The sequence below is a fragment of the Halolamina salina genome (genome assembly GCF_054653455.1).
Genome location: NZ_BAAIGE010000002.1, coordinates 425182 through 479502 on the forward strand (window position 1 = coordinate 425182; position 54321 = coordinate 479502).

The 54321-nt window shown below is 69.4% G+C and carries 53 protein-coding genes, 1 tRNA gene and 1 pseudogene (2 of these 55 cut by a window edge); 33 read left to right on the top strand and 22 right to left on the bottom strand.

From position 1 onward, the window contains the following. Both ACYQZ5_RS02765 and ACYQZ5_RS02770 read left to right on the top strand, forming a co-directional pair. Positions 1–228, top strand: partial view of an NUMOD3 domain-containing DNA-binding protein gene (locus ACYQZ5_RS02765; RefSeq protein WP_379732663.1) — the 3' portion only. Its footprint begins 450 nt before the window's first position; 228 of the gene's 678 nt are visible here — the last part of the coding sequence; its start codon lies off the left edge, out of view; the stop codon is at positions 226–228. 61 nt (positions 229–289) lie between these two features. Then, a tRNA-Glu gene (locus tag ACYQZ5_RS02770) sits at positions 290–396 on the top strand. Between the two features lie 163 nt (positions 397–559). Here the strand turns inward: ACYQZ5_RS02770 and ACYQZ5_RS02775 are convergent. After that, complete coding sequence (locus ACYQZ5_RS02775; RefSeq protein ID WP_379818326.1) at positions 560–1525, bottom strand: WD40/YVTN/BNR-like repeat-containing protein; 966 nt, start codon at positions 1523–1525, stop codon at positions 560–562. A 192-nt stretch (positions 1526–1717) separates the two neighbouring features. Between ACYQZ5_RS02775 and ACYQZ5_RS02780 the strand changes: the two genes are divergently transcribed. Genes ACYQZ5_RS02780 through ACYQZ5_RS02790 form a run of 3 tightly spaced genes read left to right on the top strand, consistent with a single transcriptional unit; the run spans position 1718 to position 3786 of the window. Next, positions 1718–2650, top strand: coding sequence for a UbiA family prenyltransferase (locus ACYQZ5_RS02780; protein WP_459845073.1), 933 nt, complete (start codon positions 1718–1720; stop codon positions 2648–2650). Between the two features lie 49 nt (positions 2651–2699). Beyond that, complete coding sequence (locus tag ACYQZ5_RS02785; protein WP_379732508.1) at positions 2700–3500, top strand: helix-turn-helix transcriptional regulator; 801 nt, start codon at positions 2700–2702, stop codon at positions 3498–3500. Positions 3501–3549: 49 nt separating this feature from the next. After that, a complete protein-coding gene (locus ACYQZ5_RS02790; protein WP_379732507.1) occupies positions 3550–3786 on the top strand; it encodes a hypothetical protein in 237 nt (78 codons plus the stop codon). On the opposite strand, the gene ACYQZ5_RS02795 is transcribed toward ACYQZ5_RS02790, so the two are convergent. Then, a complete protein-coding gene (locus tag ACYQZ5_RS02795; protein ID WP_459845075.1) occupies positions 3783–5258 on the bottom strand; it encodes a DASH family cryptochrome in 1476 nt (491 codons plus the stop codon). The genes ACYQZ5_RS02790 and ACYQZ5_RS02795 overlap by 4 nt on opposite strands. A gap of 94 nt (positions 5259–5352) precedes the next feature. Between ACYQZ5_RS02795 and ACYQZ5_RS02800 the strand changes: the two genes are divergently transcribed. Together ACYQZ5_RS02800 and ACYQZ5_RS02805 are read left to right on the top strand one after the other, a co-directional pair. Beyond that, a complete protein-coding gene (locus ACYQZ5_RS02800; protein ID WP_379732895.1) occupies positions 5353–5739 on the top strand; it encodes a DUF5820 family protein in 387 nt (128 codons plus the stop codon). A 57-nt stretch (positions 5740–5796) separates the two neighbouring features. Beyond that, positions 5797–6243 carry a UPF0179 family protein gene (locus ACYQZ5_RS02805; protein ID WP_379732897.1) on the top strand — a complete coding sequence of 149 codons (447 nt, stop codon included), beginning with the start codon at positions 5797–5799 and terminating at the stop codon, positions 6241–6243. 458 nt (positions 6244–6701) lie between these two features. Here ACYQZ5_RS02805 and ACYQZ5_RS02810 read toward each other — a convergent pair whose 3' ends face one another. Together ACYQZ5_RS02810 and ACYQZ5_RS02815 are read right to left on the bottom strand one after the other, a co-directional pair. After that, positions 6702–8573 (bottom strand): acetyl-CoA carboxylase biotin carboxylase subunit, encoded by a 1872-nt coding sequence (locus ACYQZ5_RS02810; protein WP_379732505.1) that lies wholly within the window; start codon positions 8571–8573, stop codon positions 6702–6704. 54 nt (positions 8574–8627) lie between these two features. Next, positions 8628–9281, bottom strand: coding sequence for a MogA/MoaB family molybdenum cofactor biosynthesis protein (locus tag ACYQZ5_RS02815; protein WP_459845078.1), 654 nt, complete (start codon positions 9279–9281; stop codon positions 8628–8630). Positions 9282–9443: 162 nt separating this feature from the next. Between ACYQZ5_RS02815 and ACYQZ5_RS02820 the strand changes: the two genes are divergently transcribed. Genes ACYQZ5_RS02820 through ACYQZ5_RS02835 form a run of 4 tightly spaced genes read left to right on the top strand, consistent with a single transcriptional unit; the run spans position 9444 to position 13151 of the window. Then, positions 9444–10670, top strand: coding sequence for a poly-gamma-glutamate biosynthesis protein PgsC/CapC (locus ACYQZ5_RS02820; RefSeq protein ID WP_379730672.1), 1227 nt, complete (start codon positions 9444–9446; stop codon positions 10668–10670). Continuing rightward, the gene (locus ACYQZ5_RS02825; RefSeq protein ID WP_379730671.1) at positions 10667–11815 is read left to right on the top strand and encodes a capsule biosynthesis protein CapB; all 1149 of its coding nucleotides are present in this window, start codon (positions 10667–10669) and stop codon (positions 11813–11815) included. The genes ACYQZ5_RS02820 and ACYQZ5_RS02825 overlap by 4 nt, the downstream gene beginning before the upstream one ends. A 51-nt stretch (positions 11816–11866) precedes the next feature. Further along, positions 11867–12907 (top strand): zinc-binding dehydrogenase, encoded by a 1041-nt coding sequence (locus tag ACYQZ5_RS02830; RefSeq protein ID WP_379730670.1) that lies wholly within the window; start codon positions 11867–11869, stop codon positions 12905–12907. Next, a complete protein-coding gene (locus tag ACYQZ5_RS02835) occupies positions 12897–13151 on the top strand; it encodes a DUF7977 family protein (protein ID WP_379730669.1) in 255 nt (84 codons plus the stop codon). Before ACYQZ5_RS02830 ends, ACYQZ5_RS02835 begins: the two co-directional genes overlap by 11 nt. Before the next feature lie 484 nt (positions 13152–13635). Here ACYQZ5_RS02835 and ACYQZ5_RS02840 read toward each other — a convergent pair whose 3' ends face one another. The 3 genes from ACYQZ5_RS02840 to ACYQZ5_RS02850 form a co-directional block, all read right to left on the bottom strand. Beyond that, entirely contained in the window at positions 13636–14250 is a 615-nt protein-coding gene (locus ACYQZ5_RS02840; protein WP_379732889.1) for an NUDIX hydrolase, read from the bottom strand. 69 nt (positions 14251–14319) lie between these two features. Beyond that, positions 14320–15003, bottom strand: coding sequence for a type 1 glutamine amidotransferase domain-containing protein (locus ACYQZ5_RS02845; RefSeq protein ID WP_459845081.1), 684 nt, complete (start codon positions 15001–15003; stop codon positions 14320–14322). A gap of 71 nt (positions 15004–15074) precedes the next feature. Then, entirely contained in the window at positions 15075–15491 is a 417-nt protein-coding gene (locus tag ACYQZ5_RS02850) for an Lrp/AsnC family transcriptional regulator (RefSeq protein WP_379731639.1), read from the bottom strand. Positions 15492–15587: 96 nt separating this feature from the next. Between ACYQZ5_RS02850 and carA the strand changes: the two genes are divergently transcribed. The 6 genes from carA (at position 15588) to ACYQZ5_RS02880 (ending at position 22432) form a co-directional block, all read left to right on the top strand. Beyond that, complete coding sequence (gene carA / locus ACYQZ5_RS02855) at positions 15588–16646, top strand: glutamine-hydrolyzing carbamoyl-phosphate synthase small subunit (protein WP_379731638.1); 1059 nt, start codon at positions 15588–15590, stop codon at positions 16644–16646. Between the two features lie 98 nt (positions 16647–16744). Further along, a complete protein-coding gene (locus tag ACYQZ5_RS02860; protein ID WP_379731637.1) occupies positions 16745–18520 on the top strand; it encodes a Rieske (2Fe-2S) protein in 1776 nt (591 codons plus the stop codon). A gap of 72 nt (positions 18521–18592) precedes the next feature. Next, positions 18593–19249, top strand: a complete 657-nt coding sequence (locus tag ACYQZ5_RS02865; RefSeq protein WP_379731636.1) for an HAD family hydrolase — start codon at positions 18593–18595, stop codon at positions 19247–19249. Between the two features lie 532 nt (positions 19250–19781). Next, on the top strand, positions 19782–20186 hold the full coding sequence (gene msrB / locus ACYQZ5_RS02870; protein ID WP_379731635.1) for a peptide-methionine (R)-S-oxide reductase MsrB: 405 nt from the start codon (positions 19782–19784) through the stop codon (positions 20184–20186). A 44-nt stretch (positions 20187–20230) separates the two neighbouring features. Next, positions 20231–21175: a hypothetical protein gene (locus tag ACYQZ5_RS02875; protein WP_459845085.1), complete on the top strand. Its 945-nt coding sequence runs from the start codon at positions 20231–20233 to the stop codon at positions 21173–21175. Between the two features lie 48 nt (positions 21176–21223). Beyond that, complete coding sequence (locus ACYQZ5_RS02880) at positions 21224–22432, top strand: cation:proton antiporter (RefSeq protein ID WP_379818753.1); 1209 nt, start codon at positions 21224–21226, stop codon at positions 22430–22432. Here the strand turns inward: ACYQZ5_RS02880 and ACYQZ5_RS02885 are convergent. The 6 genes from ACYQZ5_RS02885 to ACYQZ5_RS02910 all read right to left on the bottom strand — a co-directional run bounded on the left by ACYQZ5_RS02885 (position 22423) and on the right by ACYQZ5_RS02910 (position 26947). Beyond that, positions 22423–22902 (bottom strand): cation:proton antiporter regulatory subunit, encoded by a 480-nt coding sequence (locus ACYQZ5_RS02885; RefSeq protein WP_379730701.1) that lies wholly within the window; start codon positions 22900–22902, stop codon positions 22423–22425. The genes ACYQZ5_RS02880 and ACYQZ5_RS02885 overlap by 10 nt on opposite strands. A 55-nt stretch (positions 22903–22957) precedes the next feature. After that, positions 22958–23443, bottom strand: a complete 486-nt coding sequence (locus ACYQZ5_RS02890; RefSeq protein ID WP_379730702.1) for a DUF5812 family protein — start codon at positions 23441–23443, stop codon at positions 22958–22960. Between the two features lie 44 nt (positions 23444–23487). Then, positions 23488–24039: a DUF8056 family protein gene (locus ACYQZ5_RS02895; RefSeq protein WP_379730703.1), complete on the bottom strand. Its 552-nt coding sequence runs from the start codon at positions 24037–24039 to the stop codon at positions 23488–23490. 82 nt (positions 24040–24121) lie between these two features. Then, positions 24122–25465 (bottom strand): FAD-dependent oxidoreductase, encoded by a 1344-nt coding sequence (locus ACYQZ5_RS02900; RefSeq protein WP_379730704.1) that lies wholly within the window; start codon positions 25463–25465, stop codon positions 24122–24124. Between the two features lie 249 nt (positions 25466–25714). Beyond that, positions 25715–26086, bottom strand: coding sequence for an Hsp20/alpha crystallin family protein (locus ACYQZ5_RS02905; protein WP_379730705.1), 372 nt, complete (start codon positions 26084–26086; stop codon positions 25715–25717). Positions 26087–26236: 150 nt separating this feature from the next. Continuing rightward, positions 26237–26947, bottom strand: a complete 711-nt coding sequence (locus tag ACYQZ5_RS02910) for a hypothetical protein (protein WP_379730706.1) — start codon at positions 26945–26947, stop codon at positions 26237–26239. 187 nt (positions 26948–27134) lie between these two features. On the opposite strand from ACYQZ5_RS02910, the gene ACYQZ5_RS02915 reads away from it, so the two are divergent. Beyond that, entirely contained in the window at positions 27135–28310 is a 1176-nt protein-coding gene (locus ACYQZ5_RS02915) for an inorganic phosphate transporter (protein WP_379730707.1), read from the top strand. A 26-nt stretch (positions 28311–28336) separates the two neighbouring features. On the opposite strand, the gene ACYQZ5_RS02920 is transcribed toward ACYQZ5_RS02915, so the two are convergent. Beyond that, positions 28337–28597 carry a glutathione S-transferase N-terminal domain-containing protein gene (locus tag ACYQZ5_RS02920; protein ID WP_379730708.1) on the bottom strand — a complete coding sequence of 87 codons (261 nt, stop codon included), beginning with the start codon at positions 28595–28597 and terminating at the stop codon, positions 28337–28339. 128 nt (positions 28598–28725) lie between these two features. Between ACYQZ5_RS02920 and ACYQZ5_RS02925 the strand changes: the two genes are divergently transcribed. The 4 genes and pseudogenes from ACYQZ5_RS02925 (at position 28726) to ACYQZ5_RS02940 (ending at position 32223) form a co-directional block, all read left to right on the top strand. After that, positions 28726–29880 (top strand): acyl-CoA dehydrogenase family protein, encoded by a 1155-nt coding sequence (locus tag ACYQZ5_RS02925; protein ID WP_379730709.1) that lies wholly within the window; start codon positions 28726–28728, stop codon positions 29878–29880. A gap of 9 nt (positions 29881–29889) precedes the next feature. After that, positions 29890–30105 (top strand): annotated as a pseudogene (locus tag ACYQZ5_RS02930) (DUF4382 domain-containing protein); the annotation flags it as partial. A 60-nt stretch (positions 30106–30165) separates the two neighbouring features. Next, on the top strand, positions 30166–30894 hold the full coding sequence (locus ACYQZ5_RS02935) for a GIY-YIG domain-containing protein (RefSeq protein WP_379730710.1): 729 nt from the start codon (positions 30166–30168) through the stop codon (positions 30892–30894). Between the two features lie 309 nt (positions 30895–31203). Continuing rightward, positions 31204–32223: an amidohydrolase family protein gene (locus tag ACYQZ5_RS02940; RefSeq protein ID WP_379818751.1), complete on the top strand. Its 1020-nt coding sequence runs from the start codon at positions 31204–31206 to the stop codon at positions 32221–32223. Positions 32224–32249: 26 nt separating this feature from the next. On the opposite strand, the gene ACYQZ5_RS02945 is transcribed toward ACYQZ5_RS02940, so the two are convergent. Both ACYQZ5_RS02945 and tbsP read right to left on the bottom strand, forming a co-directional pair. Further along, the gene (locus tag ACYQZ5_RS02945) at positions 32250–33959 is read right to left on the bottom strand and encodes a YcaO-like family protein (RefSeq protein WP_459845095.1); all 1710 of its coding nucleotides are present in this window, start codon (positions 33957–33959) and stop codon (positions 32250–32252) included. A 45-nt stretch (positions 33960–34004) separates the two neighbouring features. Beyond that, on the bottom strand, positions 34005–34826 hold the full coding sequence (gene tbsP / locus ACYQZ5_RS02950; RefSeq protein ID WP_379732402.1) for a transcriptional regulator TbsP: 822 nt from the start codon (positions 34824–34826) through the stop codon (positions 34005–34007). Between the two features lie 162 nt (positions 34827–34988). Here tbsP and ACYQZ5_RS02955 point away from each other — a divergent pair, with 162 nt between their 5' ends. Further along, complete coding sequence (locus tag ACYQZ5_RS02955) at positions 34989–35189, top strand: hypothetical protein (RefSeq protein ID WP_379732401.1); 201 nt, start codon at positions 34989–34991, stop codon at positions 35187–35189. Here ACYQZ5_RS02955 and ACYQZ5_RS02960 read toward each other — a convergent pair. Beyond that, positions 35186–37231, bottom strand: coding sequence for a hypothetical protein (locus tag ACYQZ5_RS02960; RefSeq protein WP_459845098.1), 2046 nt, complete (start codon positions 37229–37231; stop codon positions 35186–35188). The genes ACYQZ5_RS02955 and ACYQZ5_RS02960 overlap by 4 nt on opposite strands. A gap of 102 nt (positions 37232–37333) precedes the next feature. On the opposite strand from ACYQZ5_RS02960, the gene ACYQZ5_RS02965 reads away from it, so the two are divergent. The 3 genes from ACYQZ5_RS02965 to ACYQZ5_RS02975 all read left to right on the top strand — a co-directional run bounded on the left by ACYQZ5_RS02965 (position 37334) and on the right by ACYQZ5_RS02975 (position 42234). After that, entirely contained in the window at positions 37334–38581 is a 1248-nt protein-coding gene (locus tag ACYQZ5_RS02965; protein ID WP_379732709.1) for a serine hydroxymethyltransferase, read from the top strand. Positions 38582–38627: 46 nt separating this feature from the next. After that, a complete protein-coding gene (locus ACYQZ5_RS02970; RefSeq protein WP_459845100.1) occupies positions 38628–41228 on the top strand; it encodes a PAS domain-containing protein in 2601 nt (866 codons plus the stop codon). 88 nt (positions 41229–41316) lie between these two features. Then, a complete protein-coding gene (locus ACYQZ5_RS02975; RefSeq protein ID WP_379732049.1) occupies positions 41317–42234 on the top strand; it encodes a bifunctional 5,10-methylenetetrahydrofolate dehydrogenase/5,10-methenyltetrahydrofolate cyclohydrolase in 918 nt (305 codons plus the stop codon). Between the two features lie 81 nt (positions 42235–42315). Here the strand turns inward: ACYQZ5_RS02975 and ACYQZ5_RS02980 are convergent, their stop codons facing one another. Continuing rightward, positions 42316–42762: a universal stress protein gene (locus tag ACYQZ5_RS02980; RefSeq protein ID WP_379732051.1), complete on the bottom strand. Its 447-nt coding sequence runs from the start codon at positions 42760–42762 to the stop codon at positions 42316–42318. A gap of 194 nt (positions 42763–42956) precedes the next feature. Continuing rightward, positions 42957–43700: a DUF7117 family protein gene (locus ACYQZ5_RS02985; RefSeq protein WP_459845102.1), complete on the bottom strand. Its 744-nt coding sequence runs from the start codon at positions 43698–43700 to the stop codon at positions 42957–42959. Positions 43701–43974: 274 nt separating this feature from the next. On the opposite strand from ACYQZ5_RS02985, the gene ACYQZ5_RS02990 reads away from it, so the two are divergent. The 4 genes from ACYQZ5_RS02990 to ACYQZ5_RS03005 all read left to right on the top strand — a co-directional run bounded on the left by ACYQZ5_RS02990 (position 43975) and on the right by ACYQZ5_RS03005 (position 46199). After that, positions 43975–44406 carry a DUF7528 family protein gene (locus tag ACYQZ5_RS02990; protein ID WP_459846586.1) on the top strand — a complete coding sequence of 144 codons (432 nt, stop codon included), beginning with the start codon at positions 43975–43977 and terminating at the stop codon, positions 44404–44406. Positions 44407–44464: 58 nt separating this feature from the next. Then, entirely contained in the window at positions 44465–45379 is a 915-nt protein-coding gene (locus ACYQZ5_RS02995; protein WP_459845105.1) for a DUF1028 domain-containing protein, read from the top strand. Between the two features lie 97 nt (positions 45380–45476). Then, positions 45477–45623, top strand: a complete 147-nt coding sequence (locus ACYQZ5_RS03000; protein ID WP_202594678.1) for a hypothetical protein — start codon at positions 45477–45479, stop codon at positions 45621–45623. Between the two features lie 297 nt (positions 45624–45920). Beyond that, entirely contained in the window at positions 45921–46199 is a 279-nt protein-coding gene (locus ACYQZ5_RS03005) for a PadR family transcriptional regulator (RefSeq protein ID WP_379732210.1), read from the top strand. Here ACYQZ5_RS03005 and ACYQZ5_RS03010 read toward each other — a convergent pair. Next, complete coding sequence (locus ACYQZ5_RS03010) at positions 46196–47377, bottom strand: AI-2E family transporter (RefSeq protein WP_379732211.1); 1182 nt, start codon at positions 47375–47377, stop codon at positions 46196–46198. The genes ACYQZ5_RS03005 and ACYQZ5_RS03010 overlap by 4 nt on opposite strands. A gap of 99 nt (positions 47378–47476) precedes the next feature. Between ACYQZ5_RS03010 and ACYQZ5_RS03015 the strand changes: the two genes are divergently transcribed. Together ACYQZ5_RS03015 and ACYQZ5_RS03020 are read left to right on the top strand one after the other, a co-directional pair. Next, positions 47477–48778, top strand: a complete 1302-nt coding sequence (locus ACYQZ5_RS03015) for an MgtC/SapB family protein (RefSeq protein ID WP_459845109.1) — start codon at positions 47477–47479, stop codon at positions 48776–48778. Between the two features lie 42 nt (positions 48779–48820). After that, complete coding sequence (locus ACYQZ5_RS03020; protein WP_379731966.1) at positions 48821–50158, top strand: class-III pyridoxal-phosphate-dependent aminotransferase; 1338 nt, start codon at positions 48821–48823, stop codon at positions 50156–50158. Positions 50159–50319: 161 nt separating this feature from the next. On the opposite strand, the gene ACYQZ5_RS03025 is transcribed toward ACYQZ5_RS03020, so the two are convergent. Next, positions 50320–50640, bottom strand: a complete 321-nt coding sequence (locus tag ACYQZ5_RS03025) for a ribbon-helix-helix protein (RefSeq protein WP_379731967.1) — start codon at positions 50638–50640, stop codon at positions 50320–50322. Between the two features lie 117 nt (positions 50641–50757). Continuing rightward, positions 50758–53205, bottom strand: coding sequence for an efflux RND transporter permease subunit (locus ACYQZ5_RS03030; RefSeq protein WP_459845114.1), 2448 nt, complete (start codon positions 53203–53205; stop codon positions 50758–50760). 234 nt (positions 53206–53439) lie between these two features. On the opposite strand from ACYQZ5_RS03030, the gene ACYQZ5_RS03035 reads away from it, so the two are divergent. Beyond that, a protein-coding gene (locus ACYQZ5_RS03035) for an HhH-GPD family protein (RefSeq protein WP_379730873.1) crosses the window boundary here: on the top strand, positions 53440–54321 show its 5' portion. The gene runs 63 nt beyond the window's last position; 882 of the gene's 945 nt are visible here — the first part of the coding sequence; it begins with the start codon at positions 53440–53442; its stop codon lies beyond the right edge, outside the window.

The following is a 54321-nucleotide window of genomic DNA, read 5'->3' on the forward strand; positions in this document are numbered from 1 at the left end:
TTCGTTCTCGACCGCGATGAGCGTTGCCAAGCCTGTGGACACGAGGGGACCGAACGCCCGCTGGACGTACACCACATCATCCCGGTTCGGTGCTTCCGCCGGGCCGACGACGCGGCACTCTCCGAGGCGCACGACCCCCGAAACCTCGTCGTTCTCTGCCGGCGATGCCACCCGAAAGCGGACAATGGGGAGCTTGAGTTCGAACCCGGCGTCGATCACCCGGAGTAACTGGGGGACGGCTATCGACTTTCGATGGGATTAAAAACTCACAGACACCACATTCGAATGCGCTCGGTTGGTGTAGTCCGGCCAATCATTTCGGCCTTTCGGCCGCGAAAGGAATCGGCCTACGCGGGAAGAGAGCCGATGACCGGGGTTCAAATCCCCGACCGAGCATTTCTCCGACGAACTCACCGACGAGCAGCGGCACGACGACCAGCGACCGCGAGCACTAATCGATACGGAACCGCAGGGAAACAGTGACCGCGCCGTCGGGGGACTGAGCGATCGAACGGGCTGCCTCTGACACATCCCGATGTCCCACGACGGTCAGCGGGGACTACTTCTCGATGACCGTGCCGCTGGCGCCGACCGCGATGTCCGTCTCGCCGCGGCGGACCGACTTCAGGTTCGCGCCGGTCGGCGTCGGCTCGCGGCGCCACTCGCCGTCGGTGTACTCGAACACCGCGCCGCCGCTGCCGACGGTGTAGCCGCCGTCGCCGCCGAGTTCGATGTCACGGAGCGAGGCGTCGCCGAGGTCGGTCGGCGTCCAGCCCGCGCCGTCCCAGCGGTGGACCATCGCGCCGCCGCCGGCCACGTCGACGCTGTCGCTCCCGTCGGAGTCGACGGCGTAGAAGTTGACGTTGGCGTTGGCGATGCCGATGTTCTCGTACACGCCGCCGTCGGCCGTCGCGAAGACGGTCTGGTTGCCGTCGACCGCGTGGCCGCTTCTCGGGCCGTGGAAGTCGATCGCCTCGATCGCCGAGCCCGATCCCGGCGTCACCTGATCCCACGTCCCGGTCGCCCCGTTCCCGAAGCTGCTGTAGATCTTCCCGGAGTCGCCGGCGATGTACACGTTCGCGTCGCCGGGCTCGCCGACGACGCTCACGTCGTTGAAGTTGTTCGTCACGTCGTTCGGCGCGGAGTGATCGACCATCGACCCCGTCAGCACGTCGTACTCGCCGATCGCGCCCGAGGCGCCGACGACCCAGAGCCGCTCGCCGCCGTCGGTCGTCGCGGCGCCGTAGAGATCGTTCCCGTTCCCCGTCGGGCCGCCGTCGACGACTCGGGTCCAGCCCTCGGCGGTCCGTTGCAGCACGTCGCCGCCGCCGCCGACCGCGAACGCGCCCGCGGCCGTTTCGACGACGGCGTGCAGCGTTCGGTCGGTCGGGGTTTCGGCGGTCGCCCACCCGTCGGCGGCGGCCACCGTTCCGGTACTTCCGAGCAGCCCGCCGGCTGCGAGGAGGGCGCCGGTCGTCTTCAGCACGCTGCGTCTCGTTCCGTGCGTTGCGGGGGAGTCGGTCATCTTGGATACCTCCGGCGGTAGTCGGACATAGGGGGTCGAACCCCTTTACCTCGATTCTCGGCGCGTTTCGGGGCTGCCGAGCACGATTTCGCTCCCCGGGTTTCTGCTCAGGGTCTGACGATCCGTGCAGCCCCTGATCGACTCGCCGCGAACGGACAACCATTAATCACAGAAACGCGGATGTCCCTGCGAATGGCTCACCCGACCGTTCGTCGGCTCGTCTCACAGCTCCGCGCTGTCGCCGTCGTGAGCCGGCTGTCCGCGACGGTCGGCTACAACGTCGCGTCGGTGCTGCTCGCGGTCGGCCTCGGCGTCCGCGTCGGCGGCTGGCCGGGGGTGACGGCCCGCTGGGTCGCCGTCGGCTACGCCGCGGCGACGATGGCGGCGAAGTTTCAGGCGTCGGTCGCAGACGCCATCCACGACCGCGCGGTCGACGCCACGAACCCCGGGAAGGACGTGATCGCGGCGGCGGTCGGGCGCCTCGGCGTCGGTCGCGCGTGGTGGCTGCTCGGCGGCTACCTCGTGGCGGCGCTGGCGCTGTACGCCGCCGTCGCCGCCGTCGCCGGCTGGTGGGTGTTCCTCGCGGGCGTCGCAGTGATCGTACTCGGCTTCACCTACTCCTACCCGCCGCGGTTCAAGGAGCGGGGAGTCTGGAACCACGTCGTCACGACCGGCGTCGACGCCGGACTCCTTGTGTTGCCCGTCGCGGTGCTGACCGCGGGCCGGCTCGCGCCGGCGATCCTCGTCGCCGTCGGCGTCGTCGCCTGCTACAGCTTCGGCTACCACGTCCTCCACCAGGCGGCCGACGTACACTTCGACCGACAGGCCGGCGTCGAGACGTTCGCGACCGCGCTCGGCGTGGCCGCCACCGTCGCGGTTGGGGCCATCGCGACCGCCGCGGCGGCGGGGTTCTCGCTCGCGCTCGGCTACCCGATCGCCGCGGCCGCCCTCGGCGGCGTGACGGCGTTCTACGTCGATCTGTACTACTCGGTGGCGGGCGCGAACCCGAAGTCGGCCTCCCGGACGCTCACCGAGCGGTTCAACATCGCGTGGGTCGCGACGGCCGCAAACGGCGCGCTCGCGGTGTCGGTCTGGTGGCACGTCCTCGGGATCGGGCTGCTCTGAGCCGTGACGCAGCGGAAACCGATTTACGGTCGCGTTCCCAGCATCGGGTATGGATACTGACGGCGTCGACGGACAGCGCGTCCGGGACGTCCTTCGCAAGCGCGGCGACGTGCTCGCCGCCCTCTCGACCGACCGGCTCGACAAGCGCGAACTGGGCGAGAGCGTCGGGGTCTCCCGTTCGACCGTGGACCGGGCGATCGCCGAACTCGTCGAGACGGGGCTGGTCAGGCGGGTCGACGGCGGCTTCGAGGCGACTCACGCCGGACAGCTCGCGCTCGAAACCCACCGGGCGTACTGCGACACGACCGACACGCTCGGCGCCGCGGAGCCGCTGCTCGCCGCCATCCCCGACGACGTGCCCGTGAGCACGGAGATCCTCGACGGCGGCACGGTGACCTACGCCGACCCGGCGCTGCCGGAGGCGGCGCTGGCGGAGGTGCTCTCCCGGCTGCCCGAGGCCGAGACGCTCCGCGGGTTCGCCCCGGTCGTGAAGACGAACTACGTCTCGATGCTCGAGGACGCCGTCGTCGATCAGGGGCTCTCCGTCGAGATCGTCGTGACGGCGGAGACGGTCGACTCGCTGGGCGGGGGAATCCCCACGGGGACGGAGGTCGCCGAGTTCTTCGCGACCGACGCCGTCGACGTGTTCGTCACCGACGAGACGCTGCCGTACGCGCTCTGGCTGCTGAACGGGCCGGCGCTCGAACACGCGGGGATCACCGTCCACGAGGGCGGCGCGGTCGTCGGCGTGCTCAGCAACGATCGCCCGGAGGCGGTCGCGAACTACCGCGACCAGTACGAGTCGATCCGCGGGCGGGCGACGCCGCTCGACGCCGACGCGCTGGAGTAGCCCCCGGCCGACAGTACCCTTTTTCTCGTCGCACGACGCCGTCGTCGACGTGAACACGCCACCCCCGCGCCGGCTCGGTCTCGCCCTCCTCGGAATCGCACTGTTCGCCGTCCTGCTGTGGCTGAACCCCTCGCTCCCGGACGCCGCCGCGTTCGCCCTCGTCTCGGTGCCGCTCGCGCTCTGCTGGTACGGCCTCACGAGCCGTTCGGCGCTCTCGGTCGCCCTCCAGGCCGGCGCCATCGCGGCCGGCCTCACCCTCGCGTCGTGGGCGAGGGGGCTGCCCTAACGGAACGCCTCGTAGCTGGCTTCGAGGTCGATCATCGGTTCGGGGTAGTCCTCGCCCAGCACGACGCCGTAGGCCGCCTGCTCCTCGCGGTCCATCTCCCACGGCTCGTGGACGTAGGCGGGCGGAAGCCCCCGAAGTTCCGGCAGCCAGTGGCGGACGTACTCGCCGTCCTCGTCGTAGTTGCGGGCCTGTTCCACGATGTCGAAGTAGCTGTTCCGGCTGTCGTTGCCGACGCCGGCGACGTACGCCCAGTTCCCGTAGTTCGAGCCGGGGTCGTAGTCGACCAGCTTGGTCTCGAAGTAGGCCGCGCCGCGGCGCCAGTCGATCCGGAGGCTGTTGGCGAGGAAGGAGGCGACGTTCTGCCGGCCGCGGTTGCTCATGTACCCCGTCTCGTTCAGTTCGCGCACGTTGGCGTCGACGAACGGCACCCCCGTCTCGCCGCGTTTCCAGCGCTCGAACCGCTCCCGGGCCGTCGGATCGCTCCCGGGGTCGGCCCAGTCGATATCCTCGCGCTCCCTGATCCCGTCGCGGGCGAAGAACTGCCCGCCGTGTTTGGCGGTCTGAAACGCCATGAAGTCGCGCCAGCGGAGTTCGAACAGGAGCCAGTACGTCGAGTCGTTCGACACCCGCTCGTCCTCGTAGCGATCGACGGCGCGTTTCACGTACCGCGGGGAGAGACAGCCCGCCGCCAGCCACGGCGAGAGCTTCGAGGAGTACTCCGCCCCCAACAGCCCGTTCCTCGTCCACTTGTACTCCCGGAGGTGGTCGCCCTCCCAGACGTACGCTTCGAGTCGGTCCAGCCCGGCAGTCTCCCCGCCCTCGAACGCGAGCACCCCGCGGTCGTCGTACGAGGGGCGGTCGAGGCCGAGTTCGTCGAGCGTCGGGAACGAGCCGGGGTCGCCGCCGAGCCGGCCGAGATCGGGCGGCTCGGGCAGCTCCGGCTCCGGAACCGGCTCCCGGACCCGGCTGTCGCGCTCGACGGACTGCCGGAACGGGGTGAACGTGTCGTCGATGCCGTCGATCCCCGCCGGCAGGTCGGCGACGTGGTGGAGCGTGTACGTCCAGTGGCTCTGGGTCCGCACGCCCGCGTCGGCCAGCGCGCTCACGACGGCGCGCGCGGCGGCGCGCTCCTCCGGCGCGGGGAGCGCTTGGTAGTGGACGGCGTCGGCGTCGACCGCCGCGGCGACCTCGGGCAACACGTCCGCGGGCCGCCCTTCCCGGACGAGCAGCGTCGAGCCGGCGTCCGCAAGCGACTCCCGGAGATCCGCCGCCGTCTCCCGCTGGAACCGGGCGCGGTACCGCCCGGTCTTCTCGAAGTCGAAGGAGTGCCGGCCGCCGTAGGCCTGCTCGCCGTACTCCCGGGGATCGACGACGGCGACCGGCAGGAGTTCGTCGGCCGCGGCGGCGGCGTCGAGGGCGGCGTTGTCGTGCAGGCGGGCGTCGTTGCGGACCCACCAGAGGGCCGTCTCCATGCCGGCCGTGGGGTCGGCGGCCGCTTTGCAGTTCGGGTAGCGGGCCGCCGGGGCGAGCCGAGAGGCCTATCCACCTCCGCCGCCCAGCCCCGGTATGGGTCTCGACGACCTCCCGGAGTCCTGGACGGTCTGGACCGAGCAGCGGGACGGCCGGGTCATCCTCGCCTACCGTCCGGACGTGTTCGACGCCGACGCGTTCCCGGCGCCGTGTCTGCCGACGATCTACGTCACCAACGGCTCGCGGGCGGACCGCCCCGGCGCGGGCCAGTACGCTACCGAGGAGTGGCACGCGACGCTGTTCGCGGAGCCGGAGATCGAACTGACGAACGAGACGCGGGAGAGCCGGGCGGCGGCCGTCGATGCCGCGGTCGACGTGGCCGAGCGGTTCGCGAACGGCGAGATCGACTACCGCGCGGCGTACCAGCAGCCCCGGGAGGCGTACCTCGCGGAGTTGGACGAGCGCACCGGGCGAGCGGACTGAAACCGGATCGGGGGGCCGGGCGAGAGCCTTAACCCCGCCGCGGAGCTACGTCCGCCCATGACCACCGTTACGCTCGTCGGCGCCCGGCTCGCCGAACCGGGACAGGAGTTCGTTTATCAGGGGGAGGCCTCGGGCTGTGAGGGCTGTCCCTACCGGAGCCAGTGTCTCAACATCGAGGCCGGCACCCGCTACGAGGTCGTCGACGTGCGGGAGAACACGCAGGTGCTCGATTGTGCGGTCCACGACGAGGGCGTCCGGGCGGTCGAGGTCGAGCCTACCTCGGTCCCCGCGAACGTCCCCTCGAAGTCCGCGTACTCGGGGAGCAAGGCGAAGCTGGCGGGGGAGTGCCCCCACTCGGAGTGTCCCTCGCACCCGTTGTGTGTGCCGCTGGGGGCTGATTTCGACGAGGAGTACCAGATCGAGGCGGTCGAGGGCGAGCCGCCCCACGAGACGTGTCAGTTGGATCGTGATCTGACGCAGGTGGAGTTGGCGCCGTCTGAGTAGTTCTACGGTTTCTGCGGCGGTTCTGTCGTTGCCGATGCTCCCTCCTGTGAGGTCGTTTGGGACGGTTCGCGTACCGCGTATTTCGCTGTTTCTACCGTGAACACGACCGCGGAGTGAGCATGACCACTTGCGACCGCGCCGCACAGCCCTCGAACCTCCCCAGCCGACTCGCTCGCATACGCTCGCTCGTCCCTCGCGCGCTCGTTCGCGCCGTCGCGTTCACGTCGCGTGCCACCGGCGGCAGCGGTGGCGGTGGACGCCTCGCCGGCGCCAATCACGGCGCCGGCGGGGGGAGGGGTGGGGATTCGGTGCTGCGCCGGACCTCGTGTCCGGCGCACGGCGGTCGCAAGTGGTCAAGCATCGAGCTGCTGTCGCTGTCGCGGTTACTTCTTCACTCAACAACGACCGAGATTCCACCGTAGCGACTGACGAGGGCCCCGAAAACGTAGACTGCCGACTTACTCCAGCACCACGAGCACGTCGCCCATATCGACGCTCTCGCCCTCCTCGACCAGCACCTGCGACACCGTGCCGCCGCGCTCGGCGTCGATGTCGTTCTCCATCTTCATCGCTTCGAGCACCGCGACGGTGTCGCCCGGCGCGACCTCGTCGCCGACCTCCACGTCGACCGACAGCACCGTCCCCTGCATGTCGACGGCGACGGACTCGCCGCCCTCGGGGACGTCGGGCGTCTCGCCGCCGCTGGAACCGCCGTCGTCGCTGCTGCCGCCGCTGCTGCCGCCGGCGCCAGAGGGACGACTCCCACCGCCGCTACTGCTCGTCTCGGGCGTCGGGATCGCGGGCGCGCCCTCCTCCTCGAGGTTCACCTCGAAGCGCTTGCCGTTGACCTCGACGGTGAACTCCCGCGTGGTGGTCTCGCTCTCCTCGCCCTCGTCGCCGGTGGACTCGGTGCCCCACTTCTCGACGGCCTCCTCGATGCGGGCGTGGTCGAGTTCGTTGTCAAGGTACTTCGTGGTGTGTGTACCGTTGACGAACGCCTCGTCGTCGAGCATCAGCCGGTGGAACGGGCCGATGGTGGTCACGCCCTCGATGTCGTACTCGCCGAACGCCCGCTTCGAGCGCGCGATGCACTCCTCGCGGTCGCTCGCGTGGACGATCAGCTTCGCGATCATCGAGTCGTAGTCGGTCACCAGCTCGTCGCCCTCCGAGAGCGCGTCGTCGACGCGGACGCCGATGCCGTCCGGCGTGTCGTACGTCTCGAGGGTGCCGCCGCTTGCGGGCTGGAACTCCTCGTCGGCGTGCTCGGCGTTGATCCGGAACTCGATCGCGTGGCCCGAGAGGTCCACGTCCTCCTGCTCGAAGGTGAGTTCCTCGCCGGCGGCGACCCGGAGCTGCCACTTCACGATGTCGATGCCCGTCAGCTCCTCGGTGACGGTGTGCTCGACCTGAATCCGGGTGTTGACCTCGAGGAAGTAGAAGTTCGCGTCCGGGCCGAGCAGCTCACCGCTCTCGGCGTCGCGGTCCTCCTCCTCGACGAGGAACTCGAACGTCCCGGCGTTGTAGTAGCCGGCGGCGTCGGCGCCGCGGCGGGCGGCCGCGCCGATCTCCTCGCGAAGCTCCTCGGTCAGTGCGGGGCTCGGCCCCTCCTCGATCACCTTCTGGTGGCGGCGCTGGAGCGAGCAGTCACGCTCGCCGAGGTGGCGCACGTTGCCGTGCTCGTCGGCGAGGATCTGCACCTCGATGTGCCGGGGGTTCTCGAGGTAGCGCTCGAGATAGACGTTGGCGTTGTCGAAGTACGCCTCGCCCTCGCGTTTGGCGCTCTCGAACTGGTCCTCGGCCTCCTCCGGCCCCTCGACGATCTTCATCCCGCGGCCGCCGCCGCCACCCTCGGCCTTGATCGCGACGGGGTAGCCGTGCTCCTCGCCGAACGCCTTGACCTCCTCGGCGCTCTCGGCAGGCTCGGTCGTCCCGGGGACGATCGGCACGTCGGCCTTCCGCATCGTCTGGCGGGCCTTGGTCTTCTCCCCGAGCTGCTCCATCGCGTCCGCCGCGGGGCCGACCCACGTGATGTCGTCGTGGGCCTCGACCTTGCCGGCGAACTCGGCGTTCTCCGCGAGGAAGCCGTAGCCGGGGTGGATCGCGTCGGCGCCGGCCTTCTCCGCGGCCTCGATCACGGCCTCGTGGTCGAGGTAGGAGTCGGCCGCGCGGGCGGGGCCGACGTTGTACGCCTCGTCGGCGTGGCGGACGTGGCCGCCGTGTTTGTCGGCCTCGGAGTACACCGCGACGGTGTCGACGCCCAGTTCCTCGCAGGCGCGCATGACTCGGACCGCGATCTCACCGCGGTTCGCGACGAGCACCTTGTCGAACATTCTTGGAGGGGGTTCTCGCAGGTCCGACGTGATTCTGTCGGTCCGGACCGAGCGTCAGTGGTCGTGCCCGTCGGCGCCGCCTTCCCCGTGTTCGTGCTTCTCGTCGCCGTGTTCGTCCTCCCCGTCGGCGTGTTCGTGCCCGTCGCCGTCGTGTTCGTGGGTGCCACCCTCCTCGTCCCGGCTCGCCAGCCCCGCGAGGTGGCCGGCGGTCGAGACGATCAGCTCCGCGCCCAGCGCGGCGGCGTTCTCGCTCCCGGGCAGGCAGAACACGGGGACGCCGTCGGCGACGCCGGCGGTCGCCCGCGTCGCGACGACCATCGTGCCGATCTCCTCGTAGGAGCGCCGCCGGAACAGCTCGCCGAACCCCGGCAGCTCCTTCGCGAGCAGCGGTTCGACGGCCTCGACGGTCACGTCGTCGGGCGTGACGCCGGTGCCGCCGGTCGTGACCACGGCGTCGGTGTCGTCGCGGTCGACGAACCGCTCGACGGTGGCCTGCACTTTGTCGTAGTCGTCCGGCACCAGATCGCGGGTCGTGATCCCGTGGCCGGCGCTCTCTAAGGCGTCGGCGATCTGGTCGCCGGCGGGGTCCTCGTCGAGGCTGCGCGAGGAGGAGACGGTGAGCACCGCGACGCCGAGGTGGTCGCGGTCGTGGTGGTGGTGGTCGTCGGTTCCCGGATCGTCGTGGGCGTGTCCGTGATCGTCGCTCATGGCTGGGCCTCCGACCGGGGGACACAAAACTCCGGGCGCTCGCGGTTCGCCGTGGTCCCCCTCGTCCGGCGCGCCGGCCGCCGGATACGTACCGACGCGTCGCTCCGGAACAATGAGCAAACGGCTTAATACGTCTCCCCCAACGTCGCGTCTGAGAGATTCATGATCGCCGCCAGCCTCGTGATGATCGCCGGTCTGGGGATCGTCGCGTTCCTGTCACAGGCGTACGGCTACCGGCTGGGCGGCGTGATGGTGGTCCCGCTGCTCGTCATCTACACGCTCCGGGAGCCGCTCTCGCCCGTCATCTTCGTGAGCGGCACCGCCGCCGCGTGGTGTGCCCTCTGGGCGCTCAGGGAGTACACGCTCAACTACGGCCGGCGGCTCTTCCTCGCCGCCGTCGGCGTGGGCGCGATCGCGACGGTCGCGGTCGGCTTCGTCGTCTCCCAACTCCTCCCGGCGCGGCTCCCCTTCGAGAACGCCGAGGTGATCGCCAGCATCTTCCCCGGCGTTACCGCGTACAACCTGATGCGGCTCGCACCCGAGAACCGCCGGGCCGACCTCCTCGCGATGGCCGGCTGCTACGCCGGCCTCGTGGCCGTCGGGGCGCTCTCGCTGGTGATCCTCGCGCGCGTCGGGTCGCCGACGCCGCCCGTGCTGGCGTTGCCGACCAGCGACTTCGTCGACTGGATCGGGATCGACTCCCGCGGGACGGCCCACCCCCCGGTCACCCCGAATTGGCTCTCGGTCTCGCTGCTGCTCGTCGACGTCGCGATCTACGAGGGGTTCCGGAAGCGGTACGACCACCGCCTCGCGGGAATCATCATCGTCCCGCTGTTGGCCGTGTTCAGCGTCCGGTACGGCCCCGCGATCGCCGTGTACGTGATCGGGGCGACCGCGGTGTTCTTCCTCCTCTCCTACGTCCACTGGGTGACGCTGCTGTACGGGCGGGTGCTCCTCGCGCTCTCGCTCGCGCTGGGCGTCCTCTACGTCCTGGTGATCGGCGTGCTCCGGCCCGTCTCCGCCCCGGGGATCACGCTGTTCTTCGTCGGCCTGTTCGTCGGTATCGGCGCGTACAACCTCCACCGGGTCACGCCGGCGAACCGCCGCGCGCACATCCGGATCTCCGCCGCCCTGTTCGCGATGTTCTACGCCACCATCTACGTCCTCGTCGACGTCCCCCCGAGCGGGCTGATCTCCGACCATCCCGTCCCGTACGCCCTCGTCGGGATCGTCGTCGTCGGCCTCGCCGCCGTCGAACTCCGCCGGCTCGAGGCGTCGATCCCCGACGCGGCGGCGTTCGCCCGCGAGTCGGTGTTCGCGAACGTCTCGGTCGACGGCGCCGACATCGACGACTCCCCGCTGGTCGCGGAGACGGAGGAAGAGCGATGACCGGGAGCGGCCTCCTCTCGCGGCTTCGACGATCGGTCGGCGACTCGATCCGGTCCGTCCGACACGTCGCGGACCGCGGACGGTCACACTACGAGCGGGTCGAACGGACGCCGATCCGGGTGACCGTCTCCGGCGTCCGAGGGAAGTCGACGGTCGTCCGCTGGCTCAACGAGGTGCTCGTCGATCGCGGGTTCGAGACGTACGCCAAGGTCACGGGCGATCGATCGTTCTCCTACCGCAACCGCGAGAAGCACGAGATCCCCCGGAGCGGGCCGACCCGGCTGTACGAGAACGAACGGGAACTCCGGAAGTACGCCCCCGTCGACGCGGTCGTCGCGGAGAATCAGGGGATCCGCGAGTACACGACGCGGCTCGCGAACGAGCTGTTCGACCCGCAGGTCGTCGTCATTCTCAACGTCCGGCGGGACCACCAGTCGACGCTCGGCGCGGAGCTCACCGACATCGCCCGCGTGTTCACCCGCACGGTCCCGGAGGACGCCCACGTGATCAGCGCCGACCGCAACGACGCCATCAACGACTACCTCCGGCGGGAGTTCGAGAAGACGGGGAACGCGTTCACCGTCGCCGAGCCGCGACCCGACTCCCCCTTCGAGGACGTGTTCGGCGCGCGGTCGGCGTTCGCCGTCGACGAGGTGCTGCGCAGCCTCGGCCTCGACCCGCTGCCGCCGGCCCGGATCGAGTCCTACGTCGAGAATCTCCGTTCGGAGTGGGGGTGGCGGCGGCTGGCGGGCGGTGGACTCGTCGCGAACGGGGCGATGATGAACGATATCGAGTCGACCGAACTCCTCCGGCAGTTCCTCGTCGAGCGCCTCGAGGAGCCAACGATCACGCCGTTCGTCTACACGCGCCGGGATCGGGCCGGCCGGACCGTGGCGTTCGTCCACTACCTCACGTGGCTCGCCGAGCACGACCTCGTCGGTCGCGTCCACGTGGCAGGCTCGCACGCCCGACTGCTGGAGCGGCGCGTCGACGCCGAGTTTGTCCACCACGACGAGTCCATGCCGGCGGATCGCGTGCTCGATCGATGCCTCGACGACGGCTACCCGGTGTTCCTGATGGGGAACACCGTCGCGACGTTCATGCGGGAACTCACCGGAGCGATCGACCGGCGCGCGGTCGAGTGAGCGACCCGCCGCCCCGACCAATTATGGCGTCCGGCCGTCAACGCTCCGGCCATGAAGTCGGTCCAGTTCCACGGCCACGGCGGCCACGACGTGATCCAGTACGACGAAATCCCCGATCCGACCCCCGGCCCCGACGAGGTCAAAATCGACGTGAAGGCCGCGGCGCTGAACCACCTCGACGTGTGGACCCGGCGGGGGATGCCCGGTATCGATCTGTCGATGCCCCACACGCCCGGCAGCGACGCGGCGGGCGTCGTCGTCGAGGTTGGGGAGAACGTCGAGCGGTTCGAGCAGAACGACCGCGTGGCGGTGTCGGCGGGCGTCGCCTGCGGTCGCTGTGAGTTCTGCCGCGACGGCGAGGAGTCGATGTGCGTGCGCTACCAGATCATCGGCGAGCACCGCCCCGGGGTCCACGCGGAGTACGCCACCGTCCCGGCGGACAACCTCGTTCCGGTCCCGGAGGGCGTCGACTGGGAAGTCGCCGGCTCCGCGTCGCTGGTGTTCCAGACCGCGTGGCGGATGCTCGTCACCCGCGCCGACCTCTCGCCGACCGACTCGGTGCTCGTGCTCGGCGCCTCCGGCGGCGTGGGCCACGCGGCGGTCCAGATCGCCGACCACGTCGCCGACGAGGTGTACGCGACCGCCTCCACCGAGGAGAAACTGGGCTACGCGGCGGACTGCGGCGCCGACCACGTCATCGACTACACCGAGACGAACTATGCCGACCGGATCCGCGACCTCACGGGCAAGCGCGGCGTCGACGTGGTGGTCGATCACGTCGCCGGCGAGTCGTGGTCCGACTCGCTGGCCTCGCTCGCGAAGGGCGGAAAGCTGGTGACCTGCGGCGCCACCGCCGGCGGGCAGCCTCACACCGACGTGAACCGCATCTTCTGGAACCAGCTCTCCGTGCTCGGCTCGACGATGGCCACCCCCGGCGAGGCCGACGACGCCCTCTCACTCGTCTGGGATGGGACGTTCGAGCCGCGGATCCGGGAGGTGGTCCCGATGTCCGAGGCCGCCCGCGGCCACGAGATGCTGGAGAACCGGGAGGGCTTTGGGAAGGTGGTGCTAAAGCCCGACAGTGAGCTCTGAGGACGACGGCTACACCCACACGGCCGGCAGCGTCGAGGGCGAGTCGGACGGCGACGGCGGCGGCCCCAGCGGCACGCTGCTCGTCGTCGTGGTCGCGCTGGCGACGCTGGTGATCCCGGGGATAATCTACCTGTACCCGACGCTGTTGGCGGATCACGTGCCGTTCATGGTGGCGATGCTGGCGCTGCCGTTCATTCCGGCGCTGCTGTTGGGTGTTGTCGGGGTTTGGGCGATGAAGGAGTAGATTCGGGCGTTTTTCGTCGGTTTTCGGGGTCGCTCAGGTCGTCGGCTACTGGACCAGTGACTACGACGGTGACAGCAACCGCGACGGCGACCGAAACCGCGACGGCAACAGCAGTTCGTTCGTAGACCACTTGTAACCGCGAAGTCCCGGGCACGAGGCCCGGCACAGCACGGAGTCCCCACCCCTCCCCCCGCGCCGGCGACGAATCGCCGGCGCGAGGCGTCCACCGCGACCGCGGCCGGTGGTGGCGCGCGACGTGAGCGCCTCCGTGCGCGAACGAGCGCGCGAGGGATGAGCGACCGGACGAAGTGAGGGAGCGAATCGGCTGGGGAGGTGTGTGGGCTGTGCGGCGCGGCCGCGGTCACAAGGTGCCAACGATCGAACTGCGGTTGCTGTTCGCGGTCGCTGTCCGGCGATTACTAATCGAGACGCCGTTCGCAGTCGCTGTCCGTTGTCCCCCAAAGAAGCGGCCGCCGACCACTACTTATCGCTCGAAGCCGACCTCGCCGTCGGAAACAGTCTCGCCCTCCTGATCCCGGCGCATCGCGATCTCGAACCACGGACAGAGCCGCAGTTGGCGGTACCACTCGGGATGCTCGTACAGCAGGTCGTAGTCCGCCCAGAGCAGCCCTTCGATCTCCTCGGTGTCCGGATCGAGCGTGGTGTCGGTCAGCGTCACCTGCAGCACGGCACAGACCTCCCACTCCAGCCCCTCGCGCTCGTAGCGGCGCTTGTACTCGAAGCGGTCGGTCACTTCGAGGTCGTCGTACTGGTCCGGCGTGACGCCGAGTTCCTCCTCCAGTCGCTGCTTCGTGGCCTCGATCTGGCTCTGTCCCTCGACGGGATGGGAGGCGACCGTCCCGTCCCAGTGGGTGTCCCAGAGGCGCTTGTTCGCGGCGCGCTGGGCGAGCAGAATCCGGCCCTCCTCGTCGAACACCAGCGCGGTGAAGGCGCGGTGGCGCTGCCCCTCGCCGGTGTGGGCGTCCAGACGGTTGGCGAGTCCGGTCGGCTCGTCGTCGCCGTCGACGGCGACCACGTCCTGCGCTGCGTTGGGGTGGGGTTCGGTACCCCCGCCCGCGTCGGCGTTCTCGGTGCTCATACGGGGGTCATTGGCCACCGGGGGTAAGGTCGCTTCGATGCTCGGCGGCGCGGACCGCGGTCGGCGTGCTCAGGCGTCGATGCCCAGCTCCTCCAGCAGCGTCAGCCCGGCCTCGTGGGAGGAGCCGGGGCCGCGAGCCGTCACCAGATCGCCGTCGACGGTGACGGACGTGTCGGCGTCGAGTTCGGCGTCCCAGTTCGCGCCGACAGTCTTCACTTCGTCCTCGACCCAGTAGGGGAGCTTCCGCCCCTCGAACAGGTCGCGCTCGTCGACGATCCCCTCCTCCCACGCGTTCGGGAAGCCGGTCACGTCCCGGCCGGCGGCGAGGAACTCGCCGTCGCTGTCGCGGGTGAACGCGAGGATCCCGACCGCGTGGCAGACGACCAGCGCGGTGCCGTCCTCGCCCTCGACGGCCGTCCGCAGCGCGGCGCGGGCGTGCTTGTCCTGATTGATGTCCCACATGGTGCCGTGGCCGCCGGGGAGCACCACCGCGTCGTAGCCCGCCGGCTCGGCGTCGGCCACCGCGAGCGGGTCGTTGAGCCGCTCGTCGGTCTCGTGGATCTCGCGGAGACGGTCTGCCTCCTCCTCGCCGATGTCCTCGGGGTCGAGCGAGCGCTCGTCGACGACCGGCGGCTCGCCCGTCGGCGTCGCGACGGTCACGTCGACGCCGGCGTCGTCCAGTGTGGTGAGCGGGTCGATACACTCCTCGGCCCAGTAGCCTTCCTCGCTGACGATGAATAGCGCGTCGGTCATGCACTCGACAGTCGGGGACTGCGAGGGAAAAGCGCTCCCGCCGTGGCACGCGATCCGCCCGCCGGAGGGCTTTAGGTGCCGAGCCGTTCGTCGAGGATCAGCCGGGTGGTGCTCTCCTCGACCTCCTCCTGCTCGCGGGCCCGCGAGATGAGTTCGTTCACCGCGCGGGTGTCCACGCAGTCGACGACCAGCACGATGTCGTCCTCGCCGGAGACCTGCCAGACGAAGTCCACCTCGTCCCACTCCGCCAGCCGCTTGCCCACTTCGTCGGTGTTCACGTCCATCGCGACCGAGATCTCGATCATCGCCTTCACGTTCCCGGTCCGGGTGGTCACGGTGAACCGTTCGATCACGCCCTCCTCGACCATCCCCTCCACGCGGTTCCGGACCGTCCCCTCGCTGGTCCCCACCCGTTCGGCGATCTCGGTGTAGGGCGTCCGGGCGTCCCGCCGGAGGATGTTCAGGATCTCCCGATCGAGTTCGTCCATACAGTTCCCTGGGGCGCCTCCGTCATACCGATTACGAATTTCGTAGGAAAACTTCGAACGACACAGTTATACGGAACGATGAGTACGTATCTCGTAATGAGTGCGTACATCGCGCTGGCCGACGGTCGTGTCGTGGAGGGACGCTCGCGTGCCCCCGGCACGGGCCGGGGCGAGCTGGTGTTCACGACCGCCTACACCGGCTACGAGGAGAGCCTGACCGACCCCTCCTACGCCGAGCAGGCGCTGACGTTCTCCTACCCGCTGATCGGGAACTACGGCGTCCGGGAGGAGCGCTTCGAGTCCGACTCGGTCCAGCCCCGAGTCGCCGTCGCACACGAGTTCACCGACGACGTGGCCGACTGGCTCGAACGCGAGGGGATCCCCGCGATCGACGCGGTGGACACGCGGGATCTGGTCACCTCGATCCGCGAGCAGGGGGCGATGCGGTGTGGCGTCGCCGCCGGTCCCGACGCGACGCCCGAACAGGCCAAAGCACAGTTGGAGCAGTGCGTCGAGATGAGCGAGCACACCGACATCGGCGCACAGGTCAGCGTCGACGAACCGCAGGTGTACGAGGGCAACGGACTCACCGTCGCGCTGCTGGACTGCGGCGCGAAGCAGTCGATCGTCGACTCCCTCACCGCCCGCGACGCCGAGGTGCACGTCCTGCCCTACGACTCGACGCCGGAGGAGGTGGCCGCAGTCGAGCCGGATCTGGTGTTCGTCTCGAACGGCCCGGGCGACCCGGCGAACTTCGAGGCCGCCGGCGAGGTCGTCGACGAGTTCGCGGGCGAGCTCCCGATCGCGGGCATCTGTCTGGGCCAGCAGGTCGTCGCCCGCTCGCTGGGCGGCGAGACCGAGAAGATGGAGTTCGGCCACCGCGGCCTGAACCAGCCGGTGCGCGACCTCGAGACGGACCGCGTGATCATGACGACCCAGAATCACGGCTACAGCGTCGCCGACCCCGGCGAGCTCGCGGTCACGCAGGTCAACGTCAACGACGGCACCGCCGAGGGGCTGGAGGGCGTCGGGATCGACGTGATTACGCGCCAGTACCACCCCGAGGCCAACCCCGGTCCCCACGACTCGCTGGACTTCTTCGACGACGTGCTCGAGATGGCCGAGAACCACGCGCCCGCGGTCGCCTCCGACTGAGCGGTCGGGAGCACCGCACTGATTCCGTCCTCGGCAGGACGACTCGGTAAAACGTTCTTCAGGATACGCTTTAGTCGCTCTCGCCCCCAGCCGTGGGTATGGCTGCCACAGTCCCCGACGGCTACGTCGCGGTCGCCGACGAATCGACGCTGCGGGAGGAAGGTCGGACCGTCGCGAGCGCCGACGGCACTCCCGTCGTCGTGTTCCACCACGAGGGCGAGTTCCGCGCGGTCAACAACCGTTGTCCCCACATGGGCTTTCCCCTCTCGGAGGGGAGCGTCGACGAGGGCGTGCTTACCTGCGAGTGGCACCACGCCCGTTTCGAACTCTCCTGTGGCGACACGTTCGACCCGTGGGCCGACGACGTGGAGAGCTACCCCGTCGAGGTCGTCGACGGTACCGTCTACGTCGACCCCGACCCGCAGCGCGACGAACCGCCGGCGGTCCACTGGGCCGAGCGACTGGAGGACGGGCTGGAGCAGAACCTCAGACTCGTACTCGCGAAATCCGCGATCGGGCTGCTCCGAGCCGACGTGAACCCCGTCGAGCCGTTCGAGACGGCGACCGTCTTCGGCACCAAGTACCGCGAGGGCGGCTGGAGCTCCGGGCTGACGATCCTGACCGCCCTGATGAACCGACTGCCCGACCTCGACGAGGCGGATCGGGAGCGCGCGCTCTACCAGGGGCTCGTGCAGGTCGCGAGCGACTGCGCCGACCAGCCGCCGAAGTTCGATCAGGAGGCGTTCGAGGCGACGGACGTGCCGTTCTCGCGGCTGAAGGCGTGGTTCCGGGAGAACGTCGAGGTGCGGGACGCCGACGGCGCCGAGCGCGTGCTGCGGACCGCCGTCGCCGCCGACTGCACGCCCGAACAGCTGACCGAGATGCTCACGGCGGCGGCGACCGATCACCGCTACCTCGACACCGGCCACCGGTTCGACCACCTGAACAAGGCGACGGAGGCGCTGGACCACGTGGGCTGGGACCATCCCGAGACGGCGGACGTGCTGGCGTCGCTGGTGCGCGGGCTCGCGACCGCGGAACGCAGCGAGGAGCTTTCCTCGTGGCGCCAGCCCGACGATCTCGCGGGCCGCAGTGCCGAGTCGTTTGAGCGACTGGACGAGATGGTTGCCGAGGGTGAAGGGAAAAGCTGGACCGAACCCGACGACTTCACCGACCGCCTTCACAGCGAGGAGCCGGAGGCGGTGTACGAAGCGCTGGACGACGCGATCCGCGGGGGGGCGACCGTCGAGGAGTTGGCCCGCGCGGTCGCGTTCGCGGCGGGCAAGCGCGTCGCGCAGTTCTCGACGGCCAACGAGTTCAACGACTGGAACACGGTCCACCACACGTTCACCTACGCGAACGCGGTCCACCGCGCGGCCCAGCGCGCGCCCACGACCGAACTCTACCGCGGGGTGTACGACGCGGCGACGAACGTCTACCTCGATCGCTTCCTCAACACGCCGCCAGCGCCCGAACCGTCGGTCGACGAGAGCGCTGATCCCGACGAAGAGCTTCAGGAACTCCTGCACTGCTTCGAGATGGAGGGCGAGGTGAACGCCGCCGGCACGCACGCGGCGAACTTCCTCGACGCCGGCGGCGATCCCGAGCGCCTGAAGGCCGAACTCGGCGGCGCGCTGCTCCGGGAGGATACGGGCTTTCACACGTTCCAGGCGTTGGAGGCCGGACTCCGGCAGTTCGACCTCCGGGACGATCCCGACGAGCGGCGGGTGCTCGCGACGGCGGTCGCGCGCTACCTCGCGGCGCACTACCCGACCCGGCGGGAGCGCGAGCAGACGTACTCCATCGCGTCGCGGCTCCACCGCGGCGAGCGGATTCACGAGGAGAGCGGGGCGGAGGGGGCCGCGGACGACTGAGTGCCGCCGGCGGGCCGCCCCACCTGTTTCGGCCCACACAAGGCTTTTCACCGCCGTTCGCGTCTATTACGTATGAGCTACGACGCGGTCGTGTTCGACAACGACGGCGTTCTGGTGGACACCACCGACTACGACGTGCTGCAGGAGGCCGCCTGGCGTGCGTTCGAGGAGGCCGGGGTCGACGACCCCGATCCCGAGCACGTCGAGGAGGTCGTCGTCGGTGTGACGCCGGAGTCGCTGTCGGAAGTCTGCGAGCGGTACGGTCTCTCTGTCGAGGAGTTCTGGCGGGTGCGGGATCGTGCGTCCCACGAGGCACAGCGCGAGCACGTCCACGCCGGCGGGAAGCAGCTGTTCGACGACGTGTCGACGCTGTCGGATCTCGATCTCCCGATGGGCGTGGTGAGTTCGAACCAACAGGAGACGGTTGATTTCCTGCTCGAGCACTACGGCGTCTCGGGGCTGTTCGACACCGCCTACGGCCGGCAGCCGACGATCTCGGACCTGCGCCGGAAGAAGCCCGACCCGCACTTCCTCGAGAAAGCACTCGCGGATCTGGACGCCGAGGACGCGCTGTACGTCGGCGACCGGGAGAGCGACATTACCGCGGCGGTCAACGCCGGCGTCGAGTCGGCGTTCATCCGTCGCCCCCACCGCCGTCACCACGAGCTATCGGTCCAGCCCGATCACGTGGTCGACGATCTGCACGACGTGCGGGCGCTCTGTCGGTAGTTCTTCTCGGACGTTCGGTTTGCCGCGAGCGTCGACGGAGGAGCGGCTGCTGTGGGTCTGGCGGATAGTCGTGATGGGGCACGAGCCGTTGGGTGCGGGAACAGCGACCGTGACTGCGTTCGAGACGGGAACAGCGACCGCGACAGCATCTCGTTCGTAGACCACTTGCGACCGCACTGCGCCGCAGCCTCAGACCTCCCCAGCCGACTCGCTCACTTCGTTCGCTCGTCCCTCGCGCTCGCTCGCGCACAGCGGCGCGAGCGCTTTCGCGCCGACAGCAACCGCGGTGCGGTAGCGGTGGACGCGAGGGCTCGCCACCTGTCGGCGAGCCCGTGGGGAGGATGAGGGGAAGACCATCGCGGTGCTGTGCGGCCGCGGTTGCGGTACAAGTGGCCAAGCATCGAGATGCTGTTGCCGTCGCGGTAGCCAACTACCGTCGCTGCCACAGCAACCACGTACCGTCAAGCACCTACGAACCACTCATCCACTAAATCGGCGGAAGCATTAGACCCGTACAGCCCCAACACCACCCATGAGCGAGTCCGACGCGAAAGCCGAGAAGTCCGACGCCGAATGGCGCGAGGAACTCACCGACGAGGAGTACGAGATCCTCCGCGAGCGCGGCACCGAGGCGCGCTTCAGCGGCGAACACGTCGACCGCGACGACGACGGCGTCTACCGCTGCAAAGGCTGTGGCGAGATCCTCTTCGACTCCGAGACGAAGTTCGACGCCGGCTGCGGCTGGCCCAGCTTCTACGCCGCCGAGAACGACGCCGTCGAGACCCGCGAGGACCGTCGCCACGGGATGACCCGCACCGAGGTCGTCTGCGCCACCTGTGAGGGCCACCTCGGCCACGTGTTCAGCGACGGTCCCGAGCCGACCGGGAAGCGGTTCTGCATCAACTCGGTCGCGCTGGAGTTCGAGGACGGACAGTAGGGCCACGGGAAGCTATTTTTACGACCCTCCCGTCGGCCGCAGTTATGAGCTCCGACCAGCGAACGGCAGCCCCTGCGCCCCTCGACACGCTGTGCCGGCGCGCGGTCGCCGTCGAACTGGGGATCGTCGTCACGCTGTTGCTCGGTTTCGCCGCCGGGACGGTGCTCCTCGACGACGCCCTCGACCCGTACTTCCTCGACAGCGACACGTCGCTGCTGCTCGTCCGGAGCGCACTCGTCCTCCTCTGGATGGGCGTGCTCGCGGCGTCGTACGCGGCGTGGCGGGGGCAGTCGCTCCCGGTGTCGATACCCGACCGCGAGGAGGCACGGGTCGTCGGCGCCGCCGTGGCCGGGACGGTGCTCCTCGCCACGCTCCCCTTCGCCCTCCTCGCGCTCCGGACGGGCACGGGGATCGACCACGTCGCGTCGACGCTCGCCGACCCGGGCAGCGTCTTCACCGTCCGCACGCTCGCCCGGATCGCGCTGTTCGTGGCGGGGATGGCGCTGCTCTACCACGGGCTGATTCAGGGCGCGCTCCGGTACGCGCTCGGCGGCGAGCGCGCCCTCGCGGCCGTCGGGACGACGCTACTGGGCGGCTATCTGGCGGCGCCGACCGTCGTCACATACGGCAGCTTCGCGAACGGGCCGTGGCTGTCGATATGGGGGAGCCGTGCCGCGGTGGCGATCCTGTTCGTGCTCGCACTCGCCGTCGCCGTCGTCGCTGACGAACGCGAGGGGCTTCCCGACGCGCTGACGTGGCTCCCCCTGCTGCTCGCGGTCGGGGCCGCGGCCGCCGTCCTCCTGCCCGACCTCGACTCCGTGGGCGGCGTACTCGTCGCCGGGACCCGGACCGCGGTGATCGGCGTCGCCGCCGCCGCCTACGACGCGACCGAGTCGCTGGCCGTCCCGGCGCTCGTCTACGCGGCGTTCGCGGCCGTGAGCAGCGTGCTGTACGTCGCGACGCTCGCCGCGGCGTTCGGCGCCGGGTAGCCCCCGCCGCACCGCAACAGTCATTCCGCCCGCGTGTTCTCTCGGAGTATGGTCGAGGCGAACCTCGTCCTCACCGCGGGGATCTTCCTGACCGCGCTGGCGCTGGGCGGCCTGCTCGCGCTCCGGCTTGGCCAGTCGGTGATCCCGGCGTACATCCTCGTCGGCGTGCTGCTCGGCCCCTACGCGCCCTCCGTGGGCGGCGTCTCGCTCACCGTCGTCGAGTCCACGGAGATCGTCCGGCTACTCGCGGATCTGGGGGTCGTCCTGCTGCTGTTTTTCGTCGGCCTCGAACTCAGCCTCGCCTCGCTGATCCGCAAGCGCTCGCAGTTCCTCCGGGCGGGCGCCGTCGACGTGGCCGTGAGCTTCCCGCTGGGGATCGTCGTCGGCCTCGCCGCGGGCTTCTCGCTCGTGGAGTCGCTGTTCGTCGGCCTGATCACGTTCAACTCCTCGACGGTGATCATCGCGAAGTCGCTGATCGATCTGGAGTGGATCGCCGACCCCGAGAGCGAGGCGATCCTCGGCGTGATCGTCGTCGAGGACGTGCTCACCGCGGCGGCGTTCGCGGTGCTCTCGGCGGTGCTGCTCGGCGGCGCCGACGTGGCCTCCCTCGGCCGAACGCTCGGGCAGGCGGCGGTCGTGCTGGTCGCGCTCACGCTGCTGGCGTACTACGGGAGCGAGTGGGTCGACCGCGCGTTCGACGTGCGCTCGGGCGAACTGTTCCTGCTCGCCGTCCTCGGCGCGACCGCGCTCGTCTCCGGCTTCGGCCTCGCTGCGGGCGTCAGCGACGCGATCGTCGCGTTCCTCGCCGGCGCGGCGTTCGGGCAGACCTCCCACGCCGCCCGGATACAGGACCTGCTCGCGCCCAGCCGGGACCTGTTCGCGGCGGTGTTCTTCTTCGTCGTCGGGCTCGGCACGGACCCGCGGGTGGTGGTCTCGGTCGCCGGGCTCGTGGTCGCCGCGGCGGCAGTCACCGTTGTCGGACAGATCGTCAGCGGCTACGTTGCCGGGCGGAGCTGGGGGCTCTCGGTCGAAGGGGCGTCGAAGATGGGCGCCGCGCTGGTCCCTCGCGGGGAGTTCTCGCTGGTGATCGCCGCGTTCCTTCTGACCGCGGGAACCACGCCGGCGCTCCGCGAGACGATTCCGGCGTTCACGGTCGGCTACGTCCTCCTGACGAGCATCCTCGGGACGATGCTGATGCGGAACGCGGGGCTGATCCAGCGGGTGGCGGAACGGCTCCCGACGACGGCTCAGTCCTGAACGCGGTCCTTCAGTGCGGCCTGCTCCTCGTGGGTGCCGATCGCGACGAGCAGGTCCCCGCCAGCGAGTTCGAAGTCGGCGTCGGGGTTGGAAACGGTCTCCTCCCCGCGCTGGACCGCGATCACCGTGGCGCCGGTGTCGCGTTTGATCTCGCTCTCGGCGAGCGTCGTACCGACGAGCGACGACCCCTCGGCGACTTCGACCCACTGGATGATCGCGTCGCCCAGTGGCGCCGACAGCGCGTCGACGTTCACCGACTCGAAGTAGGCGCCCTCGAGGATCGAGCCGAGCTTGTTCGCCTCCTCGCCGTTCAGGTCGAGCAGCTTCTCCCCGCTCTCGTCGCGGGCGGGCCGGCGGTACAGCTCACAGCGCCCGTCGTGGTGGACGACCACCGACGCCACCCCGCCGGCGTCGAGTTCGAGGTCGAACTTCCGGCCGACCCCGGGGAGGTCGGTCTCGTAGACGGTCATACCTCACCTGACGCGGCGAGGGGAATAACGGTATGGGTAGAAACGCAGACGCCGGCTACGGCAGGTACCGAACGCTGACGGTCCCCGGCTCCGAGCGGATCTCGACCCGGTTCACGCCGAGGCGGGCGGCGCGCCCGAGCGTCGCCTCGCGGTCCTCGAGCACGTCCTCGACGGCGTCCTCGGTCTCCTCCTCGGGGACGCTGATGACGTGGAGTTCCCCGATCCCGGCGCGTTCCTGCTTGGTGAGCTCGCCGACGGACTGCTCGGCAGCGATCTCGCGTTCCTGCTTCGTGGGCGGCTCGCGGCTCTCGCTGATCGACAGCGAGCGTCGCTCCTCGACCTCGACCAGTTCGGCGGTCACCTCCAGCGGCGGCTCGGGGGCGACCGTCCCCTCCACGACGTCGTCCTCCGAGAGCCCGGGGTTCGAGGAGAGCGTGTGCACCTGGCCGCGCTCCACGTCCCGCAACACTGCGCTGTCGTCGTCGGCGTGCGTGACGAGGAACGTGCCCTCGGTCGCACTGTCGATCTCGGCGTCGCTCATACCCCTACTGGGCGCCCGAGCCCTTTCCGGATTTCGCCCGCGGCTCAGCGCAGCCGGCGGTGGATCAGGAGGATCAGCGCCGCCGCCGCCGTCGGGAGCAGGGGCGAGGCGATCGCCGGCAGCGCGTACAGCGCGGCGACGACGGGGGCGAACACGCCGGACGGCTCGGGGCGGGCGATCGTCTCGCCGTCGAGGACGAACGTCTCGGGCATCGACGCGATCAGGCCGAGATACAGCGAGAGCAGGAACAGGTAGCCGCCGACCGCCAGCAGCGGTTCGTAGTTCGCCGGCGGGTCGAACGACCCATCGACGCGGCGCCCGTACCGCCGCGTTCGGGCCGCGAGCAGCACGGGGCCGACGGTCGGTAGCACCGCCAGCAGCCCCAGGAGGGCGATGAAGGACCGCGAGAGCGTGAAGCTCCCGCCGCGGGCGCCGGCCGTCCGACCGAACACGACGACGATCGCGAGCACGCAGGTCAGCGCCAACAAAAGCGTCGCGAGGGCGGCGACGAGCACGTACGACCGGAACAGAAGCGAGTCGCTCCCGCGGAACGCGTAGGGGAAGGCGCCGAGGATGCCGTCGTAGTCGTCTGCCATCGGCGGGGGTTGTAGTCGGGCGGAGTTAAACGCCGCGAGGGAGCGCCGCGTTCGGGACGATCGGACCTGCGACCGCGGCGGCCTACTCCGCGCGCGGGAACTCCCCGATCGTGTCCTCGCGGAACGCGTCCTCGTCGAACTCGTACTCGTCGTCGAGGAAGTCGACGATCGTGTGGGTGTCACGCATCGCGTTCTTCAGGCAGGTCGAGGCGCCCGGCGACGGCGTGATGTTGAAGATCACGTCGTTGCCGACGATCTTGGCCTCGCCCATGTCCAGGGACTTCTTCTCCGTGTCGACGATCTGGGGGCGGACGCCGCCGTACCCCTTCGCGCGCTCAATGTCGTCGAGTTCGACGCTGGGCACCACCTTCTGGACGTGAGGGAGGAACTGCCGTGGGCCGATCTCCGGTACGTCGTAGACGAGGTTCCGGAGCACGTACGGCAGCAGGATGCGGTCGGCGAGGATGTTCGCGTAGCTCAGGAAGGAGGCGGCGTTCAGCCCGAACACGTCGATGAAGTCGCCGACCGTCGAGATCCGGCCCCGCTCCAGCGCCGGCACCAGCTTCGCGGTGGGACCGAAGCGGGTGATGCTGCCGTCGTGGACGTCGGCGTCGCCGTGGACCGCCGCGAACGGGAGCTTCTTCATCTGCAGCGTGTACACCTTCCCGTTCAGCAGGTCGTCGGCGAGGAAGAAGCTGCCCGCGACGGGGAGCAGCACTTTGTCCTGCCCGTAGCCGAGCTCCTTGGCCATCTGGAGGCTGTGGGAGCCGGCGGCGACGACGGTCGCGTCGGCGTCGAGCGTGCCCGCACCGGCGGTCTCGATCTCGTGGCCGTCGGGCTTGGGCGTGATGTCGGTGACCGCCGTGCCGGTGAACACGTCGACGCCGGCGTCGTCCTCGACGGCCTCGACGAACGAGTTGGCGGTCGCGCCGTAGTCGACGACGTAGCCGTCGGGCGTCTGAAGCGCGAGCATCTCGGTGTCGGGGTCGCGCCCCTCGACGACTTTGGGTTCGAGGTCGGCGATCTCCTCGCGACCGATGGGCTGGAGCTTGGGGAACAGGTCGCCGAACCCTTCCTCCTCGTAGCGGCGTTCGAGGCTGTCGACCTCCTCGCGGCCGACGCCGAGCACCATCTTGCTCCGCTTGGCGTGCATCTCGCGGTCGGGGTCGTGGTTCTCCAGATAGCCCGCGAGCAGTTCGGCGCCCTCCTTGACCTCCTCGGCCTTCTCGAGGGTGTAGTTGGTCTCGATGTCGCCGAAGTGCAGCGTCTGGGAGTTGTTGGTGTGGTGCGTGTTGATCGCGCCGATCTCCGGCTCCTTCTCGACGAGCGCGATCGAGTCGATGTCGGTGAACTTCGCGGTCGTGTACAGCAGCGACGCGCCGCTGATGCCGCCGCCGACGATGACGAGGTCGTACTGTTCGGACATGTGGGCGTTACTCCCACGCTCGTGCTCCGCACTGATAATGGGTCTTCTTTCGCCGTCGTGTTCGACGATCGACGTGACGGATATCGACAGAAGCGGCCGGGACGCGGGCGTTCGGTCGGCTCGACCGACAGGAACGGCAGTCAGTGAGAGCGACGGGTCACGCGACCGCGAACAGTCGTGTTCTGTCGGACTCGCGGTACGAAAAAACGGATCGGGGAGCGGCTCGACGGATGGTCGAGGCGATCGTCCTCAGCCCTGCACCTCGATCTCGGTGCCGGTGACGGCGGCCTCCGCCTCGATGGGGAGGCGGACCTCGAGCATGCCGTTGTTGTACTCGGCCGTGATCCCCTCGTCGTCGATCGACTTGGGGAAGCGGAACCGACGGTGGTAGGTCCGCCGTCGGCCGCGCTGGGTGTCCTCGTGCTCCGCGGCGATGTTCAGGACACCCTCGTCCCAGGACACCGAGATGCTCTCGGGATCGAAGCCGGGCATCTCGACGCTGAGGACGAACTCGCCGTCCTCCTCGAACAGTTCGTAGTCGGTACGACCGGACTCGAACAGCTTGCTCGGGAGATCGAGGCCTTGCGTCCAGGAACTGGTCAGGTTCTCCGGAAGCGCCATGGCTGATCACCTCGACTGCATCGGTACATTGTGCACGCTTCGTAATGTACGTTATTAATCATTTTCGAGAAGATCGTATCGAAAGGAGAAAACGAACTCTCTCGGGTCGATCGTGGCTTTCCCGGGCTGAGCGGACGCGACGCCGGCGGGCTACTTCCGATCCTCGGGATCGCGACCGTTGTCCGACTCGTCGTCGGCGTCGTCCGCCGTCCCGCCGTCGGCCTCGGACTCGTCCTCGGTCTCGGGTTCGTCTTCGGCCGTCTCGGCCTCGGTTCTCGGTTTCTCGCCGGCCTCGTCGCCCGCGTCGACACCCTCGGCGACGGTCTGCTCGACGGTCTGTTCGACCTCCTCGGTGACCTTCTCGGTGACTTCCTCGGTCACTTCCTCGCTCACCTTGTCGACCTCCTCGCTGACGGTCTCACTGACGGTCTCTTCGACCTCCTCGGTCACTTCCTCGCTGACTTTGTCGACCTCTTCGCTCACCGTCTCGCTGACGGTCTCCTCGACCTCCTCGGACACCTTCTCGGTCACGGTGTCGCTCACCTGATCGACCTCCTTGCTGACGGTCTGCTCGACCTCTTCGCTCACCGTTTCGGTGACGGTCTGCTCGACCTCCTCGCTGACGGTTTCACTGACGGTCTCCTCGACTTCCTCACTCACCTTCTGGGTCACCTCCTGTGTCATCCACTCGGGGTCGAACCGCGCCATCTTCCAGGCGATGTGGACGAGGTAGGAGAGCAGCGCCCCGAGGCCGAACGCGACGCCGACCTGCGTGCCGAGTTCGAGAATCAGTACGATGGCGACGAAGATCGTCAGGCCGTAGGCGATGTCGACGATAGCGTCGACGCGTGACGCCTTCATCGGGACTCCTCCTGCGAGCGCTCGCGCTGTCGGTGGACGGTCATACCCAAACACCGAGTTCCAGACGGGTATACCCATCTTTCCCGGCGGGCGATCGTGGCGGCGTCCGCCCGCCCGTGGCTGGGTCGCGCCGGGTCGCGGGCGGGCCGTTCCGACCCCTTAAGAGCGCGGCGCCGCTGCGTCCTGTATGGTCGACGTTTTTCTCCTCGTAGGGATCGCCGTGGCGCTGTTCGTGGGGTTCAACATCGGTGGATCGACCACCGGGCCGGCGTTCGGGCCGGCAGTCGGCTCCGACGCCATCTCCAAGACCGGCGCGGCGGCGCTGATGGGCGTCTTCTTCTTCGTCGGCGCGTGGACGATCGGCCGCCGCGTGGTGGACAAGCTCGGCGAGGACCTCATTACCAGCGCCAGCGTGTTCACGATCGAGACGAGCATCGTCGTCCTCTTCTTCGTCGGCGGCGCGCTGTTCGTCGGTAACTACTTCGGCGTCCCGGCGTCGACGTCGATGACCGCCGTCGGCTCGATCGCCGGCCTCGGCGTCGCAACGGGCGAACTCGACTGGGTCGTGATGGGCGAGATCGCGGTCTGGTGGATCGTCGCGCCGATCGTCGGCTTCTGGGTGTCGGGGATGATCGGGCGGTACCTCTACCCGCGGATCAACCAGTGGGTCGCGATCAACAGCAGCGAGGGACCGTTGATGGAGATCGAGCGTTCCGGCGCGGTCCCGCGACCCGTCCCGGGGCCGAACACGACCCGCCGGGAGATGATCGGCGGCATCATCGTCATCACGATCGGCTGTCTGATGGCGTTCGCCTCGGGCACCTCGAACATCGCGAACGCGATCGCGCCGCTGGTGGGCGCGGGCGTCGACGTGAACATGATGATCCTGCTGGGCTGTGCCGCCGTCGCCGTCGGGGCGTTCACGATCGCCCGACGGACGCTCGACACGCTCGGCAACGACATCACCGACCTGCCGCTGACGGCCGCGATCGTCGTCGCCGTCGTCTCCTCGTCGATCGTGATCGGCCTCTCGGCGATCGGCATCCCCGCCTCGTTCGTGATCATCGCGACCACCTCGATCGTCGGCCTCGGCTGGGGGCGGGCGACCCGGACGGCGACGGTCTCCGGGGGGGTTCGGGGCGAGGAGGAAGCCAAAGTGTCCGTCGGCGCGCTGGCCGCCGAGGAGGCGGGCGAGGAAGTCCCCGAGATCGGCGAGGAGGAGCCAGAGGACATCCCCGCCGCCTCGGACCTGTTCGACCCGGCGACGACCGGCCGGGTGTTGATCATGCAGAACGTCGTGCCCGTGCTCTCGACGGTCGGCGCCTACGCCGCGTTCACGATCCTGTTCCGGTTCGTCTGGTAACGGTCCGCCCCGCGGACTGGCGGACGTTACTCGTAGTGCTCTTCGAGGTACTCGACGATGTCGTCGCTCTCGTACATCGTCACGCCGCGGTCGGTGTCGACGAGGTACGGGATCTGGTCCTCGCCGCCGGCCGTGAGTTCCTCGTGGGTCACCTCGTTGGTCACGTCGCCGCCGGCGCCGCCGGGGAGCCGGGGGTTGTGGATCACGTACGAGACGCCGAGCTCTGAGAGCGTCTCGCGGACCTTCGCGCAGTGCGGGCAGCCTTCGGACTGGTAGAGTTCGAGCATCCGGGTCGGAAGGTCGCTCCGCGGCCACTAAAGCGTTCAGCCGGCGGTCCCCCCTCGGCTGCGCCGATCGGCGGGCACACGCCTCTGTTCGCCGAAAAATTCTTCACGTGTTTCTCGTTGTATTGGGTATGGAGTTCGGACTGACTCAGGAGCAGGAGCAGCTGCGAGAGGAAGTGCGTCGGTTCGCGGAGAACGAGATCGCGCCCGTCGCCGGCGAGTACGACCGCGAGGAGAAGTACCCCGCCGAGATCGTCGAGAAGGCCGCCGAGATGGGGCTGACGGGCGCCCACTTCCCGATGGAGTACGGCGGCGTCGGCTACTCGACGCTGGAGATGGCGCTGATCACCGAGGAGCTGTTCGCGGTCGACCCCGGGATCGGACTCTGTGTCACCAGCGCCGGCTTCGGCGCCGAGGCGATCATGGAGTTCGGCACCGAAGAGCAGAAGGAGGAGTACCTGCGGCCGATCGCCGAGGGCGAGGCGGTGATGGGCGCGGCGATCAGCGAGCCTCACGCCGGCTCCGACGTGAGTTCGATCTCGACGACCGCGCGGAAGGACGGCGACGAGTGGGTGCTCAACGGCTCGAAGATGTGGATCACCAACGGCTCCGTCGGCGACTACTTCGTCGTGATGTGCGAGACCGACCCCGACGTGGGCGACCGCTACACCGGGTTCTCACAGATCCTCGTCGAGCGCGACCGCGACGGGTTCGAGAGCGAGAAGATCACCGGGAAGATGGGGATCCGCGCAAGCGATACTGCCGAACTCCGGTTCGACGACGTGCGCGTGCCCGAGGAGAACCTCGTCGGCCAGCGCGGGATGGGGTTCCCCCAGCTGATGCAGTTCTTCGACGAGACGCGAACCATGGTCGCGGCGCAGGCGGTCGGTATCGCGAAAGGCGCCGCCGAGCGCGCCCTCGAGTACGCCGAGGAGCGCGAGCAGTTCGGCCGCTCCATCTCGGAGTTCCAGGCGATCCGGCACAAGCTCTCGGAGATGCACACCCGGACCGAGGCCGCCCGGCAGCTGACGTACAAGTCCGCATGGAGCGTCGAGCACGCCGAGGACGATCTCACCATGCTGGCGTCGATGGCCAAGGAGTTCGCCTCGGACGTGGCGACCGACGTGGCCGACGAGGCGGTCCAGATCCACGGCGGCGCCGGCTTCGTCGACGACTTCGACGTGGAGCGGCTCTACCGCGACTCGAAGATCACCCAGATCTACGAGGGGACGACCGAGATTCAGAAGAACATCGTCGCGCGGGAGCTACTGGGCGAGGGGTACTGAGCGTCGCGCGAGGCCCACTCCGCCGACGTGGGGACCCCCGGCGAGGCGCCGCTGCAGTTCAAGCAGTCCTTCGAGATCCGCGAGGGCCAGCGCACGACGTTCACCGCCGACTTCACGCCGGTGAAGCGCGGGCAGACCGGGACGTACCTCCTCCAGCCGGTCGCCTCCGGCACCGAGGTCTCCTACTCGGACGTGACGGAGACCGAGGGGACGACGACCGAGTAAACCGACCGTCGCACCGAGTGGTGAAGCTCTTTGTGCGTGAATGAGAGGAATCCTGTAAGAATGACTCGTCAGGACGATCTCGACCGCTTCTATACACTGCTCGACGAACTTGAGCAGCAAGTCGGCGGGACACGGAAACTCAAGAACTGCACCGGGTACATGGACTGGCCTGACCGCGGCGTCTACTTCTTCCTCGAACCGGGCGAGACACGCGAATCAACCGACCAGTTGCGCGTTACCCGCATCGGGACACACGCAGTGTCTGAAGGGAGCAGCACGACGCTCTGGGATAGACTGAAACAACACTACGGCACGGGCAGCGGGAGTTCCAACCATCCTCACGGGGGCGCTCATCGTGGCTCCGTGTATCGCAAGCGTGTTGGCGAGGCGATTATCGAGAAGCACGGCCTCCACGACGACTATCCCGACTGGGACAAACGCTGGTCGAGTATCAACCGTGATCGGTCAGAGGTCCGTGACGAAGAATACATCCTCGAACGTCGGGTGAGCACCTACATCCGCGAACAGCCGTTCCTCTGGGTGAATCTCGACGACGAACCGAGTGCAGACAGTGACCGGGCGTATCTTGAACGGAACGCTATCGCTCTCCTCAGCAACTTCGACAAGCAACCGATTGACCCACGAGGAGGCGGATGGCTCGGTCGGCACAGCCAGAGTCAGGCGATACGGGAATCAGGTCTTTGGAACGTGAACCACGTCGGCGAGCGGTACGATAGCGGGGTTCTCGAGCTTCTCGAGGATGCGGTCGACGATACGACGCCACCGTAGTGCGCTGGTCCGTCTGGGGCGTCCGGTCGGCCGTCTATCGGAGACTGCGCCGGAGTCCCGCGAACGAAACGCGGCAGTACGCGGTCTCACAACGTTCGTGACTTTTCGTCGCAAATGTCTTGCCGGAAAGTCGGCCTCGGCACTCATAGGGCTCGTCGTCGCCGGATGCCGAGTCCGGCTCGGCCCGGTGCCGTCGTCATCGGCCACCCGAGCGTAGCCGCCGCTGGGGGAAGGCCGTTACCCTTCTGTTGGTCCGCGACGCCGCCCACGTGGCGTCGCGTTCATTGCCCCCCGGATCCACGATCCGGTATGGCTACCACGCTCGAAGGGACGATCCTGCGGGGCGAGTCGTTCACGCCGATCGAGGGGCGCGTCGTCGTCGAGGACGGCGAGATCACCGCCGTCGAGGAGGCGCCGACCGACTCGACGGACATCGTGCTCCCGGCCTTTGTCAACGCCCACACGCACATCGGCGACTCGATCGCGAAGGAGGCCGGCGGCGGCCTCTCGCTGGACGAACTGGTCGCGCCGCCGGACGGCCTCAAACACCGCCTCCTGCGGCAGGCCAGCCGCGAGGCGAAGGTCGACGCGATGGCCCGGAGCCTCCGATTCATGGAGGATTCGGGTACTGCGGCGTTCTTGGAGTTCCGCGAGGGCGGCGTCGAGGGCGTCGAGGCGATCCGCGACGCGCTCGCCGACCGGGAGATCGACCCCGTGATCTTCGGCCGCGAGAGCGCCGACGCCATGCGAGCCGCCGACGGCTTCGGCGCCAGCGGCGCCCGGGACAGCGAGTTCGGCGACCTGCGCGAGGCCTGTCGGGAGGCGGGCAAGCCGTTCGCGATCCACGCCGGCGAGCGCGACCCGCACGACCTCACGCCCGCGATGGACCTCGACCCGGCGTTCCTGATCCACGTCGTCCACCCCAGAGACGAGCATCTCGACCGGATCGAGCGCGAGGAGATGCCGGTGGTGGTCTGCCCGCGCTCGAACCTCGTCACCAACGTCGGTGTCGCCCCGATCCGCGAACTGGTCGAGCGGACCACCGTCGCGCTCGGGACCGACAACGTGATGCTGAACTCGCCGTCAATGTTCCGCGAGATGGAGTTCGCCGCCAAGCTCGCCGACGTGAGCGCGACCGAGGTACTCCGGATGGCGACCAGAAACGGCGCCGAACTCGCGGGGAAGGAGTACGGCCTGATCGAGGAGGGCCGACCCGCGAAACTGCTCACGCTCGACGGTGACTCGGACAACCTCGCCGGCGCGGAGGAGCCGGTCCGCGCGGTGGTTCGCCGGGCGGGCGAGGGCGACGTAAAAGACGTGCTGCTATAACGAAGTACGATCTGACGGGCGTCCGCTCACGGGAACGGGTGGTACGCCCGCTCCGGCCGCGCCTCGTACCCCATCGACGCCGCAACGCGCTCCAGTCGGTCGCCGAAGAACGGCTCGCCGGTGAACAGCGGCTGTGCCTCGGGGATGACGACGCGAACGCCCTCGAACCCCAGTGCGGCCACGTCCCGAGTCGTCGTCCGGGCGGCGTACGGCGTGAGTCCGGCGTCGTCGACGCGGTCGACCAGCGCGTCGAGAGCGGCCTCGCCGGAGAATTCTGCGGCCTCATCGGCGACCGAGTCGGCCGGCACGGTCGTCTCGGGGTGTGTGAGCTCCTGAGCGCGGTCGGGGAAGTCGGCGTACTCGCCGATGGCGCCGCCCTCCTCGCTTGCCTGTTCGGGACCCATGTCCCGGAGTTCGATCCAGTTCTGGAGCGCCTCCGCCAGCGCCCCGGTCGCGGCGTCGACGGGATCGAGCGCCGCCCCGGAACCGGCGGCGAACCGCGGCCACTCGCCGTCGCGGTGGACCGTCGCGGCGACGACCGGCACGTCGACGTCCTGCGTGAGCAGCGTGGCGGAGGCCGTCAGTCCCTCCGCGCGGGCACGCTTCTCGAGTTCGCGGAAGCGCTCGTCGTCGACGGCCAGCCCCAGCGGCTCGTAGTCGGAGTACCACGCGAGCATCGCCGCGTCGCGCTCGATCACCTCCGAGAGCCCCGAGATCGTCGCCTCGATGGTCGAACTCCCGAGGCCGAGCCCGGTGGTGATCGGCGGCTTGATCCGCCGCTCGGGCGGGGGGTACTGGACCACCTCCGCGGGGAGCCAGACCCCAGACTCGTCGACGAGATCCAGTCCCGGCGTCCACGGGCGTTCGGCGTCCGGGTCGGGGTCGTAGCCGTCGCTCGTGACGAAGCGCGTCGATCGGACGGCGTCCTCGAGCGCCGTCCCGGGCGCGTGGCGGAACTCGGCGGTCCGGTAGACGCCGGCGGCGTAGCGCTCCAGCCCCTCGCCCAGCGCCTTCATGTACGCCTCGTTCCAGTCGGCGGCCGCGCCAGCGGCGAAGGGGGCGGCGCCCGCGTCGGAGAACCCCTCCGTCCCCGCGATCGACGCGAGGTAGTACGGGAGCGGGAACGACGCCTGCTCGCCCACCTGTTCGACGAGGCCGACGCGGTCGTCGACGGCCAGTTCCGCTCGGCTGATGGCGTCGTCGAAGTCGGCCTCCCGGTGGGAGAGCGAGAGCGTTCGATCCCGGCCGCCGGCACAGCGACAGTACGGCACCGGCTGGAACCGCCGCTGCACGTCGGTATCGCCGACTTCGACGACGGTCCCGCCCAGATCCTCGCCGGTCAGCAGCCTCGTCGCCCGGCGGCCGGCGACCGCGCCCGCGTAGCGCACGGCGCTGGTGGACGCGGACGGATCGTCGTTTTCCTCTGCGGTCGCGGCGACGCGCCGCTCCAGACAGCGGTAGCAGCCCGAGTCGGGCGTGAACGCCGAGACGGCGGCGGCGACATCGTCGACGGCGTGGCCGCCGACGCCACCGATCTCCACGGCGATCCACCGGTCAAGGGCGTCGCTGTCGGCCGCGGTGCCGAACGCCCCCGCGCCGGCGGCGCCGACGACGAAACAGAGCCCCACGTCGGCGAACTCGTCGCTCCCGGCCTCGACGACGCGCGCGTCGAGATCGCCCATGGCCGCCTCGATCGCGTCGGCGGCGGGGCCGCTCCCGACGATTCCGATATCCATGTCCCGGGGAGGGGGCGCCGATCGCAAAAAGGAACGGGTGCCGGCTTAGCTGGCGAGCATCGACTGTGCGACGCTGGCGAGTTCCGCGGCGTCGGCGTCGTGGAGCCGCTCGTCGCCCAGTTTGAGCCGCAGTCGGGGGCGGCCCACGTCGATCGGGACTTTCTCGGTATCGATCAGGCCAAGCTCCTCGAGGCGGGTCTTGGTCCGGGAGAAGGTTGCCTTCGAGGCGATCCCCACGTCCTCGCCCCACTTGCTGATGTCGTACAGCAGCACGTCGTTCTTCGCGGCGACCAGCAGCGAGATGGTCACCTCGTCGAGCCCGTCGCCGTCGCCGCGGGCGGTCTCCAGCGAGTCGAGCACCGCGTCGAAGTCGGTGCGGGACTGGTCCCCGATGTCGTCGGCCATCGTCTCACGGACCCGCGAGATGGCGGGCGTCCGGAGGTTGAACGCCTCGGCCGCCTCGAAGCGTGCGCTGTAGTCCTCGTAGGCCTGCCCGACGAACGACTCGTCGTCGGTCGAGAGCCCGGCGACGGCGTCGCCCGCAGTGACGACCGCGATGGTTCGCTCCTCGGTTACGAGCAGGGCGTTGTCGACGCCGTCGGCGAGCGTCCGGAGTTCGAGGCTCCCGGCCTCGACCAGATCGGCGGCGTTGCTGGCGACGAGGAAGTCGTCCATCACGTCCTTCAGCATGCGCTCGTCGGCCAGCAGCTTCACCGTCGGGAACTCGCCGTCGAACTCGGTGCCGAGCTCGATCAGCGCCTCCACCGCCGCCGCGGAGGGTCCCACGAACAGGACCTCGTCTTCGGCGTCTTCGATGCTCTTCCGGAGGATATCCTCTATTTCTTCGCCGAGTAAATTCGAACTCATTCCTACGAGAGTATATGCGGCACTCGGTATTTAATATTAACGGGTATATCGCCGTCTCAGGGCTTCTACCGGAAATTCTGAACTCGATTAGATGGGAAAACAACCTGACGGAGTCGTGTGAAGAAGGTAACTCTTTTCACGGTCGGCAAGGTATGGTATTTCATGGCACGAAACGTTACAGTACCCAGCATCGGTGTCCGGATCGGCGAGTTCGTCGCGCGCCACCCGCGGCTCGTCGTCGCGATCGCGGCGACGATCCTGCTTCTGGCGGCACAGGACGGGGCGCTGGCCGCCGACGGGACGCTCGTGGAGCCGGCCGACGACGCGTCGGCCGACCCCGGTCCCGAACCGATCGACGACTAACGATCAGCCATCTCGGCGGCGAACTCCTCGGCGAGTTCGGTACACCAGTGGATGTCGCCGCGGTAGACCACGGGGAACTCCCCGCGTCGGAGGAACTCGACTACCTCGGCGGCGTCCATCTCGAGTTCCCACTCGTTTCCGATCAGCACCGGCGGGCAGTCCCGGTCGACGTTGATGAACGCACGACCGCCGGCGAGCGACGGCGACAGCATCCCGTGGGTGAGGGTGAACGAATCGCCGTCCCGGGACAGCTCCGCCTCCGTTCCCGCCAGCGAGTCCGTCTGCGTCAGGACGTGTGTGCCGTCGCCGACGACCGCGTAGTCCTTCCCCATAATGACTCGCCGGCGGGCCAGCGCGAGCGCCCGCTCGATCGCGTAGCCGTGGGCGACCAGCCGGGCGAACATCGTCCCGACCTTCGCGGCGTGGCTGTTGAGCACTTTCTCGAACGTGACCGCGCCCGCGACGCTCCCCTTCCGGACCAGCGCCTTCCCCTCCTCGTAGGAGCCACAGGCGTTGAGGAAGAACGTCTGGACCCGGGAGCGATCGACCGACGAGACCGAGAGCGTCCCGTCGGGACAGCGTAGCCCCGACGGCTCGCAGTGGCCGACGAAGTGGAGCAGGTCGTGGCGCTGTTCGATCACGCTCGCGAGTTCGTCGACGGTCAGCGACTCCCGCACGTCGATGTCGATGTCGAGCCTCTCGGCCCGCCGTCGGTAGATGTCGGCGGCCCGGGAGTGCTCCTCCCGCATCTCGGCGTCGTTGAGCACCGCGACCACCGAAATCGGGCCGTCGGCCCGCCCCCGGTAGAGCGATCGGTTCTCGTAGGCCGCCGGGAGCGTCTTGAACGTGTCCATGGCGACGCCGTCGGCCAGCCAGCCGTGGTAGCGGCTCGGCCCCAGATCGGCGTCCCGGAGCTCGACGGGGTCGGGGGCGGCCACGCCCGACCGGTAGAACGCCGACAGCGAGCTGTCGAGCCGGTCCTCGTCGCTCAGCGGACTACTCCGGGGGGTGAACAGCTGCGGCACGTCGTCGAGCATGAACGGGAGACACCGCACCCCGTCGTACGTCGGCTCGACGTACATCGAGAGGTGCCACTCCGGGAGCGTGTCGGCGACGGCGTCGATATCGACCTCCCGGTACGCCAGCAGCCGGTCGGCGATCGCCGCGTCGTAGAGCGCGTCGGCGTCGATGGGGAGCCGATCGAGCAGGTCGGCCTCTCGGACGGCGGCGTCGTGGGGGCCGGCGGTCCGAACCAGACAGTCGAGCCAGAACGTCCGCCGGAGCAGCGCCGCGACCCGCTGCTCGTAGCGTCGCCCCTGCCCCAGACCGATCCGCTCGTCCCCGACGCGGAGCGACGGCTCGGCCCCGTCGGCGACGCTGACCTCGGCGCCGAGGTAGTGTGCCAGCGGCGCCGCCGGCAGCAGCGCCGACAGCGAGCGGGGGAGCCGGAGTTCGACCGACGAGTCGGGCACCGCCTCGCGAACGGAGTCGGGGATCGAGACGGTTTCGCCGAACGTCAGCGACGGCGGGCGCTCTCGCATCGAACTGAACGACCGATCGGCGGTCGTCGACCGGAAGGCGGCCGGAAACGTCGAGAGCGCCGTCGCGACCCCCTCCGGAGTTCGGGGGACGGTCACCGACTCCCGCGCCGCGTCGGCGCGGCTCTGGAACCCCAGCGTGACCGCCGTCGGCCCGGGGAACGAGACGACGGTTCGGTCGAACTCGGGCTGGGCGAGGCTGAACGGGCCGTCCACCCGGAGGAACGTTCGGACGGGTGCGGCGATCCGGAGCTTGTACGCGCCGGCGGGGAACGAGACCGGTCCCTCGCGGCCGCCCAGCGTGGTCGACGCCTCGCTGTCGACGTCGTCCACGGCGACGACGACGGGCGGGAACTCCAGCCGCTCGGTCCGGCCGGCGACCGTGGCGTCGACGGGGGCGTCCAACGCCGGCGCGCCGGCGGCCGACTCCCATCCCTCGGCCTCGACGCGGACGGCGGTTTTGGCCTCGTCGACGGCGCGGACGCCGTCCCCGTCGATCTCCACATCCATGCGTCCGTCCCGCGATACGTGAGGCAGACGCTAAATCTCTGTCGGGCGCCGCCGGCGACAGTCAGGCTTAACCCGGACCTGGCCCCGGTTGCGGGTATGGAGCACGATCACGTCCGGCACGTCGATCCGGAGCTCGCGGACGCGCTCGAGGCCGAGACCGACCGCCAGCGGGACACGATCACACTGATCGCCAGCGAGAACCACGTCTCCGAGGCGGTGATGGACGCCCAGTCCAGCAGCCTCACCAACAAGTACGCCGAGGGCTACCCCGGGCAGCGATACTACGGCGGCTGTGAGCACGCCGACACCGTCGAGCAACTGGCGATCGACCGCGCGAAGGAGCTGTGGGGCGCCGAGCACGTCAACGTCCAGCCCCACTCCGGCTCGCAGGCCAACATGGCCGTCTACATCGCCGCGCTCGAACCCGGCGACAAGATCCTGAGCCTCGATCTGACCCACGGCGGCCACCTCAGCCACGGCCACTCCGCGAACTTCGTCGGCGAGCACTTCGAGGTCCAGCACTACGAGTGCGACGACCAGACGGGGTACATCGACTACGAGGGGCTGGCCGAGCAGGCCGAGGCGTTCGACCCCGACATGATCGTCTCGGGCTACTCCGCCTACCCCCGCGAGGTCGAGTGGGAGCGCATCCAGGCGACCGCGGAGTCCGTCGGCGCCCTCCACCTCGCCGACATCGCCCACATCACCGGACTCGTCGCCGCCGGCGAACACGAGTCGCCGGTCGGCGTCGCCGACTTCGTCACCGGCTCGACCCACAAGACGATCCGTGCCGGCCGCGGCGGGATGGTCATGTGTGGCGAGGAGTGGAGCGAGGCCGTCGACAAGGCCGTCATCCCCGGGATGCAGGGCGGCCCGCTGATGCACAACATCGCCGGCAAGGCGGTCGGATTCAAGGAGGCGCTCACGCCGGAGTTCGAGGAGTACGCCGCCCGCGTCGTCACCAACGCGGAGGCGATGGCCGAGCGCCTGCGCGACCGCGGCCTCGATCTCGTCTCCGGCGGCACCGATACCCACCTCGTGCTCGCGGACCTGCGCCCCTCCCACCCCGACACGACCGGGAAGGAGGTCGAGGAGGCGCTCGAGAAGGCCGGGATCGTCCTCAACGCCAACACCGTGCCCGGCGAGACCCGCTCGCCGTTCAACCCCTCCGGCATCCGCGTCGGCACGCCGGCGATCACGACCCGCGGGTTCACCGCCAGCGACTGCCGGACCGTCGCCGACTGCATCGCCGACGTGGTCGACGCGCCGGAGGACGAGGACGTGCTGGCCGAGGTCTCCGAGACGATCGGCGAACTGACCGAGAAACACCCGCTGTACGAGTAGCGGGAGCGGGACGGATTTATCACTCGTGAACTGGAGTGAACGATAGATGGGTACCAACCTCCTCTGGGTCGGTCCGCCGGAGCCACCCGAGACGGTCGTCCGCCTCGCCGAACGGCGTGGCTGGTCGCTCCGGAGCGCCGACCCGGAGGACGGCGCCGGTGCGGCGACCCGATACCGCCCCGCGGCGGTCGTCGTCGGCACGGACGACGCCGACCTCGACCGGCTCCGTGCGGCCGCCCCGGCGTCGATCGCGTACTGCCCACCGACGACGACCGCCGAGGGGGTCGGTGCCGCGAGCGCGGCCGGCGTCGACGTGGTGCTGCCACAGGACACCGACGAGTGGGGCGTCGACACCCTCGACGACCGCCTCGCGGCCGTCGAGTCGGCCTCGGCCTCGATCGCCGACGGCATGGGGTCGAACCACGACACCCCGCGGGAGGCCGCCGGCGACCCGCCGGCGCCGACTGGGACCGCGACGCCGACCGACGGACGCCCGCCGCGGGGGACGCTGACTGTCGACGAGGAGGGACGGATCAGCTACGTGGGCGAGCGCGCCGCCGAACTGCTTGGCCGGGACGCCGAGGCGTTACTGGGTCGCGAACTCCAAGAGGCGCTGCCGTGGGCCGACCTCGGCCGGCTGGAAGCGATGGACGATCTCGACGCCGGCGACGGGACGGTGGCGACGGCCGAGCGGTTGATGCCGGCCAACCGCTGGCTGGAGCTGACCGCCCGCCCGACCGAGGCGGGCGCGACTGTCACGGTCGTCGAACTCGATCCGGCCGAGCGCCGGCGCGTCGTGCTCGACCGGCTCCACGGTCTCACCCGCCGACTGTTCGCCGCCGAGACGCCCGACGCGATCGCGGAGATCGCCTGCGAGGCGGCCCGGGACGTGCTCGGCCTGGAAGTCGTCGTCGTCCGCCTCGCCGACTCGGCGAACGACGGACTTCGGGTGGCGGCGGAAACCGACCCGGTCGAGGAGCTGATGCCCGAACGGTCGCGCTACGGCGCCGGCGAGAGCATCTCCGGGACCGTCTACGAGGAGGGGAGCCCGCAGATCTCGCTCGACCTCGACGAGGCGCGGTTCGGCGAGGTCAGATCGACCATCTCCCTCCCGTTGGGCGACCACGGCGTCATGAGCGTCGGCTCGACCGCCGCCGACGCGTTCGACGAGGCCGACGTGTCGCTGGCGCGGCTGCTGTCGACGACGGTGACCGCGGCACTCGATCGGGCCGAACGCGAGACGCAGCTTCGCCGTCGGGAGGCGGTGCTCGAATCGGTGCAGGGGATGGTGTTCGTGCTCGACGAGGACCGGCTGGTCGACTACGTCTCGACGCCGCTGGCCGAGCGCCTCGGCGTGAGTCGGGAGGAGATCGTCGGCAAACACGTCGTCGAGTTCGTCGACGTGACGGAGTTCTACGGCGCGGAGAGCCGGCTCCGCGAGGGGGTGTCGGAGCTCTCGCTCGACGTCCACATCGACTCGCCGTCCGGCGAGTCGTTCCCCGCCCGGGTCGAGCTCTCGGTGCTCGACCACACCGAGCGCGGGCGGACGCTCGTCGGGATCGTCGAGGACCGCTCGACGCTGGCGGAGACCCGCGAGGACCTCCGCCGGGAGCACGAGCGCCTGTGGACGCTGTTCGAGAACCTCCCCGACCCGGTCGTCGACGCCGAACACGTTGAGGGCGGGCCGGTGATCCGGGCGGCCAACGACGCGTTCGCGGACGTGTTCGGCGTCGACCGTGAAGCGATCGTCGGACAGCGAATCGACGAGGTGCTCAGCTTGCCCGCCGGCGAGCAAGCCGGCGACACGCCGCCGGAAGCAATCAACGAGCGGGTCCGCGAGGGGGAGGTGACCGGGGCGAAAGTCCAGCGGGAGACTGCCCACGGCGCGCGCACCTTCCTGTTCCGGGGAATCCCCTACGCCGAGAACGGCTCCGTCCGCGCGTTCGGCATCTACACCGACGTGACCGAGATCGAGCGGCGCGAACGCCACGTGAAGGTGCTCGACCGACTACTCAGGCACAACCTCCGGAACGATCTCGGCGTCGTGATCGGTCGGGCCGAGAACGTGCTCGATCGCGCTGACGACCCGGAGATCGAGTCCGAAGCCGCCGCCCTCGTCGAGGCCGCCAACGGGCTGATCGACCTGAGCGACACCGCAAAGCGGATTCGGCGAATCATCGAAGGTCCCGAGACCGAGCGGTCGACGATCGGCGTCGCGAGCCTGTTCGGAACGGTCGCGGCCGACGCCCGGGAGCAGTTCCCCGAGGCGACGATCCGAGTCGAGGACGACCTCGACGATTTCGCGGTGCTGGCCACGTCGGACCTCCGGCTCGCGCTGGAGGAACTGGTCGAGAACGCGATCGTCCACGGCGCCGACGACCCGACGGTCGACCTCCGGGCGGAGCCGTTCGAGCCTGCCCCCGGAGAGTGGGTCGATCTGCTCGTCGTCGACGACGGGCCAGGGATTCCGGAGGCCGAGCGCGCGGCCATCACGGGCAGCCGCGACATCACGCAGCTCCAACACGGCAGCGGGCTGGGGCTGTGGCTCGTCCGCTGGGCGGTCGAGTCCGTCGGCGGCGACGTGTCGTTCGAGCGTCGGGACGGCCACACCGTCGTGCGACTCCGCCTCCGCCGGGCGACGGAGTAATCCACGTTCTTGCCTACTCGAAACAGTTTCGGACATTTTCTATGCACGTATCCGAGGGTTGAAGTGGGCGTAGCCCCCCGTATCGACCGTGAGCGAGGCCATTCAGGAGCGAGCCGACCGGGCTGACGTGATCGACGGCGAGGCCGTCGCCGCGGCGGTGCGCGAGACGGTCTCCGAGGCGGTCGATCGCCTCCGGAGCGAGGGCGTGACCCCGGGGCTGGCGACCGTGCTGATGAGCGACGACCCCGCCAGCGAGACGTACGTGCGGATGAAGCAGCGGGACTGCGAGGACGTGGGTATCGAGAGCCGCCACGTCGAGATCGACACCGACGCCCCCCAGTCGGAGCTGTTCGAGACGATCGACGAACTCAACGCCGACCCGGCGATCGACGGGATTCTGATCCAGCGGCCGCTAACGGAGGGCGTCGACGAGCCGGCGGCGCTGCGCCGGGTCGACCCCGAGAAGGACGTCGACGGGTTCCACCCGGAGAACGTCGGCCGGCTCGTGACCGGCGACCCCCGGTTCGTCCCCTGTACGCCGCTGGGGATCCAGCGGCTCCTGATCGAGGCGGGCGTGGAGATCCCCGGCTCGGACGTGGTCGTCGTCGGCCGATCGGAGTTGGTGGGGAAGCCCCTTGCGAACCTCCTGCTCGGCCGCGGCGACGACGCGGACGCGACGGTGACGGTCTGTCACTCGAAGACCGACGACCTCGCGGCCCACGTCTCCCGTGCGGACGTGGTCGTCGTCGCCGCGGGCGTCCCCGAACTCGTCACCGGCGAGATGCTGGCGCCCGGCTCGACGGTGATCGACGTGGGGATCAACGCTGTCGGCGAGGGCGACGACCGCGAACTGGTCGGCGACGTCGAGTACGAGAGCGCCTCGAAGGTCGCCGGCGCGATCACGCCCGTCCCCGGCGGCGTCGGGCCGATGACCCGGGCGATGCTGCTGCGGAACACGGTGACGGCCGCGGCTCGGCAGTCGGGTGTGGATCTCGATCTGGAGTAGACTGTCGGCGTCTGGACTGCTCCGATAGAAAATTTAGCGACGACACGATAGTCGTCGCCCGTCACGCGCCGTGGCTGATTTTTACTCCGTGACGACCGTCACCGGTCCCTCGAAGTCGAGGATGACGCGCTGGGTCACGTCGCCGAAGATCGCCTTCCCGGTGGGCGAGCGGCGCTGGCCGGTCATGAAGATGTGGTCACAGCCGTGGTTCTGCGCGCCGTCGATCACGGTCTCGGCCCGGTCGCCGACCGCGCCGGCGGTCTCGTACTCGATATCGACGCCCTCGAGCGTCTCGACGCCGATGTCGTTCGCGAAGCTGCGGGCGCCCTCCAGCGCCTGCCCGACGGAGTAGCTCACGTCGGCCTCCGGGATCGCCTCCAGCGCCTCGCGCTCCTCGGCGTACTCCTCCTCGCTGACGACACAGAGCAGCGTGAGCCGGGCGTCGACCCCCGCGGCGAGTTCGCCGGCCTCCCGAACCAGATCCTTTGTCACGTCGTCCGGCCCGACGACTGCGAGTGCGTGTTCCATACGCCGCAAATGCGAGGGTCCGGTGATAAAGCTGGCTGAAAACACGTTATCACGTGGCGAACAGGCGGGGGCGGCTGTACGGCCGGACGTGCCCCGCGCTCCCGCGATCGAGGAGACAGGCCCACTCCCGGCCTCCTCCGGCGTCCGGCCGTCGGCTCGTCAGGTCACGGGGAGGGTGGTCGCGCGATCGCCCTTCAACTCTCGGTCAGCCCGTCGAGCCGCTGGCGTGCGGTGGCGAGTGCCGACTCCTCGCCGTTCAGGTAGCGGTACAGGTCCCGACACGCCCGGACGAGCGACTCGACCGTCTCCGGTGGGAGGTCACCCTCCAGCGCCTCGAGCCGCTTCCCCTGATCGCGAATCCGCCCGAGCGTCCGGCGGGCGTCCTCGTCGGGAGCGTCGTCGAGGTAGGCCGCCACGTCGTCACGGTAGGCTTCGACGGCCGCCGCGTACGCCAGCCCCCGGGCGGGCGCGAGCGACTCCGGCACCTCGTCGGGCGCGGGGCGCTCGCCGTCGTCGGCGCCCTGAAGCAGGTCGAGCAGGTACCGCTCGGCGGCCTCCCGATCGGGATCGTCGTACTCGGCGCCGAAGCGGGCGTCCCGGCGGTAGTCGGTGATCGCCGCGCGGAGTTCCCCGACCGCGAGGTACGTGTCGTCCAGCGGGAGCAGTTCGCCCCCGCGGAGGAACCCCCGCTTTCGGAGGTACGCCCGGCAGTCCGACGCCACGCTGTCGGCGATATCGAGGATGTCCTCCCCGTCCGCGAGCGCGGTTCGGTGCGGCGTGAGGTCGATCTCGGCGGGGCTGTCGGTGTGGTGCCGTCGCTCGTCCTCGACCGCGACGCTCCGGAGGCTCCCGCAGTCCGGACAGCTCGCCTCCCCGGTCTCGTAGTAGGACCAGCGCGTGCCGCAGTTCTTGCACTCGCGCTCGCCGCGGATCTTCATGTCCGGCCGTCGGAGCGCCGGCGGCAAAACGACGGTGGTCGGGAGCCGTGTCCACCGACGACGGCGAGCGACCGACCGAGTCCCGTGTGGCTCGATTTTGGAGTGATGCCGTGGTCGTATGTGAGCCCGCCTCGTCCACCCGTCACCGATAAATGGCGACCCGCCCAATCGTCGGGCACGATGTCCCACCCGACATCCGTCGAGGATAGAGGAAGCCGTCGACAGGCGGCTGATCGAGAAATCGGTCGGCGCTGACGCCACCCGGGACGGCGAACTGGTTCTGTCGCTCCCCGACGGCGAGCACCGGCTCTCCCGCGAGGCCGCCACGGCGTTGCGGGACGATCTGACCGCGGCGCTGACGGGGCGCCGGGAGTTCGTCCGGACCGCGGGCGAGCACCGCCCGGACGGCAGCTACGTCGTCTCGCGCCGGGGCGCCGACTCCGCGGGCAACGCCAAGCAGTTCCGCGACTTCCGGACGATAACCGCGCTGTACGACCGGCTGCCCGGGCGGTTCGACGCGAGCGCGGTCGCGGATGCCGCCGGCGACGACGCGGTGTCGGGGAGCCGCCGACACCTGCTCGTCCGGCACTTCGCCGAACACCCCGCCTTCGACTGCGAACTGGTCGCCGAACAGCCCCTGACCGCCGAGAAGACCGCTCCCGACGACGGGCGTGATCGGGCGGCCGCCGTCGTGCCGACGGACTGACTGCGGCGTGGCTGCCGCGGCGTCAACGCTTTTCTCGCCGCCGCCCGACCGATCGCACATGACGTTCTCCATCGTCGCCAAAGCGGACGACGCGATCGGGATCGCCGTCCAGTCGAAGTTCGTCAGCGTGGGCTCGGTCGTCCCCTTCGCGGACGCCGAGGCGGGCGCGATCGCGACACAGAGCTTCGCGAACGTCGCCTACGGCGAGGACGGGCTCGAACATCTCCGGAACGGGCTGACCGCCGAGGAGACGATCGAACGGCTGACCGACGAGGACGACGAGGCCGAGCGCCGGCAGGTCGGCGTCGTCGGCACGGACGGCTCCGTCGCCGGGTTCACGGGCGAGGACTGCTTCGACACCGCGCTCGACGTGCAGGGCGAGAACTACACCGTTCAGGGGAACATCCTCGAGAACGAGGAGACGATCCACGCGATGGCCGAGACGTTCGAGGAGGCCGACGGCGGCCTGCCCGAGCGGCTTCTCGCCGCGCTGGAGGCCGGCGACGAGGCCGGCGGCGACAGCCGCGGCAAGCAGGCCGCGGCGCTGTACGTCGTCAAGCCCGAGGGCGGCTACGACGGCGGAAACGACCGCTGGATCGACGTGCGCGTCGACGACCACGAGACGCCGATTCAGGAGCTCGAACGCGTGTTCAAGCTGTACGACGTGACGCTGCTGGCCCGGGAGGAGCCTGAAGAGGTGACGGAACTCACCGGCGAGACCGCACAGGCGGTCGCCGACACGCTGGTCGATCTGGGTCACCTCGACGCCGAGGACGCGGAGACCGTCGCCGCGTTCGCCGAGCCTCAGCGCGAGGCGCTGGAGGCGTTCCGCGGGATGAACAACTTCGAGAACCACTCGCTGCCCGTCGTCGAGGACGCGCTGGCCCGCGGCTGGGACGACGCCGACGGCGAGGGCGAGCAGCGCATGGTCGACGCTATCTGGCACGGGCTTCAGCGGCTGGAGCGGGAGTAGCTGGATCCACGAACCGCGTGGTCCCCGAGTAGCGGAACTGGCGGCCGCGCCCGACTGCGCCGTCACGCCCAAGCGCCCCCAGGTTCTACCTCGCTTCATGCGCGACGAGTCGGAGATCCGCGAGCAGTACGAGTTCCTGCAGGAACAGCTCGACAGCGAGGAGATGAACCACGAGGGCGTCAGGGAGATGTTTACCTACTACAAGCGGGCGCTGGGATGGGTGCTCGAGGAGGAGCACATCTAGTGTCGGATTCGGGACAACGCTACGTTTAATGGCGACGACGACAAACGACCGATGACGCTTCGTCTGGAGGGCCGAAGCGTCAGCGGGGACCGTTTCGACGCCGGGCCGGGCCGGTTTTCTCGGCCCGCCCGGCGTTTTCGTTCTCACGTTCGTCAGTCACTGCTCCGTCGGTTCGTCTCGCCGACCCGTCGGTCGGGCTGGCACCCGGGAACCGACCCGTATCGGGCGTCAACGGCCGTCATCGTGCCGATCTGCGTAATCTTTATCAACGTTCCGAAATAATTGGTAAATAACACGATGTACGATCTCACCGGGTTCCAGCGCGACCTCCTGTACGTCATCGCGGGCGAGGGTGAGCCACACGGGCTGGCGATCAAAGCGGAGTTGGAGGAGTACTACGAGTCGGAGATCCACCACGGGCGGCTCTACCCCAACCTCGACACGCTGGTCGAGAAGGGACTCGTGGAGAAGGGCCAGCGCGACCGGCGGACCAACTACTACACGCTGACCCGCCGCGGCACCCGCGAGATCGAGGCACGCCGGGAGTGGGAGAACCAGTACGTCGACCTCGACTAACCCTCGTCCCCGGTCGCCCCCGGTGTCTCTTCTTCGTCCCCGCTGAACGCGAACTCCCCGGCGCCGACGGTGATGTAGCTCGGGTCGACCGCGTACGGCTCGATCGCCTCCCCGGAGATCAGTTCGGGGAGAACGACCCGGGTGAAGTGGACGACGAACACCAGCAGCATCGGCATCAGGAAGATCCCGTACCAGCTGAACAGCAGCGGCCCAAGCGTGTACGCGAGCATCAGCGCACCCACGTGGAGCGACCGCCCGGAGACGTACGGCCGGAGCACGAGATCGGGGATCGTGTCGACGATCACGAACGACACCGCGACGAAGGCGACGACGAACGCGAACCCGCCGGCCGTCCCCGCGAGCGCCGACTGGATCGCCAGCACCAGCGCGACCGGCACGTAGACGAGTTTCATCCCCACGACGGGGATCAGGCTCGCGATGCCGGCGAGCATCCCCACAAGCGCCGCCGCCGGGATCGACCCGCCGGGGGGCGCGAACACGTTCAGCACGGAGTAGGCGATCACGGCGATCGTCCCGGTCAGGATCGCGTTGAGGATGTTGCCGAAGAAGATCGAGTTGAAGTCCCGGTCGACCGCGCCGAAGAACGTCCGAACGGTCCCGCGGTCGTCGTCGAAGTTCCGGACGAACCAGCGCGCGAGCCGGTGGTCCTCCCGGAGCAGGTAGAACGCCATCGCCAGCATCACGAACAGGTGGATGCCGGCGATGCCCAACACCGCGACGGTGCCGAACGCCGATTCGATCGACCCGAGCAGCCCCGACAGGTCGGCCGACGTGAGCATCTCCACCATCCCGCCCTGAAGCAGGCTCTCCGGGTCGGCGATCCCGTCCAGTAGCGCCGGGTCGATGCCGAGCTGTTCGACATCGATGGTGGTCGTCTGGGCGTAGCGATCGAGCTCCTGCAGTACGATGGTGAGCGCGTACCCCACCAGCACCAGCGCCGGCAGCACCAGCGCGAACAACGACACGGCGGCGGCGAGGCTGGGGCTGTCGAGCGCGCGCCGGAGCTGCCGGTAGATCGGCCGGGTCGCGTAGTAGACGAAGAGGCCGAACACGAACGTCCCGACGAAGGAGTAGGCGATGAACACCAGCGCGCCCGCGAGCGCGACGCCGAGCGCCCCCCACGCCAGTCGCCCCTTGTCGACCTCCAAGAGCTCCATACCCCCCGAGGGGACCGGCGCGAGTATAAGCGTGTTCCCGGCCCGAGCGCCGCACCAGCCCGTAGACATTTACGTGCCGGGTGCGGTACGTAGCGACCCATGCCGCCGCTGCAGGCCGACACGCTGTTCGCCGCCCCGCTGTCGGAGCCGGTGGTCCGGCTGACGATCGCCGCCGCGCTGGGGCTGTTCCTCGGCCTCGAACGCGAGTGGTCCGAGAAGTCGGCGGGCGTGCGGACGTTCTCGCTGTTGACGCTGTCGGGCGCGACGACGACGCTGCTGGCCGAACGCGTCGCCACCACCGGCGCGCTGGTGGCGGTCGGCGGCCTGCTCGTCCTGTTGATGGGCGGGCTGCTCGCGGTCCGGGAGCTCCAGAGCGACAGCGAGGACGCCTCGCTCTCGCTGACCACCAGCGTCTCGATGTTCGTCGCCTACGGGATCGGCGCGCTCGTTGCGGGTGGGCTGGTGATCGAGGGGGTGACGGTGGCGGTGCTCTCCTCGGCGCTGCTGGTGCTCAAACGGGAGCTTCACTCCTTCGCCGGCGGCCTCGACCGCGCCGAACTGCGCTCCTCGACGGAGTTCGCCGTGCTCGCGTTCGTGATCTACCCGATCCTGCCCGCCGAGGAGATGGACCTCTTCGGCGTCGGCTTCCCGCCGCGGGTGGCGTGGCTGATGGTCGTCACCGTCGCGGGGATCGGGATCGCGAACTACGCGCTGGTACGGAGCTACGGCGGCCGCGGCGTCGCTATCACGGGCTTTTTCGGCGGGCTGGCGTCCTCGACCGCGGTCGTGGGCTCGATGCTCGATCACGTCCGCCAGCGCGACTCGGTGACGGAGTACGCCGTCGCCGCGGTGCTGCTGGCCGACGCCGCGATGGCCGCGCGCAACCTCGGGATCGTCCTCTTCTTCACGCTGACCTCGGGCGTGCCCGTGCTCGTCGCGGCGGCGGCGCCGCTGGGCGCACTGGTGCTCGCGAGCGTGGGCGCGGCCGCGCTGACCGCCGACTGGGACACGTCGCTCGACGTCGAACTCGAGAGCCCGTTCTCGATGCGGAACGCGCTCACCTTCGGCGCGGTGTTCGCGGTGATCCTCGTCGGCTCGGCGTTCGCACAGGCCCGCTTCGGCACCGCGGGGCTGTTCGTCAGCGCGGCGATCTCGGGGCTGGTCTCCTCGGCGGGCGCGACCACGTCGGCGACGCTTCTGTACATCGGGGGCGGCGTCGCCGGCGGCCCCGCCGTGATCGCCGTCCTGCTCGCGTCGGGATCGAGCATCGCGGTCAAGGCCGGGCTCACCCTCTCGGGGCCGCGGCGGTTCGCCCGCTCGGTGGCTATCTGGTCGGTGCTACTGCTGGCCGTCACCGCGGCGGTGGCGGGGGCGGCGATCCTGTTCGGGCCGGGGTTCTGAGCGGACCGCCAGCTTAACAACAGCCCCTCCGCTCTCTCAAGCATGGACCGGGACACTGCGGAGCCGGAGGTCACCGACCTCCCCGGCGACCGAGCCACGGAGTGGGTCGACTACCACCACGAGTTCGCGGCACCGAGCACGTACGTCTACGAGTTCGTCTGGGACCACACCGCGCCCGCCGAGGGTCCGTTCTGTACCGACGTCGACGGCAACGTGCTGATGGACTTCACCAGCCACGTCGCCGCGGCGCCGCTGGGGTACAACAACCCCAAGATCACCGAGCCGCTCTCGGAGTTCGACCTGTTCGACCCGGTGAAGATCGCCGGACAGGACTTCTACGCCTCCGACGGGAAGCCGCCGGGCGAGGGGCTGCCCGGCGCCGCAGGGCTGATGGATCGCATCACCGCCACCGCCGAGGAGTTCGGCATGGACACCGTGTTCCTCTCGAACTCCGGCGCGGAGGCGGTCGAGAACGCGATGAAGATCTCCTACGACCACACCCCCCTCGGGAAGTACGCACTCACCTTCGAGGGCGCGTTCCACGGCCGGACGCTCGGCACGCTCTCGCTCAACCGCTCGAAGGAGGTGTACCGCCGTCGCTTCCCCGAGATCGCGTCTGTGCACGACTTCCCGTTCTGTGCCTGTGACGGCGCGCCCGAGGACTGCCAGTGTGGCTACTTCGCGGGCGGCACCTCCGCGCTGCGCTCGAAGCTCGACCCGAAGACGGGCCACGTCAACCCCGAGGAGGTCGCGTTCCTGATCATGGAGCCGATCCAGGGCGAGGGCGGTTACCGCTTCCCCAGCGAGGCGTTCGCCCGCGACGTGGCCGAGGTCACCGAGGAGCACGACATCACGCTAATCGCCGACGAGATCCAGTCCGGCCTCGGCCGCACCGGCGAGTGGTGGGCCTCCGAGCACTACCCGTTCGACCCCGACGTGATCACCTCCGCGAAGGGGCTGCGCGTGGGCGCGACCGTCTCCGATTCGGAGATCTTCCCCGAGGAGACGGGGCGGCTCTCCTCGACGTGGGGCGCGGGCGACATCGTGGCCGCCGCCCGCGGCGCGTTCACCATCGACGCCATCGCGGAGTACGACCTGCTCGACAACGCGACCGAGCGCGGGCAGCAGTTCCAGGAGATCCTCCGGGACGCCGACCTCGACGGCGTCACCAGCGTCCGCGGCAAGGGCCTGATGCTCGGAATCGACTTCGAGTCGAAGGAGCTGCGTGACGATATCGTCGACGCCGCCTTCCAGCGCGGCCTGCTGCTGCTTGCCTGCGGGCAGAAGACGATCCGCGTGCTGCCGCCGATGGACGTGACCGAACGCGAGATCGAGCTCGGTGCGGAGCTGTTCGTCGACGCGGTCGAAGCCGCGAACTGAGCGTCTGCGGTTGCGACTTGAGGCGGAACTCCTGTTCTCATCCTCCGCGAGCGAACGCAGTGAGCGAGCGGGCCGACGAGCGACCAACGGGAGCGAGGAGGCTTTTGGCCGAGCTTTTGCCAGGGAGCGAGCGAAGCGAGCGACCGCAGCAAAAGGTCGGGCTACATGTTGTACCGCCGGTCCTCGTCGCGCTCGGGGTACTGATCGGCGCCGGTCATCTCCTCGTAGGTCGCGCCCGCGAGGTACTCGTCGTAGGTCACGTCGTAGCCGGTCCGGAGGTGGAAGTCGAGGTCGCCGCTGCTGACGGCCTGCTGGAACAGCGCGTGGACGCCGCGGCGCAGGAGTTCGTCGGTGTCGGTGCCCATCGCTGCCGACAGCATCGCGAGCTCGTTCCGTGTCTCCGGGTCGAGGTCGACGGTCGTCTCCTCGCCCAGCGCGGCGTAGTTCGCGGTCACGTTCTCGTCGAGATCGTCGAGGCTCATGCCCGACGGTTCGGCGGGAGGGGAATACGGCTTGTGGCTCGCTCGCCGGTGATGGGCAACCGGGGTGGGATGGCTCGTTCGCCGGCATCGGTCGGGCAGCGCGGGGGCTTACGGTCCTCAGTCCTGTGGGATCTCGGCCGGAGTCGCCGCGGTCGCGACGCTCGCGGGGACGTAGCGGTCCCAGAGGGTCAGCAGGCTCGGCAGGACGAGGACGCTCATGGCGAACGCCGTCGTCATGGCGACGACCACGATCGCCCCGAAGCTCTGGAGCTGGGGGTGGGGAACGAGCGCGATGGTGGCGAACGCGCCCGCTGAGGTGAGCGTGCTGCCCAGCAGCGCGCCACCGGTTCCGGTGACGGCGGCTTCGAGCGCCTCGAACGTGCCCGCGCCGGCGCGGCGTTCGTCGGCGAAGCGGTCGCCGACGTGGATGTTGTAGTCGACGCCCAGCCCGATGACCAGGCTCATCAGCAGCGCGGTCAGCAGCGTCAGCGGGATCGAGAGGACGGCCATTCCGCCGATGACGAGCCCGAGCACCAGTGCTATCGGGACCGAGACGACCAGCCCGAGCGTGGCGCTGCCGTGCATGTACTCGAACACGGCGGCCAGCGTCAGCGTGATGGCCGCGAGCGCGAGCACCATCGTCGTGAGGATCCCGCCGACGACCTCGCCGAGCACCGCATCGTTGACGGCGAGGTTCCCGACGACGGTCGCGGTCCGATCGTCGCCGTCGGCCATGCGGTCGGCGCCCTCGGCGAGCTCCGGGACGACGTCACTGGCATCGGCGTAGTCGGCGTCGAGCGATAGGGTCACGAGCAGGGACTCGTACTCGCCGTCGTCCCGCTCGATGACGCTGCTCGCGACCTCGCTGTCCGCGGCGTAGAACGCGTCGTACACCCCTTCCAGGTTCCGATCGGGCACGCCGTCGCCGTCCGTGTCGGCGTCGTCGAGGACGGCCGCGAACGAGTCGTTCCGCGCGGCGACGGACTGCATCGCCGTCACGGGCGAGCGGACCCCGGGGGTATCCGCGCGATCGACCACCAGCCCTTGCTCGTCGATGTAGTCGACGCCGCGCCGGAGATCCTCGAGCGTGTCGTCGCTCGTGACCTCGCCCTCTATCAGGATCGGCTCCTGTGTGGCAGCCTCGGCGCTGGCGGGCTGGTACACCTCGTCGACGTGTTGGCTCCGTTCCGGGACGGGGTGGGGGTCCCAGCCGATCGGGTCCGGCAGCTCCTGTTTCCACTCCGCGACCACGCCGTCGTTCTGCTGGTAGCTCTCCTCGTCGAGGTCCGCCCACGCGACGCCGCCGGCGCTCCCGACGACGAGTGTAAGGACCAGCACGGCCGGCGCGGCGCGCCGTGCGACGGTCACCGCCTTCGTGAGGGCCGGCCGGAGGTAGCGCCCGTGACCGAGCGCCCGCTTGTGGCGGTCGATCCCGGCGCGTTCGAGCAGCCCGTCGACTTCGATCTTGAGCGCGGGGACGACCGTGAGGAAGATCAGCAGCGCCGAGACGACGCCGAGCGTGATCGACACGCCGAGATCGCGGATCAGCGGCAGCGGGTTCGAGAGGTTCGCGAGAAACCCGATGGCCGCGGTGACCGTGACGAGCACTAGCGCCGTAGCGACGAGGCTCACGCCGCGACGCATCGGTTCGCGGATCGCCTCCGCCTCGCCGCGCTGTTCGCGGTAGCGGTTGAACACGTGGAAGCCGTAGTCGATGCTCAGCCCGGCGACCAGCACCACCGGGATGATGCTGGTCATGCCGGCGGCCACGCCGAGCCAGCCGAGCAGGCCGAACATCCACACCACCGAGAGGGCGACGCCGACCATGCCGACGACCACGTCGACGAGGTCACGGTACGCGAACCCGAGCACGACGAGGATGAACGCCAACGCCGCCGGCACTACAAGTTCGACCATCTCCCCGAAGAAGTGGCTCCTGGCGTCGCGCATGGCCGCAGAGTTCACCACGAAGAAGCCGGCGGCGGAGCGCTCGCTCGCGCTGTGGTACAGCGCCGCGGTCGCGTTGTCGACGGTCCCGTTGCCGGCGTCGGCGTCGAACGCGACGAGCAGCCGGCGGTCGGTCGCGGTCGTCTCGTTCCGCCCGTGATCCGCGGGCAGGTAGCGCAACGCCCGCGGATCGTTCGACAGCGTCCGGCCGACCAGCCGTTCGACCTCGGCGGGCGTCGCGCCCTCGAGCGCCCGGATCTGCTCGTCGAGCGAGGCGTTCGGGCTGCCGGCCGCACGCTTCGCGACGAGGTTCGAGAGCCCCGTGACGCCGTCGTCGTGGAGGGCGGCGTCGATCGTCTCGTTCTCGCGTATCGTCCGTTGGTAGCGTAGCCCGGCGAGTAGGGAACTCTTCGAGAGGACGTTGCCGTCGTCGTCCCGGACGTACACGGCCTCGAAGCTGCGGTCCGGGCCGTCGTCGGACCCGCCGAACTGGCTCTGTGCGTACTGTGCCTTCTGCACGCGCTCGACGTCGTCGAACGCGTCGGCGTCGGCGCCGGCCTGACTCCCCGTGTCGAGCTGGGGGATCCCGGCGACCACCACCCCCGACAGGAGGACCATCACCAGCAACGTAAGCCGGGTGTGTCGCGTGACGAAACCGATCGCGTCCGACAGTCTGTCTCGTGACATCGTTCGCTGTGGGAGACGCTCCGACCGCCGCCAGCTTATAAATGGATCCAGGGCTGTCGAACCGGAACCTGGACGGAAGAGTTAAATATCGGAAACGTTCCCGGCGCGGACGACTCACGCCCCGCGACCGCGCCGTTTTAGCGACGCCGGTCCCCACCTCCGCGCATGACTGACGCCGACGGCGGCGCGAGCGCCGCCGACGCCTCCCTCCCCCCGGATCTGGATCTCGACGCCGTCCGCGAGGCGCTGATCGAGTGGTACGAGGCCGACCACCGGCCGTTCCCGTGGCGGCAGACCGACGACCCCTACGAGATCCACGTCAGCGAGGTGATGAGCCAGCAGACTCAGTTGGACCGGATCATCTCCGCGTGGGAGGATTTCCGCGAGCGGTGGCCGACCGTCGACGCCCTCGCCGACGCCGACCGCAGCGAGGTGGTGTCGTTCTGGACTGACCACTCGCTGGGGTACAACAACCGCGCGAAGTACCTCCACGAGGCCGCGAATCAGGTCGTCGAGGAGTACGGCGGCGAGTACCCCGAGGAGCCGGACGAACTCGAGGAGCTGATGGGGGTCGGCCCGTACACCGCCAACGCGGTCGCGTCGTTCGCGTTCAACAACGGGAACGCGGTCGTGGACACGAACGTCGAGCGGGTCACCTACCGCGCGTTCGACGTGCCCGACGACGACGCGGCGTTCGAGGCGGCCGCCAGCGAACTGATGCCAGAGGGCGAGTCACGGGTCTGGAACAACGCGATCATGGAACTCGGCGGCGTCGCCTGCACGAAGTCGCCCAACTGCGACGAGGCTGGCTGCCCGTGGCGCCGGTGGTGTCACGCCTACGAGACCGGCGACTTCACCGCGCCGGACGTGCCCGAACAGCCGAGCTTCGAGGGGAGCCGCCGACAGTTCCGCGGGCGGGTCGTTCGACTCCTCGGCGAACACGACGAGATGGACCTGGACACGCTCGGCCACCGCATCCGGATTGACTACGCCCCCGACGGCGAGCACGGTCGGGAGTGGCTCCGGGGAATTCTGTCGGATCTGCGG

Excerpts from the sequence above, each read along its gene's own strand:
- ACYQZ5_RS02775 (WP_379818326.1), bottom strand. The coding sequence starts at position 1,525 with ATGACCGACTCCCCCGCAACGCACGGAACGAGACGCAGCGTGCTGAAG.
- ACYQZ5_RS02780 (WP_459845073.1), top strand. The coding sequence starts at position 1,718 with ATGGCTCACCCGACCGTTCGTCGGCTCGTCTCACAGCTCCGCGCTGTC.
- ACYQZ5_RS02785 (WP_379732508.1), top strand. The coding sequence starts at position 2,700 with ATGGATACTGACGGCGTCGACGGACAGCGCGTCCGGGACGTCCTTCGC.
- ACYQZ5_RS02795 (WP_459845075.1), bottom strand. The coding sequence starts at position 5,258 with ATGGAGACGGCCCTCTGGTGGGTCCGCAACGACGCCCGCCTGCACGAC.
- ACYQZ5_RS02800 (WP_379732895.1), top strand. The coding sequence starts at position 5,353 with ATGGGTCTCGACGACCTCCCGGAGTCCTGGACGGTCTGGACCGAGCAG.
- ACYQZ5_RS02805 (WP_379732897.1), top strand. The coding sequence starts at position 5,797 with ATGACCACCGTTACGCTCGTCGGCGCCCGGCTCGCCGAACCGGGACAG.
- ACYQZ5_RS02810 (WP_379732505.1), bottom strand. The coding sequence starts at position 8,573 with ATGTTCGACAAGGTGCTCGTCGCGAACCGCGGTGAGATCGCGGTCCGA.
- ACYQZ5_RS02815 (WP_459845078.1), bottom strand. The coding sequence starts at position 9,281 with ATGAGCGACGATCACGGACACGCCCACGACGATCCGGGAACCGACGAC.
- ACYQZ5_RS02820 (WP_379730672.1), top strand. The coding sequence starts at position 9,444 with ATGATCGCCGCCAGCCTCGTGATGATCGCCGGTCTGGGGATCGTCGCG.
- ACYQZ5_RS02825 (WP_379730671.1), top strand. The coding sequence starts at position 10,667 with ATGACCGGGAGCGGCCTCCTCTCGCGGCTTCGACGATCGGTCGGCGAC.
- ACYQZ5_RS02830 (WP_379730670.1), top strand. The coding sequence starts at position 11,867 with ATGAAGTCGGTCCAGTTCCACGGCCACGGCGGCCACGACGTGATCCAG.
- ACYQZ5_RS02840 (WP_379732889.1), bottom strand. The coding sequence starts at position 14,250 with ATGAGCACCGAGAACGCCGACGCGGGCGGGGGTACCGAACCCCACCCC.
- ACYQZ5_RS02845 (WP_459845081.1), bottom strand. The coding sequence starts at position 15,003 with ATGACCGACGCGCTATTCATCGTCAGCGAGGAAGGCTACTGGGCCGAG.
- ACYQZ5_RS02850 (WP_379731639.1), bottom strand. The coding sequence starts at position 15,491 with ATGGACGAACTCGATCGGGAGATCCTGAACATCCTCCGGCGGGACGCC.
- carA (WP_379731638.1), top strand. The coding sequence starts at position 15,588 with ATGAGTGCGTACATCGCGCTGGCCGACGGTCGTGTCGTGGAGGGACGC.
- ACYQZ5_RS02860 (WP_379731637.1), top strand. The coding sequence starts at position 16,745 with ATGGCTGCCACAGTCCCCGACGGCTACGTCGCGGTCGCCGACGAATCG.
- ACYQZ5_RS02865 (WP_379731636.1), top strand. The coding sequence starts at position 18,593 with ATGAGCTACGACGCGGTCGTGTTCGACAACGACGGCGTTCTGGTGGAC.
- msrB (WP_379731635.1), top strand. The coding sequence starts at position 19,782 with ATGAGCGAGTCCGACGCGAAAGCCGAGAAGTCCGACGCCGAATGGCGC.
- ACYQZ5_RS02875 (WP_459845085.1), top strand. The coding sequence starts at position 20,231 with ATGAGCTCCGACCAGCGAACGGCAGCCCCTGCGCCCCTCGACACGCTG.
- ACYQZ5_RS02880 (WP_379818753.1), top strand. The coding sequence starts at position 21,224 with ATGGTCGAGGCGAACCTCGTCCTCACCGCGGGGATCTTCCTGACCGCG.
- ACYQZ5_RS02885 (WP_379730701.1), bottom strand. The coding sequence starts at position 22,902 with ATGACCGTCTACGAGACCGACCTCCCCGGGGTCGGCCGGAAGTTCGAC.
- ACYQZ5_RS02890 (WP_379730702.1), bottom strand. The coding sequence starts at position 23,443 with ATGAGCGACGCCGAGATCGACAGTGCGACCGAGGGCACGTTCCTCGTC.
- ACYQZ5_RS02895 (WP_379730703.1), bottom strand. The coding sequence starts at position 24,039 with ATGGCAGACGACTACGACGGCATCCTCGGCGCCTTCCCCTACGCGTTC.
- ACYQZ5_RS02900 (WP_379730704.1), bottom strand. The coding sequence starts at position 25,465 with ATGTCCGAACAGTACGACCTCGTCATCGTCGGCGGCGGCATCAGCGGC.
- ACYQZ5_RS02905 (WP_379730705.1), bottom strand. The coding sequence starts at position 26,086 with ATGGCGCTTCCGGAGAACCTGACCAGTTCCTGGACGCAAGGCCTCGAT.
- ACYQZ5_RS02910 (WP_379730706.1), bottom strand. The coding sequence starts at position 26,947 with ATGAAGGCGTCACGCGTCGACGCTATCGTCGACATCGCCTACGGCCTG.
- ACYQZ5_RS02915 (WP_379730707.1), top strand. The coding sequence starts at position 27,135 with ATGGTCGACGTTTTTCTCCTCGTAGGGATCGCCGTGGCGCTGTTCGTG.
- ACYQZ5_RS02920 (WP_379730708.1), bottom strand. The coding sequence starts at position 28,597 with ATGCTCGAACTCTACCAGTCCGAAGGCTGCCCGCACTGCGCGAAGGTC.
- ACYQZ5_RS02925 (WP_379730709.1), top strand. The coding sequence starts at position 28,726 with ATGGAGTTCGGACTGACTCAGGAGCAGGAGCAGCTGCGAGAGGAAGTG.
- ACYQZ5_RS02935 (WP_379730710.1), top strand. The coding sequence starts at position 30,166 with ATGACTCGTCAGGACGATCTCGACCGCTTCTATACACTGCTCGACGAA.
- ACYQZ5_RS02940 (WP_379818751.1), top strand. The coding sequence starts at position 31,204 with ATGGCTACCACGCTCGAAGGGACGATCCTGCGGGGCGAGTCGTTCACG.
- ACYQZ5_RS02945 (WP_459845095.1), bottom strand. The coding sequence starts at position 33,959 with ATGGATATCGGAATCGTCGGGAGCGGCCCCGCCGCCGACGCGATCGAG.
- tbsP (WP_379732402.1), bottom strand. The coding sequence starts at position 34,826 with ATGAGTTCGAATTTACTCGGCGAAGAAATAGAGGATATCCTCCGGAAG.
- ACYQZ5_RS02955 (WP_379732401.1), top strand. The coding sequence starts at position 34,989 with ATGGCACGAAACGTTACAGTACCCAGCATCGGTGTCCGGATCGGCGAG.
- ACYQZ5_RS02965 (WP_379732709.1), top strand. The coding sequence starts at position 37,334 with ATGGAGCACGATCACGTCCGGCACGTCGATCCGGAGCTCGCGGACGCG.
- ACYQZ5_RS02970 (WP_459845100.1), top strand. The coding sequence starts at position 38,628 with ATGGGTACCAACCTCCTCTGGGTCGGTCCGCCGGAGCCACCCGAGACG.
- ACYQZ5_RS02980 (WP_379732051.1), bottom strand. The coding sequence starts at position 42,762 with ATGGAACACGCACTCGCAGTCGTCGGGCCGGACGACGTGACAAAGGAT.
- ACYQZ5_RS02985 (WP_459845102.1), bottom strand. The coding sequence starts at position 43,700 with ATGAAGATCCGCGGCGAGCGCGAGTGCAAGAACTGCGGCACGCGCTGG.
- ACYQZ5_RS02995 (WP_459845105.1), top strand. The coding sequence starts at position 44,465 with ATGACGTTCTCCATCGTCGCCAAAGCGGACGACGCGATCGGGATCGCC.
- ACYQZ5_RS03000 (WP_202594678.1), top strand. The coding sequence starts at position 45,477 with ATGCGCGACGAGTCGGAGATCCGCGAGCAGTACGAGTTCCTGCAGGAA.
- ACYQZ5_RS03005 (WP_379732210.1), top strand. The coding sequence starts at position 45,921 with ATGTACGATCTCACCGGGTTCCAGCGCGACCTCCTGTACGTCATCGCG.
- ACYQZ5_RS03010 (WP_379732211.1), bottom strand. The coding sequence starts at position 47,377 with ATGGAGCTCTTGGAGGTCGACAAGGGGCGACTGGCGTGGGGGGCGCTC.
- ACYQZ5_RS03015 (WP_459845109.1), top strand. The coding sequence starts at position 47,477 with ATGCCGCCGCTGCAGGCCGACACGCTGTTCGCCGCCCCGCTGTCGGAG.
- ACYQZ5_RS03020 (WP_379731966.1), top strand. The coding sequence starts at position 48,821 with ATGGACCGGGACACTGCGGAGCCGGAGGTCACCGACCTCCCCGGCGAC.
- ACYQZ5_RS03025 (WP_379731967.1), bottom strand. The coding sequence starts at position 50,640 with ATGAGCCTCGACGATCTCGACGAGAACGTGACCGCGAACTACGCCGCG.
- ACYQZ5_RS03030 (WP_459845114.1), bottom strand. The coding sequence starts at position 53,205 with ATGGTCCTCCTGTCGGGGGTGGTGGTCGCCGGGATCCCCCAGCTCGAC.